The following is a 43,865-nucleotide window of genomic DNA, read 5'->3' as shown; positions in this document are numbered from 1 at the left end:
GCTGATAGAAACAGAAGCCACTGGAGCACCTCAAAAACACCATCATACACTAAATCAGTAAGTTGGCAGCATCACCACATCACTGCTGCTCCCCTGACGTCGACCGGACAAGTAGAGATTTTTACTATCCATCAGCGTGGTAGAGTTACCTTCGATAGCTTTTAGTGTCGCCAGATCAACACGTGACGCGCCGCTATTACTTTCGGTGCGCTGTCCGTCAAAATAGAGGCTATATTTATCGACCGCGAAGCGGCCCATAGCCTGAAAGCTGGCAATATCGACAGTGGGGGTTCCCGGTGGATTGCTAACGATTTTGCCACGCCAGAGAATAACGCGGCCGTCTGTCACCCAGTGGTATTCCTCATTTTTTATGCTTATTTCATCGGTGGGTATATAGCCTTCCACCAACTCCCGCTCCCCGGATATATTTGTCACAAGGCGCAAATCGGCTCTGTTCATCTTCGGAAATTGGGCAATGATTTTCTCATCCTCCCCATAACCTTTACCGTAAGACATAACACCGTGATCATTGTAATAGTCGAACCCTATGGCCTGTACAGCAGGCGTCAGAAATATGTGCCCCAACAGGATGAGTGCAACTGTGATTATTTGACCATTCATTTTGTCGCCTCATTGCGCGGGGCAGGAATAAATTCGCCGTCATCAGTAATTTTTCCGTCCAGATATCCCGTTTTGTAATTTACGCCATAGCCATATCCCGAATGTTGTTCCTTCCAGATTAAGCGAACTTGTTTCGGATCAGCGGTGCGGTATCGCCAGAGCTGCGCGCCATCAAAGCTGTAAACGTAGCGGTTATCGCGGGCATACCATCTGCGCAAAAAGGGATGGTCATTAAGATGGGCTTCGCGTTCATCCGGAGAGTGGTTATCCAGTAAGATCAGCGGTCCGTCAGATTCAAACACGTGTAAACCGGAATGGTATGGCCACCCTTCGGCACGCGTAAGTAAATAGCCGTGGCGTTTCCCGGCGTTGAAACGTTTGTTGATAATAAGATTGGGATCATCAAGTTTCACGATCTCCAGCTTGCGGTCACCAGACTCTGTTTCGATGATGGTATAAAGCGAGTCCTGATACTGGGCGACAGCATCACTGATGGGGTGAAACTGTTCCGGATCGAGTCCGGGTAATTCTTCCTGTTTACAAGCAGGCCCTTTACGCCAGAACACTTTCTTTTCCAGCAGAGAAAAATCCAGACAGTGCTTTGTTAAATCTTCATCCCACGCCAGATTTTCCTTGTCGAGGACTTTACGCTGTAGCCCGTTTTTATCACGCCAGGTCAAGAGTGAGCCGGGCATCCAGCGTACGACGGAAAAGGTGTTCGGGTCGGCATCAAGCTGTTCGCTGTTGATCAGGATTTTGGTCCGTGTACGAGCCAGGGTATCCCAGGGGCCAAATGGGGCAGGAAGGCAGGGATTGAATGCTGTAGAGAATTTACCGCGCTGATCCCATGATTTTTGTGCCAGTACCGTAAAGGTGTCAGGATCATCAAGGCGCTGACCATTTGCGTAAAGATAATGCTTGTCACGGAGAATCAAACCTAGCCAGTCTGGTTTCCATTGCGGGTTAAATTCTACCTGACGCAACGTTCGGCGGTTTAGTTGCTGGTTGCTATCGGTGCGTTTGCCTTCGTAATAGAGGCTGTACTTATCTGCGGCAAAATCACCCCATGCCTGAAATGACGAGATATCGACTGGCGGTGTGCCTGGAGGGTTTTGCACAATCTCGCCAGCGTAGAGAATAGCGCGACCATCGCTATAGTAAGAGTAATGGGGAAGAGTTGCGTTTGCGCCGCTGTAGACAACGTCTGTCGTGAGATCAGTAGCCGGGGGCACCGTTTCCCAATCCTTCAGTTTTGTTGGGTCAATTAACAAATTCGGTAACAGACGCAGACGCTTGTAGTTAATCTGCGGTAGCGAAAGATTGGTCTTTTCATAAGGGCGCAGGTACACCACGCCTTTTCCTTGTTTCTGGTAAATATTATGTTCCGGCTCATCAAGCCGACATCCCCATGCCGATGATAAGAACAATGAACAAGACAACAAACAAACCACATTGCGATAGTGCATAAAGCCATCCTGGCGCGAGGTGCCGATCACGAAACTACCAGCAGAACATAATTCCCCGCACGTAAGCGTAACTTTTGCGGCAAATCGTCACTTTTCAGAATCCATAAAGGTCATTGCTATTTTCTGATAGTTGCTGGGTAAACGTGATGTTTCCATTCGCGATATAAATACGAGGTACTGCGCCATGGTGTGACTGATCACGTTAAAATATTCCGGATTGACGCCGGGAAGGGTTTCAACATGCGGCTCTGCCCCCGTTGCCTACTTTATTGTCTTTCGCGAGTTGTACCCAGGTCCCACCATCGGTATCTAACATTCCCCACATTATTACGCTTTCTGCCGAACGTGATTTTTATAGAAATCTATCAATTCATTTTTCCTGTGGCATAAAGTTTATCTTTCACATCCTGCCGAACGCGGGTCTTGTACCCCCCATTGTGAAGATCTTCATACGGAGAAAAAGAATCTTTACTCCACCCCAGCAGCACTTTATCGCCAGGCATAAAATGCACATGCAGAAAATCTTCTCCCCATTCTCTTTTGGGGAGAGGTAACGTCATATTCCGTTTCTCCAGACGCATTCCAGCATTATACTGTGTACGAGTAGTACTTAATGTCCAGATAACCTCTGCCGTATCCCCACTAACATCACCACAACAGGTTGTTGAACCGCCACCATTTGCAAAAGCATTCGCGCCCGCCACGCCGTTAACACTGAATCCCAGTATCGGGCGGTCAATTTCACTGTGGATTTCCAGAATCACTCCACCTCTTGGTCCTCCCCATACTGCCTGTCCTATATTCCACAACACGACCAGTACCGGAACGACAATTAACGTCCGCCATACCCAGCGCCCCCACCGGGCATAACCGCGCGTAAGCTTTTGGTCAAATTTTTCCAGTTGGGTAAATAGCCCCATCAGATTTTATTCCCTCTTATCACCAGGTTGGCAAAGTTGTATGTCACTGGCGACTAAGGTCAGACAACAAAATTGCATGGTGCGCCACTCTTTTAAAAGCTCCATGCCGACGATAAGAACAACGAACAAGCCAACAAACAAACCACATTGCGATAGTGCATAAAGCCATCCTGGCGCGAGGTGCCGATCACGAAACTACCAGCAAAACATAAATCCCCACGAGTAAGCGTTATACTCGCAGCATTTCCTCACTTTTCAGACTTCATAAAGAGTCGCTAAACGCTTGCTTTTACGTCTTCTCCTGCGATGATAGAAAGCAGAAAGCGATGAACTTTACAGGCAATCCATAATGAAAAACGTGTTTAAGGCACTCACTGTATTACTTACTCTCTTCAGCCTGACGGGCTGCGGTCTGAAAGGTCCGCTCTATTTCCCGCCTGCAGATAAAAACGCACCGCCGCCGACCAAACCGGTAGAGACGCAAACGCAATCCACGGTGCCGGATAAAAACGATCGCGCCACTGGCGATGGTCCATCCCAGGTGAATTACTAAAAGTCAGTTTCTGTACCCGCGTGATTGGAGTAAATGATGCAGTTCTCGAAAATGCATGGCCTTGGCAACGATTTTATGGTCGTCGACGCGGTAACGCAGAATGTCTTTTTTTCACCGGAGCTGATTCGTCGCCTGGCTGATCGGCACCTGGGGGTAGGGTTTGACCAACTGCTGGTGGTTGAGCCGCCGTATGATCCTGAACTGGATTTTCACTATCGCATTTTCAATGCTGATGGCAGTGAAGTGGCGCAGTGCGGCAACGGTGCGCGCTGCTTTGCCCGTTTTGTGCGTCTGAAAGGACTGACCAATAAGCGTGATATCCGCGTCAGCACCGCCAACGGGCGGATGGTTCTGACCGTCACCGATGATGATCTGGTCCGCGTAAATATGGGCGAACCCAACTTCGAACCTTCCGCCGTGCCGTTTCGCGCTAACAAAGCGGAAAAGACCTATATTATGCGCGCCGCCGAGCAGACAATCTTATGCGGCGTGGTGTCGATGGGAAATCCGCATTGCGTGATTCAGGTCGATGATGTCGATACCGCGGCGGTAGAAACGCTTGGTCCTGTTCTGGAAAGCCACGAGCGTTTTCCGGAGCGCGCCAATATCGGTTTTATGCAAGTGGTTAAGCGCGAGCATATTCGTTTACGCGTTTATGAGCGTGGGGCAGGAGAAACCCAGGCCTGCGGCAGCGGCGCGTGTGCGGCGGTTGCAGTAGGGATTCAGCAAGGTTTGCTGGCCGAAGAAGTACGCGTGGAACTCCCCGGCGGTCGTCTTGATATCGCCTGGAAAGGTCCGGGTCACCCGTTATATATGACTGGCCCGGCGGTACATGTCTACGACGGATTTATTCATCTATGAAGCAACCAGGGGAAGAACTGCAGGAAACACTCACGGAGCTTGATGACCGGGCGGTTGTCGATTATCTGATTAAAAATCCTGAGTTTTTTATCCGTAATGCGCGCGCAGTAGAAGCGATACGTGTGCCGCATCCGGTACGCGGCACCGTTTCGTTGGTCGAGTGGCACATGGCCCGCGCACGTAATCATATTCATGTTCTGGAAGAGAACATGGCGCTGTTGATGGAACAGGCTATCGCCAACGAAGGCCTGTTTTATCGCCTACTCTACCTGCAGCGCAGTCTCACCGCCGCCAGCAGTCTCGACGATATGCTGATGCGCTTTCACCGCTGGGCGCGCGATCTCGGCCTGGCAGGTGCGAGTCTGCGCCTGTTTCCGGATCGCTGGCGCTTAGGTGCGCCGTCGAACCACACTCATCTGGCATTAAGCCGTCAGTCTTTCGAACCGCTGCGTATTCAGCGTTTGGGGCAGGAACAGCACTATCTTGGGCCGCTTAACGGACCAGAGCTGCTGGTGGTGCTACCGGAAGCGAAAGCGGTGGGATCGGTGGCGATGTCGATGCTGGGAAGCGATGCTGATTTGGGTGTCGTGCTGTTTACCAGTCGCGATGCCAGTCACTATCAACAAGGGCAAGGAACGCAGTTACTTCATGAAATTGCGCTGATGTTGCCGGAGCTTCTGGAGCGTTGGATTGAACGCGTATGACCGATTTACACACCGATGTAGAACGCTACCTACGTTATCTGAGCGTGGAGCGCCAGCTTAGCCCGATAACCCTGCTTAACTACCAGCGTCAGCTTGAGGCGATCATCAATTTTGCCAGCGAAAACGGCCTGCAAAGCTGGCAGCAATGTGATGTGACGATGGTGCGCAATTTTGCTGTACGCAGTCGCCGTAAAGGGCTGGGAGCAGCAAGTCTGGCGTTACGGCTTTCTGCGCTACGTAGCTTTTTTGACTGGCTGGTCAGCCAGAACGAACTCAAAGCTAACCCGGCGAAAGGTGTTTCGGCACCGAAAGCGCCGCGTCATCTGCCGAAAAACATCGACGTCGACGATATGAATCGGCTGCTGGATATTGATATCAATGATCCCCTCGCTGTACGCGACCGTGCAATGCTGGAAGTGATGTACGGCGCGGGTCTGCGTCTTTCTGAGCTGGTGGGGCTGGATATTAAACACCTCGACCTGGAGTCTGGTGAAGTGTGGGTTATGGGGAAAGGCAGCAAAGAGCGCCGCCTGCCGATTGGTCGCAACGCTGTGGCGTGGATTGAGCACTGGCTTGATTTGCGCGACCTGTTTGGTAGCGAAGACGACGCGCTTTTTCTGTCGAAACTGGGCAAGCGTATCTCCGCGCGTAATGTGCAGAAACGCTTTGCCGAATGGGGCATAAAACAAGGGCTGAATAATCACGTTCATCCGCATAAATTACGTCACTCGTTCGCCACGCATATGCTGGAGTCGAGCGGCGATCTTCGTGGTGTGCAGGAGCTGCTGGGTCATGCCAACCTCTCCACCACGCAAATCTATACTCATCTTGATTTTCAACACCTTGCCTCGGTGTACGATGCGGCGCATCCACGCGCCAAACGGGGGAAATAATGCGTTTTTACCGGCCTTTGGGGCGCATCTCGGCGCTCACCTTTGACCTGGATGATACCCTTTACGATAACCGTCCGGTGATTTTGCGCACCGAGCGAGAGGCGCTTACCTTTGTGCAAAATTATCATCCGGCGCTGCGCAGCTTCCAGAATGAAGATCTGCAACGCCTGCGCCAGGCGGTACGGGAAGCGGAACCCGAGATTTATCACGACGTGACGCGCTGGCGTTTTCGTTCGATTGAACAAGCGATGCTCGACGCCGGGCTGAGTGCCGAAGAAGCCAGTGCAGGCGCACACGCAGCAATGATCAACTTTGCCAAATGGCGCAGCCGAATCGACGTCCCGCAGCAAACTCACGACACCTTAAAACAGCTGGCGAAGAAATGGCCGCTGGTGGCGATCACCAACGGTAACGCCCAGCCGGAGCTGTTTGGTTTGGGGGATTATTTTGAGTTTGTGCTGCGCGCTGGCCCGCACGGGCGCTCAAAACCGTTCAGCGATATGTACTTTTTGGCTGCGGAAAAACTCAACGTGCCGATCGGCGAGATCTTACATGTTGGGGACGATCTCACCACTGACGTGGGTGGGGCAATTCGCAGCGGAATGCAGGCTTGTTGGATCAGACCGGAAAATGGCGATCTGATGCAAACCTGGGACAGCCGTTTACTGCCGCATCTGGAAATTTCCCGGTTGGCATCTCTGACCTCGCTGATATAATCAGCAAATCTGTATATATACCCAGCTTTTTGGCGGAGGGCGTTGCGCTTCTCCGCCCAACCTATTTTTACGCGGCGGTGCCAATGGACGTTTCTTACCTGCTCGACAGCCTTAATGACAAACAGCGCGAAGCGGTGGCCGCGCCACGCAGCAACCTTCTGGTGCTGGCGGGCGCGGGCAGTGGTAAGACGCGCGTACTGGTGCATCGTATCGCCTGGTTGATGAGCGTGGAAAACTGCTCGCCATACTCGATTATGGCGGTGACGTTTACCAACAAAGCGGCGGCGGAGATGCGTCATCGTATCGGGCAACTGATGGGCACGAGCCAGGGCGGTATGTGGGTCGGCACCTTCCACGGGCTGGCGCACCGTTTGCTGCGTGCGCACCATATGGACGCCAATCTGCCGCAGGATTTCCAGATCCTCGACAGTGAAGACCAGCTACGCCTGCTTAAGCGTCTGATCAAAGCCATGAACCTCGACGAGAAGCAGTGGCCGCCGCGGCAGGCAATGTGGTACATCAACAGCCAGAAAGATGAAGGCCTGCGTCCGCATCATATTCAAAGCTACGGTAATCCGGTGGAGCAGACCTGGCAGAAGGTGTATCAGGCGTATCAGGAAGCGTGTGACCGCGCGGGCCTGGTGGACTTCGCCGAGCTGCTGCTGCGCGCTCACGAGTTGTGGCTTAACAAGCCGCATATCCTGCAACACTACCGCGAACGTTTTACCAATATCCTGGTGGACGAATTCCAGGATACCAACAACATTCAGTACGCGTGGATCCGCCTGCTGGCGGGCGACACCGGCAAAGTGATGATCGTCGGTGATGACGACCAGTCAATCTACGGCTGGCGCGGGGCGCAGGTGGAGAATATTCAGCGTTTCCTTAATGATTTCCCCGGTGCCGAAACTATTCGTCTGGAGCAAAACTACCGCTCTACCAGCAATATTCTGAGCGCCGCTAACGCCCTGATTGAAAACAATAACGGGCGTCTGGGTAAAAAACTGTGGACCGATGGCGCGGACGGTGAGCCTATTTCCCTCTATTGCGCTTTTAACGAACTCGATGAAGCGCGTTTTGTGGTTAACCGCATCAAAACCTGGCAGGACAACGGCGGGGCGCTTGCCGAGTGCGCCATTCTCTACCGCAGTAACGCCCAGTCGCGTGTGCTGGAAGAAGCACTGTTGCAGGCGAGTATGCCGTACCGTATTTACGGCGGGATGCGCTTCTTCGAACGCCAGGAAATCAAAGATGCGCTCTCGTATCTGCGCCTGATTGCCAACCGTAACGACGACGCGGCCTTTGAGCGTGTGGTGAATACGCCAACGCGGGGTATTGGTGACCGGACGCTGGACGTGGTACGTCAGACATCGCGCGATCGCCAGTTAACACTCTGGCAGGCATGTCGTGAACTGTTGCAGGAAAAAGCCCTCGCCGGACGTGCTGCCAGCGCCTTACAGCGGTTTATGGAACTGATCGACGCCTTAGCGCAGGAAACTGCCGATATGCCGCTGCATGTACAGACTGACCGGGTAATTAAAGACTCCGGCCTGCGTACCATGTACGAGCAGGAGAAGGGCGAAAAAGGTCAGACGCGTATCGAAAACTTAGAGGAACTGGTGACGGCAACGCGCCAGTTCAGCTACAACGAAGAAGACGAAGATTTAATGCCGCTGCAGGCGTTCCTATCCCATGCGGCGCTGGAAGCAGGCGAAGGGCAGGCGGATACCTGGCAGGATGCGGTACAACTGATGACCATGCACTCGGCGAAAGGTCTGGAGTTCCCGCAGGTGTTTATCGTCGGTATGGAAGAGGGCATGTTCCCAAGCCAGATGTCGCTGGATGAAGGCGGGCGTCTGGAAGAAGAACGCCGTCTGGCCTACGTTGGCGTAACCCGCGCGATGCAGAAACTGACGCTGACCTACGCGGAAACTCGCCGTCTGTATGGCAAAGAGGTTTACCATCGCCCGTCGCGCTTTATTGGCGAGCTGCCGGAAGAGTGTGTGGAAGAGGTGCGCCTGCGCGCCACGGTAAGCCGCCCGGTCAGCCATCAGCGGATGGGTACGCCGATGGTCGAGAACGACAGCGGCTACAAGCTCGGCCAGCGTGTACGCCACGCTAAGTTTGGTGAAGGCACCATCGTCAATATGGAAGGCAGCGGTGAACATAGCCGTTTGCAGGTGGCATTCCAGGGCCAGGGAATCAAATGGCTGGTGGCAGCTTACGCCCGGCTGGAGTCGGTGTAACGTTGCCGGATGCGGTGCTGCGCACCTTATTTGGCCTAAAAAATCATTCAGATTCAATAAATTGCAACGTCATGTAGGCCGGATAGGGCGTTTACGCCGCATCCGGCATCTGCGCCATCTTCAGTATCTGACACAAAACTATCGTTTTAACCTTTCCGCTCGACGGAAATCATGGTGACAAAAGGATAGCGTTGCCACGGGATTGCCCCGCCTTTCATATACATATGTGAAATCGTGCCATCAAGATAAAGCAGCTGCTCAACGTTCAGTTTCGCTTTGGCATAACAGGCAAAATCATAAAAATTTGTTGCCTGCTGGCTCAACAAAAACACGGCGTTCCCATGTTTATTAATCCCAACACCGTTACGAATTTTGCTTGAGGCGACGTTGGGATGAATACGCGGATTAATTACACCGTTTTCCATCAACATTGGCCCTGACTGCACCGCAAACTGAATCTCTTTACTGGTTTTGAAGGCATCCAGACGAACGATGCCGACTTTATCTCCCGCGACATAAAACACGCCGCCAGGACGGATAAAGAAATTCCCTTCACCTGAAGCGAGATTTAACGCCACCTTCTGCTGACCGTTTTCGATGTACAAACCGAGCGGCGCATAGCTTTCATCATAGATGCCGCCGTTCATCGCCATCTGCACCTGACCCTGACTATTCATATCCGCCAGCAGAGCATGTAACGTTCCCCACGCTTCGCCATTGGCTTTTTGCCAGTACATTTTCACCCGCTCTGTTTGAGGATTAACGGTATACGCCTGTACGGTCAGCGTCGGATCTGAGAGTGCGCAATCATCAGCGGCAACAGCAAACAAGGGAAGTAAGGTGAGGGCGAGAAAAATCCGTTTGAGATTCAAGGTGATCATTCCTTTACCAATGAGTAGCCGATGCGCCATTATAGGTCCTGGATGTGGGATTTTTTTATCCTGTTAGCGACCTTGACGAGTACCAAAAAGCGCGAAGTTCAACTATTGTTCTGTGGTGTTCTGTTGCGTGTTGACGGCAAAATTTTGCTGGCGTAACATGCGCGCACGATCACTCTAAGAGGACATTCGCCTTGGACACACCCAGTAGATACTGGCTCACTATCCTGTCATCCAGGATCAACTCCTAAGGCTATCCCTTTTTGCTGATAGCCTTAGCGGTTGTCAGCGACCTCAATTTTTCCCGTCGCGCTGAGTCAGGCTGTTTAATGGTCTGAAACCCAATTTGTTTCTGTGTGCCCACCGAACTGTCCGATATTTTAAGCATTGGGAGTCCCGGTCATGCTGAGCGCATTTCAACTGGAAAATAACCGACTGACCCGGCTGGAAGTCGAAGAGTCACAACCCCTTGTAAATGCAGTATGGATTGATCTTGTCGAACCGGACGACGACGAGCGACTGCGCGTACAATCTGAACTTGGTCAGAGCCTGGCAACCCGCCCGGAACTGGAAGACATCGAAGCATCGGCACGTTTCTTTGAAGACGACGACGGCCTGCATATTCACTCCTTCTTCTTCTTTGAAGATGCGGAAGATCACGCCGGTAACTCCACTGTGGCATTTACCATCCGTGATGGTCGTCTGTTTACTCTGCGTGAGCGTGAACTGCCCGCTTTTCGTCTGTATCGTATGCGTGCCCGTAGCCAGTCGATGGTGGACGGTAACGCCTACGAGCTGCTGCTGGATCTGTTCGAAACCAAAATCGAACAGTTGGCAGATGAAATTGAAAATATCTATAGCGACCTGGAGCAGTTGAGCCGGGTGATTATGGAAGGGCATCAGGGCGATGAGTACGACGAGGCGCTCTCCACTCTGGCGGAACTGGAAGATATCGGCTGGAAAGTGCGCCTGTGTCTGATGGATACCCAGCGTGCGCTCAACTTCCTGGTGCGTAAAGCGCGTTTACCGGGTGGGCAACTGGAGCAGGCGCGTGAAATCCTGCGAGATATCGAATCCCTGCTGCCGCATAACGAATCCCTGTTCCAGAAGGTGAACTTCCTGATGCAGGCGGCAATGGGTTTTATCAACATCGAGCAGAACCGCATCATCAAAATTTTCTCGGTGGTATCCGTCGTGTTCCTGCCGCCAACGCTGGTTGCCTCCAGCTACGGGATGAACTTTGAGTTTATGCCAGAACTGAAGTGGAGTTTCGGCTACCCAGGCGCGATTATCTTTATGATCCTCGCGGGCCTGGCACCGTATCTGTACTTTAAGCGGAAGAACTGGTTGTAAAAAACGAGAGCGGTGGCTTAGTCTGGCTAAGCCACCTGTTATTCAAAGGCTCCAGGTATTTAACCCTTTTACCTCTTTCTCATAGAACCATTTGTTCGTGTTAACAGCAACATAGGCTGCTACGGCAATTCCCAGAATGTTAACGCCAATTAGTGCACCAACAAATAGAGATAGAATACCAAGTAATAGAACTATAATTGCTTTTTTCCATAACCCCAGGACAAATAAATATATCCAGGAACAGAAGAAAGCAATGAAATTCATTTGAATAGTTAAGCGTTGTCTTACTTTTAATGCTTTAAATGCTGCTTTATATTCTGGTGTTGCCCCCCAGAATCCAGGAAAACCATGTTGATCATAAAAATTAAATCGGTATTTCCATTTTTCACTTAATGAACCATCGTTCATATATTCCTTACTCATAAATACTCCATAACTATTGTTTTGATGAATCAGTAGGTGCAAGCATTAGCATACTGAAAGTGGAAAAATAACAAATCAAAAAAATCATCGAACCATTGCCTGAACAGGCAAAATCTTCGGCTATCATTGTGATGATAGAGATGATATATACTGCTAATGTACCAAAAACATAAGTTTTTATATAGATGAAACCACTATCACGGAGTCGCTGGCAATTCATGTTGATGACGAGATAATGGAGTACGATGGTAGAGACTATAACAAGAAAGCCTGCTTCTCCATCGTTAAAAAAGATAATAAGAAAGGCAAAAATGAAATTTATTAAAATAAATGAAAATATATAACGACGTCTGGAAATCTTACCGTTAGATGTTGGGATAAATATACGTAACATAAATTTTACATCCTTGTATGAGTCTCCGGTCAGCATGGCAATATGCCCACTCTCATGCAAGAGTCGGCATATTTTTTCAGAATATATTTATTTTTTATTTGGACGTTCTACGCTGCGTATAAATCGCATCCATCACAAAAATTGCCAGCGCCACCCAAATAAAGGCGAAAGTCACCATCTTATCGGCACCCGGTTTTTCACCATAAAACGTCACAGCCAGCAGGAACATCAGCGTCGGGCCAATGTACTGGAAAAAGCCTAACGTTGAGAGACGCAAGCGCGTGGCAGCGGCGGTAAAACACAACAGCGGTACGGTAGTGACAATACCGGCGGCGATCAGCAGTAAATTCAGCGACATCGGGTTTTGCCCCATATGGCTGGTTGAGCTGTCGGCAATAGCAAACAGGTAAATTGCCGCCACGGGCAGCAGCCACATGGTTTCGATTAACATGCCGGTTTGCGCTTCAACGGCAATCTTCTTGCGTACCAGACCGTAGAAGGCAAAACTAAATGCCAGTCCCAGCGCGATAATAGGTAGCGAACCAAAAGTCCACAGCTGGACTAACACGCCACATATCGCCAGAATCACCGCCAGCCATTGCATCCGGCGGAATCGCTCGCCGAGGAAAATCATCCCCAGCACAATGTTCACCAGCGGGTTAATAAAGTAACCAAGGCTCGCTTCCAGCATATGGTGATTGTTCACCGCCCAGATAAACAGTAGCCAGTTGCCACCAATCAGCACGGCAGAGACTGCCAGCATAAAAATTTTCTGTGGCGTCTGAATCAGCGTTTTTAAATAGGACCACTGGCGGCAAATGCTCATCAGCACCACCATAAAGAAAAACGACCAGATCACGCGATGCGTCAGGATTTCATCGGCGGGCACGTAGTAAATCAACTTGAAGTACGCTGGCGCTATACCCCAAATAAAATAAGCGGCAAGAGCGAGTAATACGCCCTGCCGCGTTTGTTTTGCATCCATCGGGAATACTCATTTTTAATTGGTAACAGCAGTTTACCTGCTTTTATGTCTTCAACCTACCATATAGGTGGCGGTGGCACTGGCAATATAAAGCTGTTCTTCATTGTGTAATTCAACGCGGGCGACGGCGACTTTATTGCCTGAACGCAACAGGCTACTAGTAGCAGTAAAACGCTCGCCCCTGCCTGGGCGCAGATAATCAACGCGAAGATCAATGGTCCCCATCCGCGATAGCCGCTGGCGTAGTTCATCTTCACTGATGGTTTCGTGGCGGGTTAAGGTACTTCCCACGCACACCAGACCGGCGGCGACATCCAGCGCCGACGCAATGACCCCGCCGTGCAAAATGCTTTGCGCCCAGTTGCCCACCATCATTGGCTGATTTTTAAAGGCCAGCTGTGCGAACTCTTTTTCGTAACGCTCCAGTTCCATCCCCAATGCGCGGTTAAATGGCATGTGATAAACAAACATCTCACCCACTAATTTCAGGGCTTGTTCAGCGGTCAGTACGGCAGACATATCATCCTTACACTTCATTGGTTAATGAAATGTTGATTTTATGCTTCTTTGTTGTTGGTTTCTACTTTAGGAAGGGATAACTAACGGCTATGGAGTTAAGTATGTAAAATAGCCCGCAGAAAAATATTCACCTTATCAATAATTCGTTACGGAGAACACGACCGATGCGGACTCTGCAGGGCTGGTTGTTGCCGGTGTTTATGTTGCCTATGGCAGTATATGCACAAGAGGCAACGGTGAAAGAGGTGCATGACGCGCCAGCGGTGCGTGGCAGTATTATCGCCAATATGCTGCAGGAGCATGACAATCCGTTCACGCTCTATCCTTATGACACCAACTACCTCATTTACACCCAAACCAGCGATCTGAATAAAGAAGCGATTGCCAGTTACGACTGGGCGGAAAATGCGCGTAAGGATGAAGTAAAGTTTCAGTTGAGCCTGGCATTTCCGCTGTGGCGTGGGATTTTAGGCCCGAACTCGGTGTTGGGTGCGTCTTATACGCAAAAATCCTGGTGGCAACTGTCCAATAGCGAAGAGTCTTCACCGTTTCGTGAAACCAACTACGAACCGCAATTGTTCCTCGGTTTTGCCACCGATTACCGTTTTGCAGGTTGGACGCTGCGCGATGTGGAGATGGGGTATAACCACGACTCTAACGGGCGTTCCGACCCGACCTCCCGCAGCTGGAACCGCCTTTATACTCGCCTGATGGCAGAAAACGGTAACTGGCTGGTAGAAGTGAAGCCGTGGTATGTGGTGGGTAATACTGACGATAACCCGGATATCACCAAATATATGGGTTACTACCAGCTTAAAATCGGCTATCACCTCGGTGATGCGGTGCTCAGTGCGAAAGGACAGTACAACTGGAACACCGGCTACGGCGGCGCGGAGTTAGGCTTAAGTTACCCGATCACCAAACATGTGCGCCTTTATACTCAGGTTTACAGCGGCTATGGCGAATCGCTCATCGACTATAACTTCAACCAGACCCGTGTCGGTGTGGGGGTTATGCTAAACGATTTGTTTTGATGAACGGTTGAGTGGTTGGCAAATCTGGAACCCAGCATCCAGGATTACCCTCTCAGAGACTAAAAGCATTGCAGTTTCTCGCGCAGGCGCTGAAAATAGCGCCTGTTTTTATTTCAGGCAATCGGGGTGAATGTGGCGCAGGCGGAAGTGTTGAATCTGGAGTCCGGAGCTAAACAGGTTTTACAAGAAACCTTTGGCTACCAACAGTTTCGCCCCGGCCAGGAAGAAATTATCGACACTGTGCTTTCCGGTCGCGATTGCCTGGTCGTCATGCCCACCGGTGGCGGAAAATCCCTTTGCTATCAAATTCCTGCCTTATTGCTAAACGGCCTTACCGTGGTTGTTTCACCGCTGATTTCGTTGATGAAAGATCAGGTGGATCAACTGCAAGCCAACGGCGTGGCGGCGGCGTGCCTTAACTCGACGCAAACCCGCGAACAGCAACTTGAAGTGATGACAGGCTGCCGCACCGGGCAAATTCGCTTACTGTATATCGCCCCGGAACGCCTGATGCTGGATAACTTTCTTGAGCATCTGGCGCACTGGAATCCGGTGTTATTAGCCGTCGATGAAGCGCACTGTATCTCCCAATGGGGCCACGATTTCCGCCCGGAATATGCCGCGCTCGGTCAGTTGCGCCAGCGGTTCCCGACGCTGCCGTTTATGGCGCTGACCGCCACAGCCGACGACACCACGCGCCAGGATATCGTGCGCCTGCTGGGGCTGAACGATCCGCTGATTCAAATCAGCAGTTTTGACCGTCCGAATATTCGCTACATGCTGATGGAGAAGTTCAAACCGCTCGATCAGTTGATGCGCTACGTGCAGGAACAGCGCGGTAAGTCAGGCATTATCTACTGCAACAGCCGCGCGAAAGTAGAAGACACCGCTGCGCGCCTGCAAAGCAAGGGAATTAGCGCGGCGGCCTATCATGCCGGGCTGGAAAATAATGTTCGCGCCGATGTGCAGGAAAAATTCCAGCGCGATGACCTGCAAATTGTGGTGGCGACGGTGGCGTTCGGCATGGGCATCAATAAACCAAACGTTCGCTTCGTGGTCCACTTTGATATTCCGCGCAATATCGAATCCTATTATCAGGAAACCGGACGCGCCGGGCGTGATGGCCTGCCCGCGGAAGCGATGCTGTTTTACGATCCGGCTGATATGGCGTGGCTGCGCCGTTGTCTGGAAGAGAAGCCGCAGGGGCAGTTGCAGGATATCGAGCGCCACAAACTCAATGCGATGGGCGCGTTTGCCGAAGCGCAAACTTGCCGTCGTCTGGTATTGCTGAACTATTTTGGCGAAGGGCGTCAGGAGCCGTGCGGGAACTGCGATATCTGCCTCGATCCGCCGAAACAGTACGACGGTTCAACCGATGCTCAGATTGCCCTTTCCACCATTGGTCGTGTGAATCAGCGGTTTGGGATGGGTTATGTGGTGGAAGTGATTCGTGGTGCTAATAACCAGCGTATCCGCGACTATGGTCATGACAAACTGAAAGTCTATGGCATGGGCCGTGATAAAAGCCATGAACATTGGGTGAGCGTGATCCGCCAGCTGATTCACCTCGGCCTGGTGACGCAAAATATTGCCCAGCATTCTGCCCTACAACTGACAGAGGCCGCGCGCCCGGTGCTGCGCGGCGAATCCTCTTTGCAACTTGCCGTGCCGCGTATCGTGGCGCTCAAACCGAAAGCGATGCAGAAATCGTTCGGCGGCAACTATGATCGCAAACTGTTCGCCAAATTACGCAAACTGCGTAAATCGATTGCCGATGAAAGCAATGTCCCGCCGTACGTGGTGTTTAACGACGCAACCTTGATTGAGATGGCTGAACAGATGCCGATCACCGCCAGCGAAATGCTCAGCGTTAACGGCGTTGGGATGCGCAAGCTGGAACGCTTTGGTAAACCGTTTATGGCGCTTATCCGCGCGCATGTTGACGGCGACGACGAAGAGTAGTCAGCGGCATAAAAAAGTGCCAGGATGAAGACTCCGTAAACGTTTCCCCCGCGAGTCAAATGTATGTTGATGTTATTTCTCACCGTCGCCATGGTGCATATTGTGGCGCTTATGAGCCCCGGTCCCGATTTCTTTTTTGTCTCTCAGACCGCTGTCAGTCGTTCCCGTAAAGAAGCGATGATGGGCGTGCTGGGCATTACCTGCGGTGTAATGGTTTGGGCTGGGATTGCGTTGCTTGGCCTGCATTTGATTATCGAAAAAATGGCCTGGCTGCATACGCTGATTATGGTTGGCGGTGGCCTGTATCTCTGCTGGATGGGTTACCAGATGCTACGCGGTGCACTGAAAAAAGAGGCTGTATCTGCGCCTGCACCACAGATTGAGCTGGCGAAAAGCGGGCGCAGTTTTCTGAAAGGTTTACTGACCAATCTCGCTAATCCGAAAGCGATTATCTACTTTGGCTCGGTGTTCTCATTGTTTGTCGGTGATAACGTTGGCACTACCGCGCGCTGGGGCATTTTTGCGCTGATCATTGTCGAAACACTGGCGTGGTTTACCGTCGTTGCCAGCCTGTTTGCCCTGCCGCAAATGCGCCGTGGTTATCAACGTCTGGCGAAGTGGATTGATGGTTTTGCCGGGGCGTTATTTGCCGGATTTGGCATTCATTTGATTATTTCGCGGTGATGCCAGACGCGTCTTCAGAGTAAGTCGGATAAGGCGTTTACGCCGCATCCGACATTATTTTTCACGCATGCCTCGCCGATGCTAACAGCGCTCCCACCAGCATAAACAACGAGCCGAAAATCTTATTCAGCGCCTTCATCTGCTTTGGTCCTTTAATCCATAGAGCAATCCGTTGAGCAAGGGTGGCGTAACCGATCATCACAATAATATCGACTACAATAGTGGTGACGCCGAGCACGATATACTGCATCAGTTGCGGCTGCTGTGGCATGATGAATTGCGGAAATAGCGCCGCCAGAAACACAATACTTTTGGGATTGGTGAGATTCACAAAAACTGCGCGCTGGAACAAATGTCGACGCGATTGAGTAGAGGCCAGCGATTTAAGGTCAATTGCACCAGCGGCGCGCCACTGCTGGATTCCCAGCCAAATCAAGTAAGCCGCGCCTGCCCACTTCAACACTTCAAACGCAATCACTGAGCGGGAAAATAGCGTCCCCAACCCCACGCCAACCAGCACAATATGAATCGCCAGTCCGGTCTGAAGCCCAGCAATAGACGCCACCGCGCCGCGATAACCGTGGTTGAGCGAGGTGGTCATAGTGTTGATTGCACCAGAGCCTGGCGACAGGCTTAAAATGATCGATGTCAGCAGGTAGGCAAACCACCATTCTAAGGTCATGATGAACTCCCGGTGTGTCTATTTTTGTGCCACAATACGCTACTGTCGCAGCGTTGTGTCAGGCACGCTAAAAAAAACGATTTTACGTGGTTTAAGAGGCAGATTACCCGATGTTTCAGCAGCAAAAAGACTGGGAAACAAGAGAAAACGCGTTTGCTGCTTTTACCCTGGGACCGCTGACTGATTTCTGGCGTCAGCGTGATGAAGCAGAGTTTACTGGTGTGGATGACATTCCGGTGCGCTTTGTCCGTTTTCGCGCACAGCACCATGACCGGGTGGTAGTCATCTGCCCGGGGCGTATTGAGAGCTACGTAAAATATGCGGAACTGGCCTACGACCTGTTCCATTTGGGGTTTGATGTCTTAATCATCGACCATCGCGGGCAGGGACGTTCCGGTCGCCTGTTAGCCGATCCGCATCTCGGGCATGTTAATCGCTTTAATGATTATGTTGATGATCTGGCGGCATTCTGGCAGCAGGAGGTTCAGCCCGGTCCGTGGCGTAAACGCTATATACTGGCACATTCGATGGGCGGTGCGATCTCCACATTATTTCTGCAACGCCATCCAGGTGTATGTGACGCCATTGCGCTAACTGCGCCAATGTTTGGGATCGTGATTCGTATGCCGTCATTTATGGCACGGCAGATCCTCAACTGGGCCGAAGCGCATCCACGTTTCCGTGATGGCTATGCAATAGGCACCGGGCGCTGGCGCGCGTTGCCGTTTGCTATCAACGTACTGACCCACAGCAGACAGCGATATCGACGTAACTTACGCTTCTATGCTGATGACCCAACGATTCGCGTCGGTGGGCCGACCTACCATTGGGTACGCGAAAGTATTCTGGCTGGCGAACAGGTGTTAGCCGGTGCGGGTGATGACGCCACGCCAACGCTTCTCTTGCAGGCTGAAGAGGAACGCGTGGTGGATAACCGCATGCATGACCGTTTTTGTGAACTCCGCACCGCCGCGGGCCATCCTGTCGAAGGAGGACGGCCGTTGGTAATTAAAGGTGCTTACCATGAGATCCTTTTTGAAAAGGACGCAATGCGCTCAGTCGCACTCCACGCCATCGTTGATTTTTTCAACAGGCATAACTCACCCAGCGGAAACCGCTCTACAGAGGTTTAAATTTCTTATGTACCAGGTTGTTGCGTCTGATTTAGATGGCACGTTACTTTCTCCCGACCATACGTTATCCCCTTACGCCAAAGAAACTCTGAAGCTGCTCACCGCGCGCGGCATCAACTTTGTGTTTGCGACCGGTCGTCACCACGTTGATGTGGGGCAAATTCGCGATAATCTGGAGATTAAGTCTTACATGATTACCTCCAATGGTGCGCGCGTTCACGATCTGGATGGTAATCTGATTTTTGCTCATAACCTGGATCGCGACATTGCCAGCGATCTGTTTGGCGTAGTCAACGACAATCCGGACATCATTACTAACGTTTATCGCGACGACGAATGGTTTATGAATCGCCATCGCCCGGAAGAGATGCGCTTTTTTAAAGAAGCGGTGTTCCAATATGCGCTGTATGAGCCTGGATTACTGGAGCCGGAAGGCGTCAGCAAAGTGTTCTTCACCTGCGATTCCCATGAACAACTGCTGCCGCTGGAGCAGGCGATTAACGCTCGTTGGGGCGATCGCGTCAACGTCAGTTTCTCTACCTTAACCTGTCTGGAAGTGATGGCGGGCGGCGTTTCAAAAGGCCATGCGCTGGAAGCGGTGGCGAAGAAACTGGGCTACAGCCTGAAGGATTGTATTGCGTTTGGTGACGGGATGAACGACGCCGAAATGCTGTCGATGGCGGGGAAAGGCTGCATTATGGGCAGTGCGCACCAGCGTCTGAAAGACCTTCATCCCGAGCTGGAAGTGATTGGTACTAATGCCGACGACGCGGTGCCGCATTATCTGCGTAAACTCTATTTATCGTAATCGTTCTTTATTTGGTCAGTTGTCAACCTGATACTTCGCTACAATGGATACCCGTTAATCAAAGAGTTTTCCATTGTGGCGCTACTTATCATCACCACGATTCTGTGGGCCTTCTCCTTTAGCTTTTATGGCGAGTACCTTGCGGGGCACGTCGATAGCTATTTTGCGGTGCTGGTGCGCGTTGGCCTGGCGGCACTCGTTTTTCTGCCGTTTCTGCGTACCCGTGGCAATAGCCTGAAAACAGTCGGCCTGTATATGCTGGTGGGCGCGATGCAGCTCGGCGTGATGTATATGCTGAGTTTCCGCGCTTATCTCTACCTGACGGTTTCCGAACTGCTGCTGTTCACCGTACTGACGCCGCTCTACATCACGCTGATTTATGACATCATGAGTAAGCGCCGTCTGCGCTGGGGATATGCTTTTAGTGCCTTGTTGGCGGTGATTGGTGCCGGGATTATTCGCTATGATCAGGTCACCGACCATTTCTGGACTGGCTTGTTGCTGGTGCAACTCTCCAATATCACTTTTGCCATCGGCATGGTGGGTTACAAACGCCTGATGGAAACTCGCCCGATGCCGCAGCATAACGCCTTTGCGTGGTTCTATCTTGGCGCGTTCCTGGTGGCGGTAATTGCATGGTTCTTGCTGGGAAATACGCAGAAAATGCCGCAAACCACGTTGCAATGGGGCATTCTGGTGTTTCTTGGCGTGGTGGCTTCCGGGATTGGCTACTTTATGTGGAACTACGGCGCGACGCAGGTGGACGCCGGAACGCTGGGCATTATGAATAATATGCACGTTCCGGCAGGGCTGCTGGTAAACCTGGCTATCTGGCACCAACAGCCGCACTGGCCAACGTTCATTACAGGCGCGCTGGTGATCCTGGCCTCACTGTGGGTGCATCGTAAGTGGGTCGCTCCGCGCTCTTCACAAACGGCAGATGATCGCAGGCGTGATTGCGCGCTGAGCGAATAAACGCTTCCGTAACTGGCTGACGCTGCTCTCCATCGCGCACGGCGGCGTACAGTCGGCTCCACAAGCCTTCGCCCAGGGTTTTGGTCACCACCAGACCCTGGCGCTCAAAACTCTCTACTACCCAATGCGGTAGCGCGGCAATACCCATCCGTGCGGCAACCATCTGAATCAACAATAAGGTGTTATCGACGCTTTTCAGTGACGGGCTGACGCCTGCCGGCTGAAGAAAATGCCGCCAGACATCCAGTCGACTACGCTGTACCGGATAAATCAACAGCGTCTCGCTGGCGAGATCTTCCGGTGTAATTCGCGTTTTCGCCGCCAGTGGATGGTCAGGTGCTAACACCAGACGCACTTCATAGTCGAACATCGGCGAATAATGCAGGCCACTGCGCGGCAGGATATCGGAGGTCATCACCAGATCCAGCTCGCCCTGTTGCAACGCGGGCTGCGGGTCAAACGTCACGCCCGATTTAAAATCCATCTCTACCTGCGGCCAGTTCTTATGGAAATTTTCTAACGCGGGCGTCAGCCACTGAATACAGCTATGGCACTCAATGGCAATGCGCAGACGCGTCTGCTGCGGTTCATTGCAGGCTTGCAGTGCCTGGCTGATTTGCGGCAGCACCTGGTTTGCCAGTTGCAACAGGATTTCTCCCTGCGGTGTAAAGCGTAGCGGCTGGCTCTTACGCACAAATAGCCGGAAGCCAAGGCGTTGTTCCAGATCGCTAAACTGGTGAGACAGGGCGGATTGCGTCTGATGCAACGTCGCCGCAGCGGCTGCGAGAGAGCCGCAGTTCCGCAACGCTTGTAGCGTTTTCAGGTGTTTTACTTCGATCATGAAAGTCCTTCACTTCGGCATGAATAATTTGCGCTTGAGGAATATACAGTAACCGCCAATTATGGATGTGTAAACATCTGGACGGCTAAATACTAAAAATTCCATAAGGGGCATATAATGACAATTCTTAATCACACCCTCGGTTTCCCTCGCGTTGGCCTGCGTCGCGAGCTGAAAAAAGCGCAAGAAAGTTATTGGGCGGGGAACTCCACGCGTGAAGAACTGCTGACAGTAGGGCGTGAACTGCGTGCTCGTCACTGGGATCAACAAAAGCAAGCGGGTATCGACCTGCTGCCGGTGGGCGATTTTGCCTGGTACGATCATGTACTGACCACCAGTTTGCTGCTGGGTAATGTTCCGCCACGTCATCAGAACAAAGACGGTTCGGTAGATATCGACACCCTGTTCCGTATTGGTCGTGGACGTGCGCCGACTGGCGAACCTGCGGCGGCAGCGGAAATGACCAAATGGTTTAACACCAACTATCACTACATGGTGCCGGAGTTCGTTAAAGGCCAACAGTTCAAACTGACCTGGACGCAGCTGCTGGAGGAAGTGGACGAGGCGCTGGCGCTGGGCCACAACGTTAAGCCTGTGCTGCTGGGGCCGGTTACTTACCTGTGGCTGGGGAAAGTGAAAGGTGAACAGTTTGACCGCCTTAGCCTGCTGAACGACATTCTGCCGGTTTATCAGCAAGTGCTGGCAGAACTGGCGAAACGCGGCATCGAGTGGGTACAGATTGATGAACCCGCGCTGGTACTGGAACTACCACAGGCGTGGCTGGACGCATACAAACCCGCTTACGACGCGCTCCAGGGACAGGTGAAACTGCTGCTGACCACCTATTTTGAAGGCGTAACGCCAAATCTCGACACGATTACTGCGCTGCCTGTTCAGGGTCTGCATGTTGACCTCGTACATGGTAAAGATGACGTTGCTGAACTGCACAAGCGCCTGCCTTCTGACTGGTTGCTGTCTGCGGGTCTGATCAATGGTCGTAACGTCTGGCGCGCCGATCTTACCGAGAAATATGCGCAAATTAAGGACATTGTCGGCAAACGTGATTTGTGGGTGGCATCTTCCTGCTCGTTGCTGCACAGCCCCATCGACCTGAGCGTGGAAACGCGTCTTGATGCAGAAGTGAAAAGCTGGTTTGCCTTCGCCCTACAAAAATGCCATGAACTGGCACTGCTGCGCGATGCGCTGAACAGTGGTGACACGGCAGCTCTGGCAGAGTGGAGCGCCCCGATTCAGGCACGTCGTCACTCTACCCGCGTACATAATCCGGCGGTAGAAAAGCGTCTGGCGGCGATCACCGCCCAGGACAGCCAGCGTGCGAATGTCTATGAAGTGCGTGCTGAAGCCCAGCGTGCGCGTTTTAAACTGCCAGCGTGGCCGACCACCACGATTGGTTCCTTCCCGCAAACCACGGAAATTCGTACCCTGCGTCTGGATTTCAAAAAGGGCAATCTCGACGCCAACAACTACCGCACGGGCATTGCGGAACATATCAAGCAGGCCATTGTTGAGCAGGAACGTTTGGGACTGGATGTGCTGGTACATGGCGAGGCCGAGCGTAATGACATGGTGGAATACTTTGGCGAGCACCTCGACGGATTTGTCTTTACGCAAAACGGTTGGGTACAGAGCTACGGTTCCCGCTGCGTGAAGCCACCGATTGTCATTGGTGACATTAGCCGCCCGGCACCGATTACCGTGGAGTGGGCGAAGTATGCGCAATCGCTGACCGACAAACCGGTGAAAGGGATGCTGACGGGGCCGGTGACCATACTCTGCTGGTCGTTCCCGCGTGAAGATGTCAGCCGTGAAACCATCGCCAAACAGATTGCGCTGGCGCTGCGTGATGAAGTGGCCGATCTGGAAGCCGCTGGAATTGGCATCATCCAGATTGACGAACCGGCGCTGCGCGAAGGTTTACCGCTGCGTCGTAGCGACTGGGATGCGTATCTCCAGTGGGGCGTAGAGGCCTTCCGTATCAACGCCGCCGTGGCGAAAGATGACACACAAATCCACACTCACATGTGTTATTGCGAGTTCAACGACATCATGGATTCGATTGCGGCGCTGGACGCAGACGTCATCACCATCGAAACCTCGCGTTCCGACATGGAGTTGCTGGAGTCGTTTGAAGAGTTTGATTATCCAAATGAAATCGGTCCTGGCGTCTATGACATTCACTCGCCAAACGTACCGAGCGTGGAATGGATTGAAGCCTTGCTGAAGAAAGCGGCAAAACGCATTCCGGCAGAGCGCCTGTGGGTCAACCCGGACTGTGGCCTGAAAACGCGCGGCTGGCCAGAAACCCGCGCGGCACTGGCGAACATGGTGCAGGCGGCGCAGAACTTGCGTCGGGGGTAAAATCCAAACCGGGTGGTAATACCACCCGGTCTTTTCTCATTACAGCGACTTCTTCCCACCATACTGCTTAAACCATTCCAGCATACGCTGCCAGCCATCTTCTGCAGATGCGGCATGATAGCTCGGGCGATAATCAGCGTTGAATGCATGCCCGGCGTCCGGGTACACGATAATCTCTGCTTTCGCATTAGCAGCCCGCAGCGCCTGGCGCATGGTTTCAACGCTCTCCTGCGGAATGCTGTTATCCTGACCACCATATAAGCCGAGAATCGGCGCGTTAAGATCGGTTGCGATATCAACAGGTTGTTTCGGTGAATTCAGCGACTTGTCGCCCGTCAGTTTGCCGTACCACGCCACTGCGGCTTTTAGCTGTGGATTATGCGCGGCATACAGCCAGGTGATACGTCCACCCCAGCAGAATCCGGTGATCATTAAACGATGAACATCGCCGCCGTTGCGGGAAGCCCAACTGGCGACATGATCGAGATCGGCCAGCACCTGCGAGTCAGGCACTTTTGCTACCAGACCGCTAAGCAACGTGGGGATATCGGCAAAATCATTCGGATCGCCTTCGCGGAAGTAAAGTTCAGGTGCGATAGCCAGATACCCCTCCAGCGCCAGACGGCGACAAATGTCGCGGATATGTTCATGCACGCCAAAAATTTCCTGCACTACAATGACCACTGGCAGTGGGCCATCGCTTTGCTTTGGTCTGGCATGGTAAGCAGGCATGTTATCCCCTTGTGAAGGGATAGAGGTGAAGCCCGCCACAATCGCGTCGTCCGGGGTCTGAACGATGGTCGAAGCGAGAGGCGATGCAGCAGGTGCAAATCCAGATTGTTGTGTTGTTGCCATGGTATTCTCCGTACCCTTATAAAAATGTTGCGCAATGTTAACTATAGTCAGCATGCAACAAATCACATTGCCTGAATCGGCTCATCTTTTATGCAGTCCTGCAGAATGAAGGGTGATTTATGTGATTTGCATCACTTTTGGTGGGTAAATTTATGCAACGCATTTGCGTCATGGTGATGAGTATCACGAAAAAATGTTAAACCCTTCGGTAAAGTGTCTTTTTGCTTCTTCTGACTAAACCGATTCACAGAGGAGTTGTATATGTCCAAGTCTGATGTTTTTCATCTCGGCCTCACTAAAAACGATTTACAAGGGGCTACGCTTGCCATCGTCCCTGGCGACCCGGATCGTGTGGAAAAGATCGCCGCGCTGATGGATAAGCCGGTTAAGCTGGCATCTCACCGCGAATTCACTACCTGGCGTGCAGAGCTGGATGGTAAACCTGTTATCGTCTGCTCTACCGGTATCGGCGGCCCGTCTACCTCTATTGCTGTTGAAGAGCTGGCACAGCTGGGCATTCGCACCTTCCTGCGTATCGGTACAACGGGCGCTATTCAGCCGCATATTAATGTGGGTGATGTCCTGGTTACCACGGCGTCTGTCCGTCTGGATGGCGCGAGCCTGCACTTCGCACCGCTGGAATTCCCGGCTGTCGCTGATTTCGAATGTACGACTGCGCTGGTTGAAGCTGCGAAATCCATTGGCGCGACAACTCACGTTGGCGTGACAGCTTCTTCTGATACCTTCTACCCAGGTCAGGAACGTTACGATACTTACTCTGGTCGCGTAGTTCGTCACTTTAAAGGTTCTATGGAAGAGTGGCAGGCGATGGGCGTAATGAACTATGAAATGGAATCTGCAACCCTGCTGACCATGTGTGCAAGTCAGGGCCTGCGTGCCGGTATGGTAGCGGGTGTTATCGTTAACCGCACCCAGCAAGAGATCCCGAATGCTGAGACGATGAAACAAACCGAAAGCCATGCGGTGAAAATCGTGGTGGAAGCGGCGCGTCGTCTGCTGTAATTCTCTTCTCCTGTCTGAAGGCCGACGCGTTCGGCCTTTTGTATTTTTGCGTAGCGCCTCGCAGGAAATGCCTTTCCAACTGGACGTTTGTACAGCACAATTCTATTTTGTGCGGGTAAGTTGTTGCGTCAGGAGGCGTTGTGGATTTCTCAATCATGGTTTACGCAGTTATTGCGTTGGTGGGTGTGGCAATTGGCTGGCTGTTTGCCAGTTATCAACATGCGCAGCAAAAAGCCGAGCAATTAGCTGAACGTGAAGAGATGGTCGCGGAGTTAAGCGCGGCAAAACAACAAATTACCCAAAGCGAGCACTGGCGTGCAGAGTGCGAGTTACTCAATAACGAAGTGCGCAGCCTGCAAAGTATTAACACCTCTCTGGAGGCCGATCTGCGTGAAGTAACCACGCGGATGGAAGCCGCACAGCAACATGCTGACGATAAAATTCGCCAGATGATTAACAGCGAGCAGCGCCTCAGTGAGCAGTTTGAAAACCTCGCCAACCGTATTTTTGAGCACAGCAATCGCCGGGTTGATGAGCAAAACCGTCAGAGTCTGAACAGCCTGTTGTCGCCGCTACGTGAACAACTGGACGGTTTCCGCCGTCAGGTTCAGGACAGCTTCGGTAAAGAAGCACAAGAACGCCATACCCTGACCCACGAAATTCGCAATCTCCAGCAACTCAACGCGCAAATGGCCCAGGAAGCGATCAACCTGACGCGCGCGCTGAAAGGCGACAATAAAACCCAGGGCAACTGGGGCGAGGTAGTATTGACGCGGGTGCTGGAGGCTTCCGGTCTGCGTGAAGGGTATGAATATGAAACCCAGGTCAGCATCGAAAATGACGCCCGCTCGCGGATGCAGCCGGATGTCATCGTGCGCCTGCCGCAGGGAAAAGATGTGGTGATCGACGCCAAAATGACGCTGGTCGCCTATGAACGCTATTTTAACGCCGAAGACGACTACACCCGCGAAAGCGCGCTACAGGAACATATCGCGTCGGTGCGTAACCATATCCGTTTGCTGGGACGCAAAGATTATCAACAGCTGCCGGGGCTGCGAACTCTGGATTACGTGCTGATGTTTATTCCCGTTGAACCCGCTTTTTTACTGGCGCTTGACCGCCAGCCGGAGCTGATCACCGAAGCGTTGAAAAACAACATCATGCTGGTTAGCCCGACTACGCTGCTGGTGGCGCTGCGCACTATCGCCAACCTGTGGCGTTATGAGCATCAAAGCCGCAACGCCCAGCAAATCGCCGATCGTGCCAGCAAGCTGTACGACAAGATGCGTTTGTTCATCGATGACATGTCCGCGATTGGTCAAAGTCTCGACAAAGCGCAGGATAATTATCGGCAGGCAATGAAAAAACTCTCTTCAGGGCGCGGAAATGTGCTGGCGCAGGCAGAAGCGTTTCGCGGTTTAGGAGTAGAAATTAAACGCGAGATTAATCCGGATTTGGCTGAACAGGCGGTGAGCCAGGATGAAGAGTATCGACTTCGGTCGGTTCCGGAGCAGCCGAATGATGAAGCTTATCAACGCGATGATGAATATAATCAGCAGTCGCGCTAGCCCATTGGGAGTAGTTAAGCCGGGTAGAAATCTAGGGCATCGACGCCCAATCTGTTACACTTCTGGAACAATTTTTTGATGAGCAGGCATTGAGATGGTGGATAAGTCACAAGAAACGACGCACTTTGGTTTTCAGACCGTCGCGAAGGAACAAAAAGCGGATATGGTCGCCCACGTTTTCCATTCCGTGGCATCAAAATACGATGTCATGAATGATTTGATGTCATTTGGTATTCATCGTTTGTGGAAGCGATTCACGATTGATTGCAGCGGCGTACGCCGTGGGCAGACCGTGCTGGATCTGGCTGGTGGCACCGGCGACCTGACAGCGAAATTCTCCCGCCTGGTCGGAGAAACTGGCAAAGTGGTCCTTGCTGATATCAATGAATCCATGCTCAAAATGGGCCGCGAGAAGCTGCGTAATATCGGTGTGATTGGCAACGTTGAGTATGTTCAGGCGAACGCTGAGGCGCTGCCGTTCCCGGATAACACCTTTGATTGCATCACCATTTCGTTTGGTCTGCGTAACGTCACCGACAAAGATAAAGCACTGCGTTCAATGTATCGCGTGCTGAAACCCGGCGGCCGCCTGCTGGTGCTTGAGTTCTCGAAGCCAATTATCGAGCCGCTGAGCAAAGCCTATGATGCATACTCCTTCCATGTGCTGCCGCGTATTGGCTCACTGGTCGCGAACGACGCCGACAGCTACCGTTATCTGGCAGAATCCATCCGTATGCATCCCGATCAGGATACCCTGAAAGCCATGATGCAGGATGCCGGATTCGAAAGTGTCGACTACTACAATCTGACGGCAGGGGTTGTGGCGCTGCATCGTGGTTATAAGTTCTGATAGGAGACCGGAAATGCCTTTTAAACCTTTAGTGACGGCAGGAATTGAAAGTCTGCTCAACACCTTCCTGTATCGCTCACCCGCGCTGAAAACGGCCCGCTCGCGTCTGCTGGGTAAAGTATTGCGCGTGGAGGTAAAAGGCTTTTCGACGTCATTGATTCTGGTGTTCAGCGAACGCCAGGTTGATGTACTGGGCGAATGGGCAGGCGATGCTGACTGCACCGTTATCGCCTACGCCAGTGTGTTGCCGAAACTTCGCGATCGCCAGCAGCTTACCGCACTGATTCGCAGTGGTGAGCTGGAAGTGCAGGGCGATATTCAGGTGGTGCAAAACTTCGTTGCGCTGGCAGATCTGGCAGAGTTCGACCCTGCGGAACTGCTGGCCCCTTATACCGGTGATATCGCCGCTGAAGGAATCAGCAAAGCCATGCGCGGAGGCGCAAAGTTCCTGCATCACGGCATTAAGCGCCAGCAACGTTATGTGGCGGAAGCCATTACTGAAGAGTGGCGTATGGCACCCGGTCCGCTTGAAGTGGCCTGGTTTGCGGAAGAGACGGCTGCCGTCGAGCGTGCTGTTGATGCCCTGACCAAACGGCTGGAAAAACTGGAGGCTAAATGACGCCAGGTGAAGTACGGCGCCTATATTTCATCATTCGCACTTTTTTAAGCTACGGACTTGATGAACTGATCCCCAAAATGCGTATCACCCTGCCGCTACGGCTATGGCGATACTCATTATTCTGGATGCCAAATCGGCATAAAGACAAACTTTTAGGTGAGCGACTACGACTGGCCCTGCAAGAACTGGGGCCGGTTTGGATCAAGTTCGGGCAAATGTTATCAACCCGCCGCGATCTTTTTCCACCGCATATTGCCGATCAGCTGGCGTTATTGCAGGACAAAGTTGCTCCGTTTGATGGCAAGCTGGCGAAGCAGCAGATTGAAGCTGCAATGGGCGGCTTGCCGGTAGAAGCGTGGTTTGACGATTTTGAAATCAAGCCGCTGGCTTCTGCTTCTATCGCCCAGGTTCATACCGCGCGATTGAAATCGAATGGTAAAGAGGTGGTGATTAAAGTCATCCGCCCGGATATTTTGCCGGTTATTAAAGCGGATCTGAAACTTATCTACCGTCTGGCTCGCTGGGTGCCGCGTTTGCTGCCGGATGGTCGCCGTCTGCGCCCAACCGAAGTGGTGCGCGAGTACGAAAAGACATTGATTGATGAACTGAATTTGCTGCGGGAATCTGCCAACGCCATTCAGCTTCGGCGCAATTTTGAAGACAGCCCGATGCTCTACATCCCGGAAGTTTACCCTGACTATTGTAGTGAAGGGATGATGGTGATGGAGCGCATTTACGGCATTCCGGTGTCTGATGTTGCGGCGCTGGAGAAAAACGGCACTAACATGAAATTGCTGGCGGAACGCGGCGTGCAGGTGTTCTTCACTCAGGTCTTTCGCGACAGCTTTTTCCATGCCGATATGCACCCTGGCAACATCTTCGTAAGCTATGAACACCCGGAAAACCCGAAATATATCGGCATTGATTGCGGGATTGTTGGCTCGCTAAACAAAGAAGATAAACGCTATCTGGCAGAAAACTTTATCGCCTTCTTTAATCGCGACTATCGCAAAGTGGCAGAGCTACACGTCGATTCTGGCTGGGTGCCACCAGATACCAACGTTGAAGAGTTCGAATTTGCCATTCGTACGGTCTGTGAACCTATCTTTGAGAAACCGCTGGCCGAAATTTCGTTTGGACATGTACTGTTAAATCTGTTTAATACGGCGCGTCGCTTCAATATGGAAGTGCAGCCGCAACTGGTGTTACTCCAGAAAACCCTGCTCTACGTCGAAGGGGTAGGACGCCAGCTTTATCCGCAACTCGATTTATGGAAAACGGCGAAGCCTTTCCTGGAGTCGTGGATTAAAGATCAGGTCGGTATTCCTGCGCTGGTGAGAGCATTTAAAGAAAAAGCGCCGTTCTGGGTCGAAAAAATGCCAGAACTGCCTGAATTGGTTTACGACAGTTTGCGCCAGGGCAAGTATTTACAGCACAGTGTTGATAAGATTGCCCGCGAGCTTCAGTCAAATCATGTACGTCAGGGACAATCGCGTTATTTTCTCGGAATTGGCGCTACGTTAGTATTAAGTGGCACATTCTTGTTGGTCAGCCGACCTGAATGGGGGCTGATGCCCGGCTGGTTAATGGCAGGTGGTCTGATCGCCTGGTTTGTCGGTTGGCGCAAAACACGCTGATTTTTTCATCGCTCAAGGCGGGCCGTGTAACGTATAATGCGGCTTTGTTTAATCATCATCTACCACAGAGGAACATGTATGGGTGGTATCAGTATTTGGCAGTTATTGATTATTGCCGTCATCGTTGTACTGCTTTTTGGCACCAAAAAGCTCGGCTCCATCGGTTCCGATCTTGGTGCGTCGATCAAAGGCTTTAAAAAAGCAATGAGCGATGATGAACCAAAGCAGGATAAAACCAGTCAGGATGCTGATTTTACTGCGAAAACTATCGCCGATAAGCAGGCGGATACGAATCAGGAACAGGCTAAAACAGAAGACGCGAAGCGCCACGATAAAGAGCAGGTGTAATCCGTGTTTGATATCGGTTTTAGCGAACTGCTATTGGTGTTCATCATCGGCCTCGTCGTTCTGGGGCCGCAACGACTGCCTGTGGCGGTAAAAACGGTAGCGGGCTGGATTCGCGCGTTGCGTTCACTGGCGACAACGGTGCAGAACGAACTGACCCAGGAGTTAAAACTCCAGGAGTTTCAGGACAGTCTGAAAAAGGTTGAAAAGGCGAGCCTCACTAACCTGACGCCCGAACTGAAAGCGTCGATGGATGAACTACGCCAGGCCGCGGAGTCGATGAAGCGTTCCTACGTTGCAAACGATCCTGAAAAGGCGAGCGATGAAGCGCACACCATCCATAACCCGGTGGTGAAAGATAATGAAGCTGCGCATGAGGGCGTAACGCCTGCCGCTGCACAAACGCAGGCCAGTTCGCCGGAACAGAAGCCAGAAACCACGCCAGAGCCGGTGGTAAAACCTGCTGCGGACGCTGAACCGAAAACCGCTGCACCTTCCCCTTCGTCGAGTGATAAACCGTAAACATGTCTGTAGAAGATACTCAACCGCTTATCACGCATCTGATTGAGCTGCGTAAGCGTCTGCTGAACTGCATTATCGCGGTGATCGTGATATTCCTGTGTCTGGTCTATTTCGCCAATGACATCTATCACCTGGTATCCGCGCCATTGATCAAGCAGTTGCCGCAAGGTTCAACGATGATCGCCACCGACGTGGCCTCGCCGTTCTTTACGCCGATCAAGCTGACCTTTATGGTGTCGCTGATTCTGTCAGCGCCGGTGATTCTCTATCAGGTGTGGGCATTTATCGCCCCAGCGCTGTATAAGCATGAACGTCGCCTGGTGGTGCCGCTGCTGGTTTCCAGCTCTCTGCTGTTTTATATCGGCATGGCATTCGCCTACTTTGTGGTCTTTCCGCTGGCATTTGGCTTCCTTGCCAATACCGCGCCGGAAGGGGTGCAGGTATCCACCGACATCGCCAGCTATTTAAGCTTCGTTATGGCGCTGTTTATGGCGTTTGGTGTCTCCTTTGAAGTGCCGGTAGCAATTGTGCTGCTGTGCTGGATGGGGATTACCTCGCCAGAAGACTTACGCAAAAAACGCCCGTATGTGCTGGTTGGTGCATTCGTTGTCGGGATGTTGCTGACGCCGCCGGATGTCTTCTCGCAAACGCTGTTGGCGATCCCGATGTACTGTCTGTTTGAAATCGGTGTCTTCTTCTCACGCTTTTACGTTGGTAAAGGGCGAAATCGGGAAGAGGAAAACGACGCTGAAGCAGAAAGCGAAAAAACTGAAGAATAAATTCAACCGCCCGTCAGGGCGGTTGTCATATGGAGTACAGGATGTTTGATATCGGCGTTAATTTGACCAGTTCGCAATTTGCGAAAGACCGTGATGATGTTGTAGCGTGCGCTTTTGACGCGGGAGTTAATGGGCTACTCATCACCGGCACTAACCTGCGTGAAAGCCAGCAGGCGCAAAAGCTGGCGCGTCAGTATTCGTCCTGTTGGTCAACGGCGGGCGTACATCCTCACGACAGCAGCCAGTGGCAAGCTGCGACTGAAGAAGCGATTATTGAGCTGGCCGCGCAGCCAGAAGTGGTGGCGATTGGTGAATGTGGTCTCGACTTTAACCGCAACTTTTCGACGCAGGAAGAGCAGGAACGCGCTTTTGTTGCCCAGCTACGCATTGCCGCAGATTTAAACATGCCGGTATTTATGCACTGTCGCGATGCCCACGAGCGGTTTATGACATTGCTGGAGCCGTGGCTGGATAAACTGCCTGGTGCGGTTCTTCATTGCTTTACCGGCACACGCGAAGAGATGCAGGCGTGCGTGGCGCATGGAATTTATATCGGCATTACCGGTTGGGTTTGCGATGAACGACGCGGACTGGAGCTGCGGGAACTTTTGCCGTTGATTCCGGCGGAAAAATTACTGATCGAAACTGATGCGCCGTATCTGCTCCCTCGCGATCTCACGCCAAAGCCATCATCCCGGCGCAACGAGCCAGCCCATCTGCCCCATATTTTGCAACGTATTGCGCACTGGCGTGGAGAAGATGCCGCATGGCTGGCTGCCACCACGGATGCTAATGTCAAAACACTGTTTGGGATTGCGTTTTAGAGTTTGCGGAACTCGGTATTCTTCACACTGTGCTTAATCTCTTTATTAATAAGATTAAGCAATAGCATGGAGCGAGCCTCACCATCGGGTTCGGTGAAAATGGCCTGAAAGCCTTCGAACGCGCCTTCGGTAATAATCACCTTATCACCCGGATAAGGGGTTGCCGGATCGACAATGTCTTTCGGTTTATATACCGATAGCTGATGAATAACCGCCGATGGGACTATCGCTGGCGACGCGCCAAAGCGCACGAAGTGGCTGACACCGCGGGTCGCGTTGATAGTCGTGGTATGAATCACTTCTGGATCAAATTCCACAAACAGGTAGTTGGGGAACAATGGCTCACTGACTGCAGTACGTTTTCCACGCACGATTTTTTCCAGGGTGATCATCGGTGCCAGGCAATTCACAGCCTGTCTTTCGAGGTGTTCCTGGGCACGTTGAAGTTGCCCGCGCTTGCAGTACAGTAAATACCAGGATTGCATAATGACTCTTATCCGTTTAATCGGGGCGCAAGGATAGCAAAAGCTTTACGCTAAGTTAATTATATTCCCCGGTTTGCGTTATACCGTCAGAGTTCACGCTAATTTAACAAATTTACAGCATCGCAAAGATGAACGCCGTATAATGGGCGTAGATTAAGAGGCTACAATGGACGCCATGAAATATAACGATTTACGCGACTTCCTGACGCTGCTTGAACAGCAGGGTGAGCTAAAACGTATCACGCTCCCGGTGGATCCGCATCTGGAAATCACTGAAATTGCTGACCGCACTTTGCGTGCCGGTGGGCCTGCGCTGTTGTTCGAAAACCCTAAAGGCTACTCAATGCCGGTGCTGTGCAACCTGTTCGGTACGCCAAAGCGCGTGGCGATGGGCATGGGGCAGGAAGATGTTTCGGCGCTGCGTGAAGTTGGTAAATTATTGGCGTTTCTGAAAGAGCCGGAGCCGCCAAAAGGTTTCCGCGACCTGTTTGATAAACTGCCGCAGTTTAAGCAAGTATTGAACATGCCGACAAAGCGGCTGCGTGGTGCGCCCTGCCAACAAAAAATCGTCTCTGGCGATGACGTCGATCTCAATCGCATTCCCATTATGACCTGCTGGCCGGAAGATGCCGCACCGCTGATTACCTGGGGGCTGACAGTGACGCGCGGCCCGCATAAAGAGCGGCAGAATCTGGGCATTTATCGCCAGCAGCTGATTGGTAAAAACAAACTGATTATGCGCTGGCTGTCGCATCGCGGCGGCGCGCTGGATTATCAGGAGTGGTGTGCGGCGCATCCGGGCGAACGTTTCCCGGTTTCTGTGGCGCTGGGTGCCGATCCTGCCACGATTCTCGGTGCAGTCACCCCCGTTCCGGATACGCTTTCAGAGTATGCGTTTGCCGGATTGCTACGCGGCACCAAAACCGAAGTAGTAAAGTGTATTTCCAATGACCTCGAAGTGCCAGCCAGTGCCGAAATCGTCCTGGAAGGGTATATCGATCCTGGTGAGATGGCGCCGGAAGGGCCGTATGGTGACCACACAGGTTACTATAATGAAGTCGATAGTTTCCCGGTGTTTACCGTGACGCATATTACCCAGCGTGAAGATGCGATTTACCATTCCACCTATACCGGGCGTCCGCCAGATGAGCCCGCGGTACTGGGCGTGGCGTTGAACGAAGTGTTTGTACCGATTCTGCAAAAACAGTTCCCGGAAATTGTCGATTTTTACCTGCCGCCGGAAGGCTGTTCTTATCGTCTGGCGGTAGTGACGATCAAAAAACAGTACGCCGGACACGCGAAGCGCGTCATGATGGGCGTCTGGTCGTTCTTACGCCAGTTTATGTACACTAAATTTGTGATCGTTTGCGATGATGACGTCAACGCACGCGACTGGAACGATGTGATTTGGGCGATTACCACCCGTATGGACCCGGCGCGGGATACTGTTCTGGTAGAAAATACGCCTATTGATTATCTGGATTTTGCCTCGCCTGTCTCCGGGCTGGGTTCAAAAATGGGGCTGGATGCCACGAATAAATGGCCGGGGGAAACCCAGCGTGAATGGGGACGTCCCATCAAAAAAGATCCAGATGTTGTCGCGCATATTGACGCCATCTGGGATGAACTGGCTATTTTTAACAACGGTAAAAGCGCCTGATGCGCGTTTGTTTTGCCCTATTTATCGATCCGACAGAGAAAGCGCATGACAACCTTAAGCTGTAAAGTGACCTCGGTAGAAGCTATCACGGATACCGTATATCGTGTCCGCATCGTGCCAGACGCGGCCTTTTCTTTTCGTGCTGGTCAGTATTTGATGGTAGTGATGGATGAGCGCGACAAACGTCCGTTCTCAATGGCCTCGACGCCGGATGAAAAAGGGTTTATCGAGCTGCATATTGGCGCTTCTGAAATCAACCTTTACGCGAAAGCAGTCATGGACCGCATCCTCAAAGATCATCAAATCGTGGTCGATATTCCCCACGGAGAAGCGTGGCTGCGCGATGATGAAGAGCGTCCGATGATTTTGATTGCGGGCGGCACCGGGTTCTCTTATGCCCGCTCGATTTTGCTGACAGCGTTGGCGCGTAACCCAAACCGTGATATCACCATTTACTGGGGCGGGCGTGAAGAGCAGCATCTGTATGATCTCTGCGAGCTTGAGGCGCTTTCGTTAAAGCACCCTGGTCTGCAAGTGGTGCCGGTGGTTGAACAACCGGAAGCAGGCTGGCGTGGGCGTACTGGTACCGTGTTAACGGCGGTATTGCAGGATCATGGTACGCTGGCAGAGCATGATATCTATATTGCCGGACGTTTTGAGATGGCGAAAATTGCCCGTGACCTGTTTTGCAGTGAGCGTAATGCGCGGGAAGATCGCCTGTTTGGCGATGCGTTTGCATTTATCTGAGATATAAAAAAACCCGCCCCTGACAGGCGGGAAGAACGGCAACTAAAACTTTATTCAGTGGCATTTAGATCTATGACGTATCTGGCAAACCATGCCCGATGCGACGCTGTCGCGTCTTATCGTGCCTACAAATAGTCCGAACCGTAGGCCGGATAAGGCGTTTACGCCGCATCCGGCAATTGGTGCACGATGCCTGATGCGACGCTGGCGCGTCTTATCAGGCCTACATTGGTGCCGGATCTGTAGACCGGATAAGGCGTTCACGCCGCATCCGGCAAGTGGTTAAACCCGCTCAAACACCGTCGCAATACCCTGACCCAGACCGATACACATCGTCGCCAGACCAAACTGAACGTCTTTGCGCTCCATCAGATTCAGCAGCGTGGTGCTGATACGCGCACCGGAACAACCCAGCGGATGACCCAGCGCGATCGCGCCACCATTGAGGTTGATCTTCTCGTCAATCTGCTCCATTAGCCCGAGATCTTTAATGCACGGCAGGATCTGCGCGGCAAAGGCTTCGTTCATCTCAAACACGCCGATATCGCTGGCAGAAAGCCCCGCTTTTTTCAGCGCCAGCTTTGAGGCCGGAACCGGGCCGTAACCCATAATCGATGGGTCACAACCAACGACCGCCATCGAACGCACACGAGCGCGCGGCTTAAGACCTAATTCATGGGCGCGGCTTTCACTCATCACCAGCATGGCAGCTGCGCCATCGGAAAGTGCAGAAGATGTGCCCGCCGTTACCGTACCGTTTACTGGATCAAACGCCGGACGCAGCGTGGCGAGGGCTTCCACGGTGGTTTCCGGGCGAATCACTTCGTCGTAATTAAACTGCTTCAGGACGCCGTCGGCATCGTGACCACCGGTCGGGATGATTTCATTTTTAAATGCGGCCGACTGCGTGGCGGCCCAGGCACGAGCGTGCGATCGCGCGGCAAAGGCATCCTGCATTTCACGGCTGATACCGTGCATACGCGCCAGCATTTCTGCTGTTAAGCCCATCATGCCCGCCGCTTTGGCGACATTGCGGCTCAGGCCGGGGTGAAAATCGACGCCGTGACTCATCGGCACATGGCCCATATGCTCCACGCCGCCAACCAGACATGCCTGCGCATCGCCGGTCATAATCATCCGTGCTGCGTCATGCAGTGCCTGCATGGATGAACCACACAAGCGATTGACGGTAACCGCCGGGACAGAGTGTGGTACTTCTGCCAGCAGCGCCGCGTTACGGGCGATGTTAAAACCCTGCTCCAGCGTCTGCTGCACACAACCCCAGTAAATATCGTCGAGGGCCGCCGCTTCCAGCGCCGGGTTACGCGCCAGCAGGCTACGCATTAAATGAGCGGAGAGATCTTCTGCACGCACGTTACGAAAAGCACCGCCCTTCGAACGGCCCATCGGGGTGCGAATTGCATCGACAATGACAACCTGTTCCATTGTGACTCCTTAAGCCGTTTTCAGGTCGCCAACCGGACGGGCTGGCTCAACCGGAGGATAGTACGGTTCGTTATGACGCGCTTTATTACGCAGACCTTCCGGCACTTCATACAGCGGGCCGAGGTGCTGATATTGCTGTGCCATATCGAGGTATTTTGCGCTACCGAGGGTGTCCAGCCAGCGGAACGCGCCGCCGTGGAACGGAGGGAAGCCCAGGCCGTAGACCAGCGCCATATCCGCTTCCGCCGGAGTGGCGATAATGCCTTCCTCCAGACAGCGCACCACTTCGTTGACCATCGGGATCATCATGCGGGCGATAATCTCCTCTTCGCTGAAATCGCGCTTCGGCTGGCTCACTTCTGCCAGCAGGTCTTCAACGGCGGCGTCTTCTTCTTTCTTCGGCTTACCTTTGCTGTCTTCTTTATAACGCCAGAAACCGAGGCCGTTCTTCTGACCAAAGCGGTTGGCATCAAACAGCGCGTCGATGGCATCGCGGTAATCTTTCTGCATCCGCTGCGGGAAGCCTGCTGCCATGACAGCCTGAGCGTGATGCGCGGTATCAATCCCCACAACGTCCAGCAGGTATGCCGGACCCATCGGCCAGCCAAACTGTTTTTCCATCACTTTGTCGATCTTGCGGAAGTCTGCGTCGTCGCGCAGCAACTGGCTGAATCCGGCGAAGTAGGGGAACAGTACACGGTTAACGAAGAAGCCGGGGCAGTCGTTGACCACAATCGGCGTCTTGCCCATCTTGCTCGCCCATGCGACGACTTTCGCGATGGTTTCGTCGGAGCTTTTCTCGCCGCGAATAATTTCTACCAACGGCATCCGGTGCACCGGGTTAAAGAAGTGCATCCCGCAGAAGTTTTCCGGACGTTCCAGCGCGTTGGCCAGTTCGCTGATAGGAATGGTTGAAGTGTTAGACGCCAGCACGGTATCCTGGCGTACTTTTTGTTCGGTTTCTGCCAGTACGGCTTTTTTCACTTTCGGGTTTTCAACAACCGCTTCTACCACAACATCCACGCGGTCAAACCCGGCGTAGTCGAGCGTTGGGTGGATTGTGGAGATCACGCCAGCCAGTTTCAGACCATCGATCTTGCCGCGCTCAAGCTGCTTGTTCAGCAGTTTCGCGGCTTCGGTCATGCCGAGGGTTAACGACTTGTCGTTGATATCTTTCATGACAACCGGCACGCCTTTCCACGCAGACTGGTAAGCGATGCCGCCGCCCATAATGCCTGCGCCCAGCACAGCGGCCTGTTTCGGGGTTTCAACGTCTTTGGTGAGTTTCTTCGCTTTGCCTTTTACATATTGATCGTTAAGGAATATGCCGACCAGTGCGCGAGCTTCGTTGGTATGCGCCAGCGGGACAAAACTTTTGTTTTCCAGGTTTAGGGCTTCTTCACGACCAAAACGGGCCGCAGCTTCAATGGTTTTTACTGCGGTGATGGGGGCCGGATAATGTTTCCCCGCCGTTTGTGCGACCATCCCTTTAGCGATGGTGAAGCTCATGGTGGCTTCAATCTTGCTCAGTTTTAGCGGTTCCAGCTTCGGCTGACGTTTCGCTTTCCAGTCGAGGTCGCCGTTAATGGCCTGGCGTAAAATCGCCATCGCCCCTTCAATCAGTTTTTCTGCTTTGACTACGCCATCCACCAGACCGATTTTCAGCGCCTGATCCGCGCCGACATCTTTACCGGCGGCAATGATTTCCAGCGCACTGTCAGCGCCCAGCATACGTGGCATACGTACAGAACCGCCAAAGCCCGGCATGATGCCCAGTTTGGTTTCCGGCAGACCGATGCGCAGATCCGGCGTCGCCAGACGATAATCGGTCGCCAGCACGCATTCGCAGCCACCGCCCAGCGCATAGCCATTGACGGCAGCAATGGTCGGCACCGGCAGATCTTCCAGGCGATTAAACACGCTATTGGCAAAGTGCAGCCACTGACTTAACTGTTCTTCAGGAACGAGGAACAGGGACAAAAATTCGGTGATATCAGCACCGACGATAAAGGCTGCTTTGTTCGAACGTAGCAGCAGCCCTTTTAGATCTGATTGCTGTTCCAGCACGCCGATGGCCTCGCCGAGGCTGGCGACGGTCGCAGTGTCGAGTTTATTAACTGAACCTGGGGCATCAAATACCAGTTCGGCAATGCCATCTTCCAGCCAGTCAAGGTACAGGGTGTCGCCTTTGTAAAGCATGTCAGTCTCCTGAATCCGCAAGGTGATCTGGTCGTACCAGATGAGTCGAAGTGTGTATTTTGTGTTAAAAATATGCAAACAAAAGATTAAAGAAATGCCGATCTGATCACGCTCGGCAGAAATCACGCTCTGGATGAACGATGTGCTAAGATGCGGAGACTTAAGGTCAAAAAAACAGAAGGGTAAAAAATGGAATCACTGGCCTCGCTCTATAAAAATCATATAGCTACCTTACAGGAACGGACTCGCGATGCGCTGGCGCGCTTCAAGCTGGATGCGTTACTTATTCACTCCGGCGAGCTGTTCAATGTTTTTCTCGACGATCATCCCTATCCGTTTAAAGTGAACCCGCAATTCAAAGCGTGGGTGCCGGTAACTCAGGTGCCAAACTGCTGGTTGCTGGTGGATGGCGTGAACAAGCCGAAACTGTGGTTCTATCTGCCGGTTGATTACTGGCACAACGTCGAACCGCTGCCGACCTCCTTCTGGACTGAAGATGTGGAAGTGATCGCACTGCCGAAAGCCGATGGCATTGGTAGCCTGCTGCCCGCTGCGCGCGGCAATATCGGTTATATCGGTCCGGTGCCGGAGCGTGCGCTGCAACTGGGTATTGAGGCCAGCAACATCAACCCGAAAGGGGTTATCGACTACCTGCATTACTATCGCTCCTTCAAAACCGAGTACGAACTGGCCTGTATGCGTGAAGCGCAGAAAATGGCGGTCAACGGTCATCGTGCGGCAGAAGAAGCGTTCCGTTCTGGCATGAGCGAGTTCGATATCAACATTGCCTATCTGACCGCGACCGGTCATCGTGATACCGACGTACCTTACAGCAACATTGTGGCGCTTAACGAACACGCTGCGGTGCTGCATTACACCAAACTGGATCATCAGGCGCCGGAAGAGATGCGCAGCTTCCTGCTGGATGCCGGGGCCGAATATAACGGCTATGCGGCTGACCTGACCCGTACCTGGTCGGCAAAAAGTGACAACGATTACGCACAGCTGGTGAAAGACGTAAATGATGAACAACTGGCGCTGATCGCGACCATGAAAGCTGGCGTTAGCTATGTGGATTACCACATCCAGTTCCATCAGCGCATCGCCAAACTGCTGCGTAAACATCAAATCATCACCGATATGAGTGAAGAAGCGATGGTCGAAAACGATCTCACCGGACCGTTTATGCCGCACGGTATCGGCCATCCGCTGGGCCTGCAGGTGCATGACGTCGCCGGTTTTATGCAGGATGATAGCGGTACGCACCTCGCGGCACCGGCAAAATATCCGTACCTGCGCTGCACCCGTATTCTCCAGCCGGGCATGGTGTTAACCATCGAACCGGGTATCTACTTCATTGAATCGCTACTGGCACCGTGGCGTGAAGGGCAGTTCAGCAAGCACTTCAACTGGCAGAAAATTGAAGCACTGAAACCGTTCGGCGGCATTCGTATCGAAGACAACGTGGTGATCCACGAAAACAACGTGGAAAACATGACCCGGGATCTGAAACTGGCGTGATGGAAAGCTGGTTAATTCCTGCGGCACCGGTCACGGTCGTTGAAGAGATCAAAAAGAGCCGCTTCATAACACTGTTGGCGCATACCGATGGCGTTGAGGCGGCGAAAGCGTTTGTTGAATCGGTGCGGGCAGAACACCCCGATGCCCGCCACCATTGCGTGGCGTGGGTGGCGGGTGCGCCGGATGATTCTCAACAGCTGGGTTTCTCTGACGACGGGGAGCCGGCAGGAACGGCAGGTAAACCGATGCTCGCCCAGCTAATGGGCAGCGGCGTCGGGGAAATTACCGCTGTGGTAGTGCGCTACTACGGTGGCATATTGCTTGGCACCGGTGGGTTAGTGAAAGCGTATGGCGGCGGCGTGAATCAGGCGCTGCGCCAGCTAACGACCCAACGCAAGACGCCATTAACCGAATATACTTTGCAATGTGAATATAGTCAGTTAACCGGCATTGAAGCGTTGCTGGGGCAGTGTGACGGCAAAATTATCAACAGTGATTATCAGGCATTCGTTCTGCTGCGGGTGGCGCTTCCGGCGGCGAAAGTGGCTGAATTTTCCGCAAAGCTGGCGGATTTTAGCCGTGGTTCATTGCAATTGTTAGCGATTGAAGAATAATCCCCACTTCGTTTTGCAGAACTAAGGAAGCGGCAGAGATGCATTTTCGCGCCATTACCCGAATCGTTGGACTACTGGTCATCTTATTTTCAGGGACCATGATTATCCCTGGGCTGGTAGCACTCATCTACCGGGATGGAGCGGGCCGCGCTTTTACCCAGACCTTTTTTGTCGCCCTCGCCATTGGCTCTATGCTGTGGTGGCCGAACCGCAAAGAGAAGGGCGAACTGAAATCCCGTGAGGGGTTTCTGATAGTGGTGCTGTTTTGGACCGTGCTGGGTAGTGTCGGTGCGCTCCCTTTTATCTTCTCGGAAAGCCCGAACCTCACGATTACCGATGCGTTTTTTGAATCTTTCTCTGGCCTGACCACCACCGGGGCCACTACGCTGGTGGGGCTGGATTCGCTCCCTCATGCCATCCTCTTTTATCGCCAGATGCTGCAATGGTTTGGCGGGATGGGGATCATCGTGTTAGCGGTTGCGATACTGCCTATCCTCGGCGTGGGTGGGATGCAGCTCTATCGCGCAGAAATGCCCGGCCCGCTGAAAGATAACAAAATGCGCCCGCGAATTGCGGAAACGGCGAAAACCCTGTGGTTGATTTATGTCTTGCTGACCGTCGCCTGTGCGCTGGCGTTGTGGTTTGCCGGAATGGATGCCTTTGATGCCATCGGCCATAGCTTTGCGACTATCGCTATTGGCGGCTTCTCGACACATGATGCCAGTATCGGTTATTTCGACAGCCCGACTATTAACACTATCATTGCTATCTTCCTGCTGATCTCCGGCTGTAACTACGGTCTGCACTTTTCACTGTTAAGTGGGCGTAGTCTGAAGGTTTATTGGCGCGATCCGGAATTTCGCATGTTTATCGGCGTACAGTTTACGCTGGTGGTTATTTGTACACTCGTACTGTGGTTTCATAATGTCTACAGTTCGGCGCTGATGACAATTAACCAGGCGTTTTTCCAGGTGGTATCGATGGCGACAACCGCCGGGTTTACGACTGACAGCATTGCCCGCTGGCCGCTCTTTTTGCCGGTACTGCTTTTATGTTCAGCTTTTATCGGCGGTTGTGCCGGGTCAACGGGCGGTGGCCTGAAAGTGATCCGCATCCTGCTGCTGTTTAAGCAGGGGAACCGTGAGCTGAAACGACTGGTGCATCCGAACGCCGTCTATAGCATTAAGCTGGGGAATCGCGCACTGCCGGAACGTATCCTCGAAGCCGTTTGGGGATTTTTCTCCGCCTATGCATTGGTGTTTATTGTCAGTATGCTGGCGATTATCGCCACGGGCGTGGATGACTTTTCTGCTTTTGCCTCGGTTGTTGCGACATTGAATAACCTGGGGCCGGGGCTTGGCGTGGTTGCTGATAACTTTACCAGTATGAACCCGGTGGCTAAATGGATCCTGATTGCCAACATGCTGTTTGGTCGTCTCGAGGTCTTTACATTGCTGGTGCTCTTTACCCCGACTTTCTGGCGTGAATGATGGAGTAATACGTGAAAACATTAATTCTTTTCTCAACAAGGGACGGACAAACGCGCGAGATTGCCTCCTACTTGGCTTCGGAACTGAAAGAACTGGGGATCCAGGCGGATGTCGCCAATGTGCACCGCATTGAAGAACCACAGTGGGAAAACTACGACCGTGTGGTCATTGGTGCTTCTATTCGCTATGGTCACTACCACTCTGCGTTCCAGGAATTTGTCAAAAAGCATGCGACGCGGCTGAATTCGATGCCGAGCGCCTTTTACTCCGTAAACCTGGTGGCGCGTAAACCGGAGAAGCGCACTCCACAGACCAACAGCTACGCGCGGAAGTTTCTGATGAACTCGCAATGGCGTCCCGATCGCTGCGCGGTCATTGCCGGGGCGCTGCGTTACCCACGTTATCGCTGGTACGACCGTTTTATGATCAAGCTGATTATGAAGATGTCAGGCGGTGAAACGGATACGCGCAAAGAAGTTGTCTATACCGATTGGGAGCAGGTGGCGAATTTCGCCCGAGAAATCGCCCATTTAACCGACAAACCGACGCTGAAATAAGCACAAAGAATGAAAAATGCGCGGTCAGAAAATTATTTTAAATTTCCTCTTGTCAGGCCGGAATAACTCCCTATAATGCGCCACCACTGACACG

Annotated in this window: 43 protein-coding genes and 1 pseudogene; 30 read left to right on the top strand and 14 right to left on the bottom strand. The window is 52.5% G+C overall.

The window, feature by feature from the left end; translation table 11 throughout:
- Positions 1 to 66 precede the first annotated feature (66 nt).
- The 3 genes and pseudogenes from RTW80_RS13995 to RTW80_RS13985 form a co-directional block, all read right to left on the bottom strand.
- A pseudogene (locus RTW80_RS13995) lies at positions 67 to 621 on the bottom strand (DKNYY family protein); the annotation flags it as partial.
- Positions 618 to 2,087, bottom strand: a complete 1,470-nt coding sequence (locus RTW80_RS13990) for a hypothetical protein (protein WP_012136583.1) — start codon at positions 2,085 to 2,087, stop codon at positions 618 to 620. The pseudogene RTW80_RS13995 and the gene RTW80_RS13990, both read right to left, overlap by 4 nt.
- A 365-nt stretch (positions 2,088 to 2,452) precedes the next feature.
- Positions 2,453 to 3,007: a DUF3304 domain-containing protein gene (locus tag RTW80_RS13985; protein ID WP_000522558.1), complete on the bottom strand. Its 555-nt coding sequence runs from the start codon at positions 3,005 to 3,007 to the stop codon at positions 2,453 to 2,455.
- A gap of 349 nt (positions 3,008 to 3,356) precedes the next feature.
- Between RTW80_RS13985 and lptM the strand changes: the two genes are divergently transcribed.
- The 6 genes from lptM (at position 3,357) to uvrD (ending at position 8,980) form a co-directional block, all read left to right on the top strand.
- Positions 3,357 to 3,560 carry an LPS translocon maturation chaperone LptM gene (gene lptM, locus RTW80_RS13980; RefSeq protein WP_000799889.1) on the top strand — a complete coding sequence of 68 codons (204 nt, stop codon included), beginning with the start codon at positions 3,357 to 3,359 and terminating at the stop codon, positions 3,558 to 3,560.
- A gap of 36 nt (positions 3,561 to 3,596) precedes the next feature.
- Entirely contained in the window at positions 3,597 to 4,421 is an 825-nt protein-coding gene (gene dapF / locus RTW80_RS13975) for a diaminopimelate epimerase (protein ID WP_001160654.1), read from the top strand.
- The gene (locus tag RTW80_RS13970; protein ID WP_000812796.1) at positions 4,418 to 5,125 is read left to right on the top strand and encodes a DUF484 domain-containing protein; all 708 of its coding nucleotides are present in this window, start codon (positions 4,418 to 4,420) and stop codon (positions 5,123 to 5,125) included. The genes dapF and RTW80_RS13970 overlap by 4 nt, the downstream gene beginning before the upstream one ends.
- On the top strand, positions 5,122 to 6,018 hold the full coding sequence (xerC, locus tag RTW80_RS13965) for a tyrosine recombinase XerC (RefSeq protein WP_000130691.1): 897 nt from the start codon (positions 5,122 to 5,124) through the stop codon (positions 6,016 to 6,018). Before RTW80_RS13970 ends, xerC begins: the two co-directional genes overlap by 4 nt.
- Positions 6,018 to 6,734 (top strand): 5-amino-6-(5-phospho-D-ribitylamino)uracil phosphatase YigB, encoded by a 717-nt coding sequence (yigB, locus tag RTW80_RS13960; protein WP_001213584.1) that lies wholly within the window; start codon positions 6,018 to 6,020, stop codon positions 6,732 to 6,734. The genes xerC and yigB overlap by 1 nt, the downstream gene beginning before the upstream one ends.
- A gap of 83 nt (positions 6,735 to 6,817) precedes the next feature.
- Positions 6,818 to 8,980, top strand: coding sequence for a DNA helicase II (gene uvrD / locus RTW80_RS13955; protein ID WP_000383411.1), 2,163 nt, complete (start codon positions 6,818 to 6,820; stop codon positions 8,978 to 8,980).
- A gap of 146 nt (positions 8,981 to 9,126) precedes the next feature.
- Here the strand turns inward: uvrD and RTW80_RS13950 are convergent, their stop codons facing one another.
- Entirely contained in the window at positions 9,127 to 9,891 is a 765-nt protein-coding gene (locus tag RTW80_RS13950; protein WP_000951162.1) for a phosphodiester glycosidase family protein, read from the bottom strand.
- 161 nt (positions 9,892 to 10,052) lie between these two features.
- Between RTW80_RS13950 and ysgD the strand changes: the two genes are divergently transcribed.
- Positions 10,053 to 10,109, top strand: coding sequence for a protein YsgD (ysgD, locus tag RTW80_RS13945; RefSeq protein WP_211180520.1), 57 nt, complete (start codon positions 10,053 to 10,055; stop codon positions 10,107 to 10,109).
- Between the two features lie 151 nt (positions 10,110 to 10,260).
- A complete protein-coding gene (gene corA, locus RTW80_RS13940) occupies positions 10,261 to 11,211 on the top strand; it encodes a magnesium/cobalt transporter CorA (RefSeq protein ID WP_000947159.1) in 951 nt (316 codons plus the stop codon).
- 42 nt (positions 11,212 to 11,253) lie between these two features.
- Here corA and RTW80_RS13935 read toward each other — a convergent pair whose 3' ends face one another.
- The 4 genes from RTW80_RS13935 to yigI all read right to left on the bottom strand — a co-directional run bounded on the left by RTW80_RS13935 (position 11,254) and on the right by yigI (position 13,532).
- A complete protein-coding gene (locus RTW80_RS13935) occupies positions 11,254 to 11,634 on the bottom strand; it encodes a DUF2628 domain-containing protein (RefSeq protein WP_000032581.1) in 381 nt (126 codons plus the stop codon).
- Positions 11,635 to 11,647: 13 nt separating this feature from the next.
- Positions 11,648 to 12,028: a protein YigG gene (gene yigG, locus RTW80_RS13930; protein ID WP_000944218.1), complete on the bottom strand. Its 381-nt coding sequence runs from the start codon at positions 12,026 to 12,028 to the stop codon at positions 11,648 to 11,650.
- A 94-nt stretch (positions 12,029 to 12,122) separates the two neighbouring features.
- Complete coding sequence (gene rarD, locus RTW80_RS13925) at positions 12,123 to 13,013, bottom strand: EamA family transporter RarD (RefSeq protein ID WP_000339104.1); 891 nt, start codon at positions 13,011 to 13,013, stop codon at positions 12,123 to 12,125.
- 51 nt (positions 13,014 to 13,064) lie between these two features.
- Positions 13,065 to 13,532 carry an acyl-CoA thioesterase YigI gene (gene yigI, locus RTW80_RS13920; RefSeq protein ID WP_001742457.1) on the bottom strand — a complete coding sequence of 156 codons (468 nt, stop codon included), beginning with the start codon at positions 13,530 to 13,532 and terminating at the stop codon, positions 13,065 to 13,067.
- 164 nt (positions 13,533 to 13,696) lie between these two features.
- Here yigI and pldA point away from each other — a divergent pair, with 164 nt between their 5' ends.
- The 3 genes from pldA (at position 13,697) to rhtC (ending at position 17,212) form a co-directional block, all read left to right on the top strand.
- A complete protein-coding gene (pldA, locus tag RTW80_RS13915) occupies positions 13,697 to 14,566 on the top strand; it encodes a phospholipase A (protein ID WP_001259700.1) in 870 nt (289 codons plus the stop codon).
- A 132-nt stretch (positions 14,567 to 14,698) separates the two neighbouring features.
- Positions 14,699 to 16,528, top strand: a complete 1,830-nt coding sequence (recQ, locus tag RTW80_RS13910; protein WP_000035581.1) for an ATP-dependent DNA helicase RecQ — start codon at positions 14,699 to 14,701, stop codon at positions 16,526 to 16,528.
- 63 nt (positions 16,529 to 16,591) lie between these two features.
- Positions 16,592 to 17,212, top strand: a complete 621-nt coding sequence (gene rhtC / locus RTW80_RS13905) for a threonine export protein RhtC (RefSeq protein WP_000928821.1) — start codon at positions 16,592 to 16,594, stop codon at positions 17,210 to 17,212.
- A gap of 61 nt (positions 17,213 to 17,273) precedes the next feature.
- On the opposite strand, the gene rhtB is transcribed toward rhtC, so the two are convergent.
- Positions 17,274 to 17,894, bottom strand: coding sequence for a homoserine/homoserine lactone efflux protein (gene rhtB, locus RTW80_RS13900; protein ID WP_000171710.1), 621 nt, complete (start codon positions 17,892 to 17,894; stop codon positions 17,274 to 17,276).
- Positions 17,895 to 18,004: 110 nt separating this feature from the next.
- Between rhtB and pldB the strand changes: the two genes are divergently transcribed.
- The 3 genes from pldB (at position 18,005) to bioP (ending at position 20,810) form a co-directional block, all read left to right on the top strand.
- Positions 18,005 to 19,027 (top strand): lysophospholipase L2, encoded by a 1,023-nt coding sequence (gene pldB / locus RTW80_RS13895; RefSeq protein ID WP_000487640.1) that lies wholly within the window; start codon positions 18,005 to 18,007, stop codon positions 19,025 to 19,027.
- Between the two features lie 7 nt (positions 19,028 to 19,034).
- Positions 19,035 to 19,835: a sugar/pyridoxal phosphate phosphatase YigL gene (gene yigL / locus RTW80_RS13890; RefSeq protein ID WP_000285362.1), complete on the top strand. Its 801-nt coding sequence runs from the start codon at positions 19,035 to 19,037 to the stop codon at positions 19,833 to 19,835.
- Positions 19,836 to 19,910: 75 nt separating this feature from the next.
- A complete protein-coding gene (gene bioP / locus RTW80_RS13885) occupies positions 19,911 to 20,810 on the top strand; it encodes a biotin transporter (protein WP_001196242.1) in 900 nt (299 codons plus the stop codon).
- Here the strand turns inward: bioP and metR are convergent.
- Positions 20,698 to 21,651: an HTH-type transcriptional regulator MetR gene (gene metR, locus RTW80_RS13880; RefSeq protein WP_000573621.1), complete on the bottom strand. Its 954-nt coding sequence runs from the start codon at positions 21,649 to 21,651 to the stop codon at positions 20,698 to 20,700. The genes bioP and metR overlap by 113 nt on opposite strands.
- 117 nt (positions 21,652 to 21,768) lie before the next feature.
- On the opposite strand from metR, the gene metE reads away from it, so the two are divergent.
- The gene (gene metE, locus RTW80_RS13875) at positions 21,769 to 24,030 is read left to right on the top strand and encodes a 5-methyltetrahydropteroyltriglutamate--homocysteine S-methyltransferase (RefSeq protein WP_000153967.1); all 2,262 of its coding nucleotides are present in this window, start codon (positions 21,769 to 21,771) and stop codon (positions 24,028 to 24,030) included.
- A gap of 39 nt (positions 24,031 to 24,069) precedes the next feature.
- Here metE and RTW80_RS13870 read toward each other — a convergent pair whose 3' ends face one another.
- Entirely contained in the window at positions 24,070 to 24,885 is an 816-nt protein-coding gene (locus RTW80_RS13870; protein ID WP_001336442.1) for a dienelactone hydrolase family protein, read from the bottom strand.
- A gap of 261 nt (positions 24,886 to 25,146) precedes the next feature.
- On the opposite strand from RTW80_RS13870, the gene udp reads away from it, so the two are divergent.
- From udp to tatD, 9 genes are all read left to right on the top strand, one after another.
- On the top strand, positions 25,147 to 25,908 hold the full coding sequence (gene udp / locus RTW80_RS13865; RefSeq protein ID WP_000045177.1) for a uridine phosphorylase: 762 nt from the start codon (positions 25,147 to 25,149) through the stop codon (positions 25,906 to 25,908).
- 140 nt (positions 25,909 to 26,048) lie between these two features.
- Positions 26,049 to 27,476, top strand: coding sequence for a DNA recombination protein RmuC (gene rmuC, locus RTW80_RS13860; protein WP_000347714.1), 1,428 nt, complete (start codon positions 26,049 to 26,051; stop codon positions 27,474 to 27,476).
- A 94-nt stretch (positions 27,477 to 27,570) separates the two neighbouring features.
- Positions 27,571 to 28,326, top strand: coding sequence for a bifunctional demethylmenaquinone methyltransferase/2-methoxy-6-polyprenyl-1,4-benzoquinol methylase UbiE (ubiE, locus tag RTW80_RS13855; RefSeq protein WP_000227958.1), 756 nt, complete (start codon positions 27,571 to 27,573; stop codon positions 28,324 to 28,326).
- 13 nt (positions 28,327 to 28,339) lie between these two features.
- Positions 28,340 to 28,945: a ubiquinone biosynthesis protein UbiJ gene (ubiJ, locus tag RTW80_RS13850; protein WP_001295259.1), complete on the top strand. Its 606-nt coding sequence runs from the start codon at positions 28,340 to 28,342 to the stop codon at positions 28,943 to 28,945.
- A complete protein-coding gene (ubiB, locus tag RTW80_RS13845) occupies positions 28,942 to 30,582 on the top strand; it encodes a ubiquinone biosynthesis regulatory protein kinase UbiB (protein ID WP_000187530.1) in 1,641 nt (546 codons plus the stop codon). The genes ubiJ and ubiB overlap by 4 nt, the downstream gene beginning before the upstream one ends.
- A 78-nt stretch (positions 30,583 to 30,660) precedes the next feature.
- Positions 30,661 to 30,930: a Sec-independent protein translocase subunit TatA gene (gene tatA, locus RTW80_RS13840; RefSeq protein WP_001295260.1), complete on the top strand. Its 270-nt coding sequence runs from the start codon at positions 30,661 to 30,663 to the stop codon at positions 30,928 to 30,930.
- Positions 30,931 to 30,933: 3 nt separating this feature from the next.
- On the top strand, positions 30,934 to 31,449 hold the full coding sequence (tatB, locus tag RTW80_RS13835) for a Sec-independent protein translocase protein TatB (protein ID WP_000459594.1): 516 nt from the start codon (positions 30,934 to 30,936) through the stop codon (positions 31,447 to 31,449).
- Between the two features lie 2 nt (positions 31,450 to 31,451).
- The gene (gene tatC, locus RTW80_RS13830; RefSeq protein ID WP_000109943.1) at positions 31,452 to 32,228 is read left to right on the top strand and encodes a Sec-independent protein translocase subunit TatC; all 777 of its coding nucleotides are present in this window, start codon (positions 31,452 to 31,454) and stop codon (positions 32,226 to 32,228) included.
- Between the two features lie 41 nt (positions 32,229 to 32,269).
- Complete coding sequence (gene tatD, locus RTW80_RS13825; RefSeq protein ID WP_032247440.1) at positions 32,270 to 33,052, top strand: 3'-5' ssDNA/RNA exonuclease TatD; 783 nt, start codon at positions 32,270 to 32,272, stop codon at positions 33,050 to 33,052.
- Here the strand turns inward: tatD and rfaH are convergent.
- Positions 33,049 to 33,537 carry a transcription/translation regulatory transformer protein RfaH gene (gene rfaH, locus RTW80_RS13820; protein WP_001192396.1) on the bottom strand — a complete coding sequence of 163 codons (489 nt, stop codon included), beginning with the start codon at positions 33,535 to 33,537 and terminating at the stop codon, positions 33,049 to 33,051. The two genes, tatD and rfaH, sit on opposite strands and share 4 nt — an antisense overlap.
- 166 nt (positions 33,538 to 33,703) lie before the next feature.
- Between rfaH and ubiD the strand changes: the two genes are divergently transcribed.
- Both ubiD and fre read left to right on the top strand, forming a co-directional pair.
- On the top strand, positions 33,704 to 35,197 hold the full coding sequence (gene ubiD, locus RTW80_RS13815; protein ID WP_000339796.1) for a 4-hydroxy-3-polyprenylbenzoate decarboxylase: 1,494 nt from the start codon (positions 33,704 to 33,706) through the stop codon (positions 35,195 to 35,197).
- A gap of 45 nt (positions 35,198 to 35,242) precedes the next feature.
- Entirely contained in the window at positions 35,243 to 35,944 is a 702-nt protein-coding gene (gene fre, locus RTW80_RS13810) for an NAD(P)H-flavin reductase (protein WP_000209826.1), read from the top strand.
- A 282-nt stretch (positions 35,945 to 36,226) separates the two neighbouring features.
- Here fre and fadA read toward each other — a convergent pair whose 3' ends face one another.
- Positions 36,227 to 37,390, bottom strand: a complete 1,164-nt coding sequence (fadA, locus tag RTW80_RS13805; RefSeq protein ID WP_000438729.1) for an acetyl-CoA C-acyltransferase FadA — start codon at positions 37,388 to 37,390, stop codon at positions 36,227 to 36,229.
- A 9-nt stretch (positions 37,391 to 37,399) separates the two neighbouring features.
- Positions 37,400 to 39,589 carry a fatty acid oxidation complex subunit alpha FadB gene (gene fadB / locus RTW80_RS13800; RefSeq protein ID WP_312719348.1) on the bottom strand — a complete coding sequence of 730 codons (2,190 nt, stop codon included), beginning with the start codon at positions 39,587 to 39,589 and terminating at the stop codon, positions 37,400 to 37,402.
- Positions 39,590 to 39,778: 189 nt separating this feature from the next.
- Between fadB and pepQ the strand changes: the two genes are divergently transcribed.
- Genes pepQ through hemG form a run of 4 tightly spaced genes read left to right on the top strand, consistent with a single transcriptional unit; the run spans position 39,779 to position 43,771 of the window.
- A complete protein-coding gene (gene pepQ, locus RTW80_RS13795) occupies positions 39,779 to 41,110 on the top strand; it encodes a Xaa-Pro dipeptidase (protein WP_000444561.1) in 1,332 nt (443 codons plus the stop codon).
- Positions 41,110 to 41,724 (top strand): IMPACT family protein, encoded by a 615-nt coding sequence (locus RTW80_RS13790; RefSeq protein WP_001295262.1) that lies wholly within the window; start codon positions 41,110 to 41,112, stop codon positions 41,722 to 41,724. Before pepQ ends, RTW80_RS13790 begins: the two co-directional genes overlap by 1 nt.
- Positions 41,725 to 41,762: 38 nt before the next feature.
- Entirely contained in the window at positions 41,763 to 43,214 is a 1,452-nt protein-coding gene (gene trkH / locus RTW80_RS13785; RefSeq protein WP_000545677.1) for a Trk system potassium transporter TrkH, read from the top strand.
- An 11-nt stretch (positions 43,215 to 43,225) separates the two neighbouring features.
- The gene (gene hemG, locus RTW80_RS13780) at positions 43,226 to 43,771 is read left to right on the top strand and encodes a menaquinone-dependent protoporphyrinogen IX dehydrogenase (RefSeq protein ID WP_000853959.1); all 546 of its coding nucleotides are present in this window, start codon (positions 43,226 to 43,228) and stop codon (positions 43,769 to 43,771) included.
- The last annotated feature ends 94 nt before the right edge of the window (positions 43,772 to 43,865 follow it).

Origin of the sequence: Escherichia sp. AM3 (assembly GCF_032029835.1) — a bacterium.
Lineage (GTDB): Bacteria > Pseudomonadota > Gammaproteobacteria > Enterobacterales > Enterobacteriaceae > Escherichia > Escherichia coli.
The sequence above is the reverse complement of the archived record's forward strand: the minus strand, read 5'-3'. Positions and strand labels throughout refer to the sequence as shown.

Coding starts and splice junctions, on each gene's coding strand:
- RTW80_RS13935 (WP_000032581.1), bottom strand. CDS start 11,634: ATGAGTAAGGAATATATGAACGATGGTTCATTAAGTGAAAAATGGAAA.
- lptM (WP_000799889.1), top strand. CDS start 3,357: ATGAAAAACGTGTTTAAGGCACTCACTGTATTACTTACTCTCTTCAGC.
- tatD (WP_032247440.1), top strand. CDS start 32,270: ATGTTTGATATCGGCGTTAATTTGACCAGTTCGCAATTTGCGAAAGAC.
- uvrD (WP_000383411.1), top strand. CDS start 6,818: ATGGACGTTTCTTACCTGCTCGACAGCCTTAATGACAAACAGCGCGAA.
- fadB (WP_312719348.1), bottom strand. CDS start 39,589: ATGCTTTACAAAGGCGACACCCTGTACCTTGACTGGCTGGAAGATGGC.
- ubiE (WP_000227958.1), top strand. CDS start 27,571: ATGGTGGATAAGTCACAAGAAACGACGCACTTTGGTTTTCAGACCGTC.
- fadA (WP_000438729.1), bottom strand. CDS start 37,390: ATGGAACAGGTTGTCATTGTCGATGCAATTCGCACCCCGATGGGCCGT.
- RTW80_RS13870 (WP_001336442.1), bottom strand. CDS start 24,885: ATGGCAACAACACAACAATCTGGATTTGCACCTGCTGCATCGCCTCTC.
- tatA (WP_001295260.1), top strand. CDS start 30,661: ATGGGTGGTATCAGTATTTGGCAGTTATTGATTATTGCCGTCATCGTT.
- ubiB (WP_000187530.1), top strand. CDS start 28,942: ATGACGCCAGGTGAAGTACGGCGCCTATATTTCATCATTCGCACTTTT.
- ubiD (WP_000339796.1), top strand. CDS start 33,704: ATGGACGCCATGAAATATAACGATTTACGCGACTTCCTGACGCTGCTT.
- RTW80_RS13950 (WP_000951162.1), bottom strand. CDS start 9,891: ATGGCGCATCGGCTACTCATTGGTAAAGGAATGATCACCTTGAATCTC.
- RTW80_RS13970 (WP_000812796.1), top strand. CDS start 4,418: ATGAAGCAACCAGGGGAAGAACTGCAGGAAACACTCACGGAGCTTGAT.
- rfaH (WP_001192396.1), bottom strand. CDS start 33,537: ATGCAATCCTGGTATTTACTGTACTGCAAGCGCGGGCAACTTCAACGT.
- dapF (WP_001160654.1), top strand. CDS start 3,597: ATGCAGTTCTCGAAAATGCATGGCCTTGGCAACGATTTTATGGTCGTC.
- rhtB (WP_000171710.1), bottom strand. CDS start 17,894: ATGACCTTAGAATGGTGGTTTGCCTACCTGCTGACATCGATCATTTTA.
- RTW80_RS13990 (WP_012136583.1), bottom strand. CDS start 2,087: ATGCACTATCGCAATGTGGTTTGTTTGTTGTCTTGTTCATTGTTCTTA.
- RTW80_RS13790 (WP_001295262.1), top strand. CDS start 41,110: ATGGAAAGCTGGTTAATTCCTGCGGCACCGGTCACGGTCGTTGAAGAG.
- xerC (WP_000130691.1), top strand. CDS start 5,122: ATGACCGATTTACACACCGATGTAGAACGCTACCTACGTTATCTGAGC.
- pldA (WP_001259700.1), top strand. CDS start 13,697: ATGCGGACTCTGCAGGGCTGGTTGTTGCCGGTGTTTATGTTGCCTATG.
- yigL (WP_000285362.1), top strand. CDS start 19,035: ATGTACCAGGTTGTTGCGTCTGATTTAGATGGCACGTTACTTTCTCCC.
- metR (WP_000573621.1), bottom strand. CDS start 21,651: ATGATCGAAGTAAAACACCTGAAAACGCTACAAGCGTTGCGGAACTGC.
- fre (WP_000209826.1), top strand. CDS start 35,243: ATGACAACCTTAAGCTGTAAAGTGACCTCGGTAGAAGCTATCACGGAT.
- pepQ (WP_000444561.1), top strand. CDS start 39,779: ATGGAATCACTGGCCTCGCTCTATAAAAATCATATAGCTACCTTACAG.
- yigB (WP_001213584.1), top strand. CDS start 6,018: ATGCGTTTTTACCGGCCTTTGGGGCGCATCTCGGCGCTCACCTTTGAC.
- ubiJ (WP_001295259.1), top strand. CDS start 28,340: ATGCCTTTTAAACCTTTAGTGACGGCAGGAATTGAAAGTCTGCTCAAC.
- rhtC (WP_000928821.1), top strand. CDS start 16,592: ATGTTGATGTTATTTCTCACCGTCGCCATGGTGCATATTGTGGCGCTT.
- RTW80_RS13985 (WP_000522558.1), bottom strand. CDS start 3,007: ATGGGGCTATTTACCCAACTGGAAAAATTTGACCAAAAGCTTACGCGC.
- metE (WP_000153967.1), top strand. CDS start 21,769: ATGACAATTCTTAATCACACCCTCGGTTTCCCTCGCGTTGGCCTGCGT.
- pldB (WP_000487640.1), top strand. CDS start 18,005: ATGTTTCAGCAGCAAAAAGACTGGGAAACAAGAGAAAACGCGTTTGCT.
- rarD (WP_000339104.1), bottom strand. CDS start 13,013: ATGGATGCAAAACAAACGCGGCAGGGCGTATTACTCGCTCTTGCCGCT.
- corA (WP_000947159.1), top strand. CDS start 10,261: ATGCTGAGCGCATTTCAACTGGAAAATAACCGACTGACCCGGCTGGAA.
- yigG (WP_000944218.1), bottom strand. CDS start 12,028: ATGTTACGTATATTTATCCCAACATCTAACGGTAAGATTTCCAGACGT.
- yigI (WP_001742457.1), bottom strand. CDS start 13,532: ATGTCTGCCGTACTGACCGCTGAACAAGCCCTGAAATTAGTGGGTGAG.
- udp (WP_000045177.1), top strand. CDS start 25,147: ATGTCCAAGTCTGATGTTTTTCATCTCGGCCTCACTAAAAACGATTTA.
- trkH (WP_000545677.1), top strand. CDS start 41,763: ATGCATTTTCGCGCCATTACCCGAATCGTTGGACTACTGGTCATCTTA.
- tatC (WP_000109943.1), top strand. CDS start 31,452: ATGTCTGTAGAAGATACTCAACCGCTTATCACGCATCTGATTGAGCTG.